The sequence below is a fragment of the Flavobacterium labens genome, from assembly GCF_048286755.1.
In the GTDB taxonomy this organism is placed as follows: Bacteria; Bacteroidota; Bacteroidia; order Flavobacteriales; family Flavobacteriaceae; genus Flavobacterium.
In genome coordinates this window covers 1,153,432-1,211,102 of record NZ_JBLVPL010000001.1, presented here as the reverse complement: position 1 = coordinate 1,211,102, position 57,671 = coordinate 1,153,432, and the positions used below count along the sequence as shown (strand labels likewise).

General features: G+C 35.5%; 47 protein-coding genes (2 of these 47 only partly in view). 18 read left to right on the top strand and 29 right to left on the bottom strand.

Annotated features, from left to right (window positions below; translation table 11 throughout):
* Nucleotides 1-711, top strand: partial view of an efflux RND transporter permease subunit gene (locus ACNQF8_RS05280; RefSeq protein WP_417951087.1) — the end only. The gene continues 2,457 nt to the left of window position 1, outside the view; the window shows 711 of its 3,168 coding nt (coding positions 2,458-3,168); its start codon lies beyond the left edge, outside the window; the stop codon is at nt 709-711.
* Nucleotides 712-795: 84 nt separating this feature from the next.
* Here the strand turns inward: ACNQF8_RS05280 and ACNQF8_RS05275 are convergent, their stop codons facing one another.
* The gene (locus ACNQF8_RS05275) at nt 796-1,236 is read right to left on the bottom strand and encodes a LexA family protein (protein ID WP_417953004.1); all 441 of its coding nucleotides are present in this window, start codon (nt 1,234-1,236) and stop codon (nt 796-798) included.
* Nucleotides 1,227-2,501 carry a Y-family DNA polymerase gene (locus tag ACNQF8_RS05270; RefSeq protein WP_417953003.1) on the bottom strand — a complete coding sequence of 425 codons (1,275 nt, stop codon included), beginning with the start codon at nt 2,499-2,501 and terminating at the stop codon, nt 1,227-1,229. Before ACNQF8_RS05270 ends, ACNQF8_RS05275 begins: the two co-directional genes overlap by 10 nt.
* 403 nt (nt 2,502-2,904) lie before the next feature.
* On the opposite strand from ACNQF8_RS05270, the gene ACNQF8_RS05265 reads away from it, so the two are divergent.
* On the top strand, nt 2,905-3,573 hold the full coding sequence (locus ACNQF8_RS05265) for a hypothetical protein (protein ID WP_417951084.1): 669 nt from the start codon (nt 2,905-2,907) through the stop codon (nt 3,571-3,573).
* Nucleotides 3,574-3,672: 99 nt separating this feature from the next.
* Here ACNQF8_RS05265 and ACNQF8_RS05260 read toward each other — a convergent pair whose 3' ends face one another.
* Nucleotides 3,673-4,545: an AraC family transcriptional regulator gene (locus ACNQF8_RS05260; protein WP_417951083.1), complete on the bottom strand. Its 873-nt coding sequence runs from the start codon at nt 4,543-4,545 to the stop codon at nt 3,673-3,675.
* 188 nt (nt 4,546-4,733) lie between these two features.
* Here ACNQF8_RS05260 and ACNQF8_RS05255 point away from each other — a divergent pair, with 188 nt between their 5' ends.
* Entirely contained in the window at nt 4,734-5,330 is a 597-nt protein-coding gene (locus ACNQF8_RS05255) for a hypothetical protein (protein ID WP_417951082.1), read from the top strand.
* Between the two features lie 77 nt (nt 5,331-5,407).
* Here the strand turns inward: ACNQF8_RS05255 and ACNQF8_RS05250 are convergent, their stop codons facing one another.
* From ACNQF8_RS05250 to aspS, 18 genes are all read right to left on the bottom strand, one after another.
* A complete protein-coding gene (locus tag ACNQF8_RS05250) occupies nt 5,408-6,391 on the bottom strand; it encodes a Gfo/Idh/MocA family protein (RefSeq protein ID WP_417951081.1) in 984 nt (327 codons plus the stop codon).
* A 52-nt stretch (nt 6,392-6,443) separates the two neighbouring features.
* Nucleotides 6,444-7,160: a DsbA family oxidoreductase gene (locus tag ACNQF8_RS05245; RefSeq protein ID WP_417953002.1), complete on the bottom strand. Its 717-nt coding sequence runs from the start codon at nt 7,158-7,160 to the stop codon at nt 6,444-6,446.
* A 528-nt stretch (nt 7,161-7,688) separates the two neighbouring features.
* Nucleotides 7,689-9,059, bottom strand: a complete 1,371-nt coding sequence (locus ACNQF8_RS05240; protein ID WP_417951079.1) for an NADH-quinone oxidoreductase subunit N — start codon at nt 9,057-9,059, stop codon at nt 7,689-7,691.
* A gap of 13 nt (nt 9,060-9,072) precedes the next feature.
* Complete coding sequence (locus tag ACNQF8_RS05235) at nt 9,073-10,515, bottom strand: complex I subunit 4 family protein (protein ID WP_417951078.1); 1,443 nt, start codon at nt 10,513-10,515, stop codon at nt 9,073-9,075.
* Nucleotides 10,516-10,524: 9 nt separating this feature from the next.
* Nucleotides 10,525-12,411: an NADH-quinone oxidoreductase subunit L gene (gene nuoL, locus ACNQF8_RS05230; RefSeq protein ID WP_417953001.1), complete on the bottom strand. Its 1,887-nt coding sequence runs from the start codon at nt 12,409-12,411 to the stop codon at nt 10,525-10,527.
* 6 nt (nt 12,412-12,417) lie between these two features.
* On the bottom strand, nt 12,418-12,738 hold the full coding sequence (nuoK, locus tag ACNQF8_RS05225) for an NADH-quinone oxidoreductase subunit NuoK (RefSeq protein WP_066079401.1): 321 nt from the start codon (nt 12,736-12,738) through the stop codon (nt 12,418-12,420).
* Between the two features lies 1 nt (nt 12,739).
* Nucleotides 12,740-13,252: an NADH-quinone oxidoreductase subunit J family protein gene (locus tag ACNQF8_RS05220; RefSeq protein WP_315211016.1), complete on the bottom strand. Its 513-nt coding sequence runs from the start codon at nt 13,250-13,252 to the stop codon at nt 12,740-12,742.
* Entirely contained in the window at nt 13,252-13,797 is a 546-nt protein-coding gene (locus tag ACNQF8_RS05215) for a NuoI/complex I 23 kDa subunit family protein (protein WP_315211019.1), read from the bottom strand. The genes ACNQF8_RS05220 and ACNQF8_RS05215 overlap by 1 nt, the downstream gene beginning before the upstream one ends.
* Before the next feature lie 116 nt (nt 13,798-13,913).
* Nucleotides 13,914-14,966 (bottom strand): NADH-quinone oxidoreductase subunit NuoH, encoded by a 1,053-nt coding sequence (gene nuoH, locus ACNQF8_RS05210; RefSeq protein ID WP_417951076.1) that lies wholly within the window; start codon nt 14,964-14,966, stop codon nt 13,914-13,916.
* Nucleotides 14,959-16,008: an NADH-quinone oxidoreductase subunit G gene (locus tag ACNQF8_RS05205; protein ID WP_417951075.1), complete on the bottom strand. Its 1,050-nt coding sequence runs from the start codon at nt 16,006-16,008 to the stop codon at nt 14,959-14,961. The genes nuoH and ACNQF8_RS05205 overlap by 8 nt, the downstream gene beginning before the upstream one ends.
* An 18-nt stretch (nt 16,009-16,026) precedes the next feature.
* Entirely contained in the window at nt 16,027-17,394 is a 1,368-nt protein-coding gene (gene nuoF / locus ACNQF8_RS05200; protein ID WP_417953000.1) for an NADH-quinone oxidoreductase subunit NuoF, read from the bottom strand.
* A gap of 1 nt (nt 17,395) precedes the next feature.
* The gene (locus ACNQF8_RS05195; protein WP_196852689.1) at nt 17,396-17,926 is read right to left on the bottom strand and encodes a complex I 24 kDa subunit family protein; all 531 of its coding nucleotides are present in this window, start codon (nt 17,924-17,926) and stop codon (nt 17,396-17,398) included.
* 85 nt (nt 17,927-18,011) lie between these two features.
* Nucleotides 18,012-19,250, bottom strand: coding sequence for an NADH-quinone oxidoreductase subunit D (locus tag ACNQF8_RS05190; protein ID WP_315211023.1), 1,239 nt, complete (start codon nt 19,248-19,250; stop codon nt 18,012-18,014).
* 35 nt (nt 19,251-19,285) lie between these two features.
* On the bottom strand, nt 19,286-19,807 hold the full coding sequence (locus ACNQF8_RS05185; RefSeq protein ID WP_315211025.1) for an NADH-quinone oxidoreductase subunit C: 522 nt from the start codon (nt 19,805-19,807) through the stop codon (nt 19,286-19,288).
* A 3-nt stretch (nt 19,808-19,810) separates the two neighbouring features.
* On the bottom strand, nt 19,811-20,359 hold the full coding sequence (locus ACNQF8_RS05180) for an NADH-quinone oxidoreductase subunit B (RefSeq protein ID WP_131991280.1): 549 nt from the start codon (nt 20,357-20,359) through the stop codon (nt 19,811-19,813).
* A gap of 127 nt (nt 20,360-20,486) precedes the next feature.
* Entirely contained in the window at nt 20,487-20,852 is a 366-nt protein-coding gene (locus ACNQF8_RS05175) for an NADH-quinone oxidoreductase subunit A (protein WP_315211028.1), read from the bottom strand.
* A gap of 299 nt (nt 20,853-21,151) precedes the next feature.
* Complete coding sequence (locus tag ACNQF8_RS05170) at nt 21,152-21,346, bottom strand: cold-shock protein (RefSeq protein WP_007137066.1); 195 nt, start codon at nt 21,344-21,346, stop codon at nt 21,152-21,154.
* A 132-nt stretch (nt 21,347-21,478) separates the two neighbouring features.
* Complete coding sequence (gene aspS, locus ACNQF8_RS05165; protein ID WP_417952999.1) at nt 21,479-23,224, bottom strand: aspartate--tRNA ligase; 1,746 nt, start codon at nt 23,222-23,224, stop codon at nt 21,479-21,481.
* A gap of 228 nt (nt 23,225-23,452) precedes the next feature.
* Here aspS and ACNQF8_RS05160 point away from each other — a divergent pair, with 228 nt between their 5' ends.
* Nucleotides 23,453-23,800 (top strand): toxin-antitoxin system YwqK family antitoxin, encoded by a 348-nt coding sequence (locus ACNQF8_RS05160; RefSeq protein ID WP_315205195.1) that lies wholly within the window; start codon nt 23,453-23,455, stop codon nt 23,798-23,800.
* A 371-nt stretch (nt 23,801-24,171) separates the two neighbouring features.
* Here ACNQF8_RS05160 and ACNQF8_RS05155 read toward each other — a convergent pair whose 3' ends face one another.
* The 7 genes from ACNQF8_RS05155 to ACNQF8_RS05125 all read right to left on the bottom strand — a co-directional run bounded on the left by ACNQF8_RS05155 (nt 24,172) and on the right by ACNQF8_RS05125 (nt 34,113).
* Complete coding sequence (locus tag ACNQF8_RS05155) at nt 24,172-25,857, bottom strand: sodium/sugar symporter (protein WP_315205197.1); 1,686 nt, start codon at nt 25,855-25,857, stop codon at nt 24,172-24,174.
* A gap of 358 nt (nt 25,858-26,215) precedes the next feature.
* The gene (galE, locus tag ACNQF8_RS05150; RefSeq protein ID WP_417951072.1) at nt 26,216-27,235 is read right to left on the bottom strand and encodes a UDP-glucose 4-epimerase GalE; all 1,020 of its coding nucleotides are present in this window, start codon (nt 27,233-27,235) and stop codon (nt 26,216-26,218) included.
* The gene (locus ACNQF8_RS05145) at nt 27,232-28,284 is read right to left on the bottom strand and encodes a UDP-glucose--hexose-1-phosphate uridylyltransferase (protein ID WP_417951071.1); all 1,053 of its coding nucleotides are present in this window, start codon (nt 28,282-28,284) and stop codon (nt 27,232-27,234) included. Before ACNQF8_RS05145 ends, galE begins: the two co-directional genes overlap by 4 nt.
* 1 nt (nt 28,285) lies before the next feature.
* Nucleotides 28,286-29,455 (bottom strand): galactokinase, encoded by a 1,170-nt coding sequence (galK, locus tag ACNQF8_RS05140; RefSeq protein WP_417951070.1) that lies wholly within the window; start codon nt 29,453-29,455, stop codon nt 28,286-28,288.
* Nucleotides 29,456-29,551: 96 nt separating this feature from the next.
* Nucleotides 29,552-31,978 carry a glycoside hydrolase family 2 TIM barrel-domain containing protein gene (locus ACNQF8_RS05135; RefSeq protein ID WP_417952998.1) on the bottom strand — a complete coding sequence of 809 codons (2,427 nt, stop codon included), beginning with the start codon at nt 31,976-31,978 and terminating at the stop codon, nt 29,552-29,554.
* 34 nt (nt 31,979-32,012) lie between these two features.
* Complete coding sequence (locus tag ACNQF8_RS05130; RefSeq protein WP_417951068.1) at nt 32,013-33,059, bottom strand: glycoside hydrolase family 53 protein; 1,047 nt, start codon at nt 33,057-33,059, stop codon at nt 32,013-32,015.
* Nucleotide 33,060: 1 nt separating this feature from the next.
* Entirely contained in the window at nt 33,061-34,113 is a 1,053-nt protein-coding gene (locus ACNQF8_RS05125; protein WP_417951067.1) for an aldose epimerase family protein, read from the bottom strand.
* Between the two features lie 101 nt (nt 34,114-34,214).
* On the opposite strand from ACNQF8_RS05125, the gene ACNQF8_RS05120 reads away from it, so the two are divergent.
* The 3 genes from ACNQF8_RS05120 to fsa all read left to right on the top strand — a co-directional run bounded on the left by ACNQF8_RS05120 (nt 34,215) and on the right by fsa (nt 38,333).
* Nucleotides 34,215-35,213 (top strand): GntR family transcriptional regulator, encoded by a 999-nt coding sequence (locus ACNQF8_RS05120; protein WP_417952997.1) that lies wholly within the window; start codon nt 34,215-34,217, stop codon nt 35,211-35,213.
* 403 nt (nt 35,214-35,616) lie between these two features.
* A complete protein-coding gene (locus ACNQF8_RS05115; protein ID WP_417951065.1) occupies nt 35,617-37,656 on the top strand; it encodes a transketolase family protein in 2,040 nt (679 codons plus the stop codon).
* 20 nt (nt 37,657-37,676) lie between these two features.
* Nucleotides 37,677-38,333 carry a fructose-6-phosphate aldolase gene (fsa, locus tag ACNQF8_RS05110; protein WP_417951064.1) on the top strand — a complete coding sequence of 219 codons (657 nt, stop codon included), beginning with the start codon at nt 37,677-37,679 and terminating at the stop codon, nt 38,331-38,333.
* Between the two features lie 184 nt (nt 38,334-38,517).
* Here fsa and ACNQF8_RS05105 read toward each other — a convergent pair whose 3' ends face one another.
* Entirely contained in the window at nt 38,518-39,207 is a 690-nt protein-coding gene (locus tag ACNQF8_RS05105; RefSeq protein ID WP_282713485.1) for an NUDIX hydrolase, read from the bottom strand.
* A gap of 634 nt (nt 39,208-39,841) precedes the next feature.
* On the opposite strand from ACNQF8_RS05105, the gene ACNQF8_RS05100 reads away from it, so the two are divergent.
* The 11 genes from ACNQF8_RS05100 to araA all read left to right on the top strand — a co-directional run.
* Entirely contained in the window at nt 39,842-42,886 is a 3,045-nt protein-coding gene (locus ACNQF8_RS05100; protein WP_417951063.1) for a SusC/RagA family TonB-linked outer membrane protein, read from the top strand.
* Nucleotides 42,887-42,916: 30 nt separating this feature from the next.
* Nucleotides 42,917-44,479 carry a RagB/SusD family nutrient uptake outer membrane protein gene (locus ACNQF8_RS05095; RefSeq protein ID WP_417952996.1) on the top strand — a complete coding sequence of 521 codons (1,563 nt, stop codon included), beginning with the start codon at nt 42,917-42,919 and terminating at the stop codon, nt 44,477-44,479.
* 85 nt (nt 44,480-44,564) lie between these two features.
* The gene (locus ACNQF8_RS05090) at nt 44,565-46,112 is read left to right on the top strand and encodes an alpha-N-arabinofuranosidase (protein WP_417952995.1); all 1,548 of its coding nucleotides are present in this window, start codon (nt 44,565-44,567) and stop codon (nt 46,110-46,112) included.
* Between the two features lie 13 nt (nt 46,113-46,125).
* Nucleotides 46,126-47,748, top strand: a complete 1,623-nt coding sequence (locus ACNQF8_RS05085) for an arabinan endo-1,5-alpha-L-arabinosidase (RefSeq protein WP_417952994.1) — start codon at nt 46,126-46,128, stop codon at nt 47,746-47,748.
* A gap of 90 nt (nt 47,749-47,838) precedes the next feature.
* Nucleotides 47,839-48,834 (top strand): glycoside hydrolase family 43 protein, encoded by a 996-nt coding sequence (locus ACNQF8_RS05080; RefSeq protein ID WP_417952993.1) that lies wholly within the window; start codon nt 47,839-47,841, stop codon nt 48,832-48,834.
* A gap of 11 nt (nt 48,835-48,845) precedes the next feature.
* Nucleotides 48,846-49,832, top strand: a complete 987-nt coding sequence (locus ACNQF8_RS05075) for an arabinan endo-1,5-alpha-L-arabinosidase (protein ID WP_417952992.1) — start codon at nt 48,846-48,848, stop codon at nt 49,830-49,832.
* A gap of 22 nt (nt 49,833-49,854) precedes the next feature.
* Nucleotides 49,855-51,822 (top strand): glycoside hydrolase family 127 protein, encoded by a 1,968-nt coding sequence (locus tag ACNQF8_RS05070; protein ID WP_417952991.1) that lies wholly within the window; start codon nt 49,855-49,857, stop codon nt 51,820-51,822.
* An 85-nt stretch (nt 51,823-51,907) separates the two neighbouring features.
* The gene (locus tag ACNQF8_RS05065) at nt 51,908-53,893 is read left to right on the top strand and encodes an alpha-L-arabinofuranosidase C-terminal domain-containing protein (protein ID WP_417952990.1); all 1,986 of its coding nucleotides are present in this window, start codon (nt 51,908-51,910) and stop codon (nt 53,891-53,893) included.
* A 165-nt stretch (nt 53,894-54,058) separates the two neighbouring features.
* Nucleotides 54,059-55,750, top strand: coding sequence for a ribulokinase (locus ACNQF8_RS05060; RefSeq protein ID WP_417952989.1), 1,692 nt, complete (start codon nt 54,059-54,061; stop codon nt 55,748-55,750).
* The gene (locus ACNQF8_RS05055) at nt 55,734-56,435 is read left to right on the top strand and encodes an L-ribulose-5-phosphate 4-epimerase (RefSeq protein ID WP_417952988.1); all 702 of its coding nucleotides are present in this window, start codon (nt 55,734-55,736) and stop codon (nt 56,433-56,435) included. Before ACNQF8_RS05060 ends, ACNQF8_RS05055 begins: the two co-directional genes overlap by 17 nt.
* A gap of 92 nt (nt 56,436-56,527) precedes the next feature.
* On the top strand, nt 56,528-57,671 hold the 5' portion of the coding sequence (gene araA / locus ACNQF8_RS05050) for an L-arabinose isomerase (RefSeq protein ID WP_417952987.1). The gene runs 365 nt beyond the window's last position; only the first 1,144 of its 1,509 coding nucleotides appear in the window; the start codon lies at nt 56,528-56,530; its stop codon lies off the right edge, out of view.

The following is a 57,671-nucleotide window of genomic DNA, read 5'->3' as shown; positions in this document are numbered from 1 at the left end:
AATGTTGGTATCTCTTCTGGAACGATTGTATCACAATGGGAAGAGAAAATTGACAAATTGAAGAAACCAGTTGGTGTAGACTATATTTGGGGTGGACAAAAAGAGAATGAAACAGAAGGTTTTGGAACCTTAGGAATTGCTTTATTGGCTGCTATCATCTTGGTTTATCTGGTAATGGTTTCGTTGTACGATAGTTTCGCGCATCCATTTGTGGTATTGTTTGCTATTCCGCTTTCGTTTATTGGAGCATTATTAGCCTTGGCTTTGACCAATAATACGTTGAATATTTTTACTATTCTTGGGGTGATTATGTTAATTGGTCTGGTTTGTAAAAATGCGATTATGCTTGTGGATTATACCAATCAGCGAAGAGCTGCGGGTGAGAGCATAAGAACCGCATTAATTCAAGCGAATCACGCACGTCTTCGTCCAATTTTGATGACAACCATTGCGATGGTATTTGGTATGTTCCCAATTGCATTAGCATCTGGTGCTGGTGCCGAATGGAAAAATGGATTGGCATGGGTAATTATTGGTGGATTAATCAGTTCATTATTCCTAACCTTGATTATTGTTCCGGTGATTTATGAAATCATGGAGAAATTAATTGCTAAATTCTCTAAAGGTCAAAAAGTAAATTATGAAGCTGAAATGATTGCTGATTACGAACACAGAGAATTAAATGAGGACGGAGTTACTCCAAAACACTAACGAATTCTCACATCATAACAAACGACCTGCTCTTTATAGATGTAGGTCGTTTTTTTATTATAGAAAGTTATAAATTTAATGGGTCTAAAGCTTTTTAATCACGTAGGTTACAATGCCCCAAATGATGAGTTCGTTTTCCTCAGTGACTTTTATGGGTGGATAATCTGGGTTTTCTGGCATGAGATACAAACAATCTTTTTCAACCTTCATTCGCTTGACGGTAAACTCTCCATCGATAAAACAAATCGCAATTTTATTGTTTTGTGGCTCTAAGCTTCGGTCAACAACAAGTACATCTTTGTCATTGATTCCAGCATCAATCATGGAATTTCCTTTTACTTTGATGTAAAAAGTAGCCAGCGGGTTTTCACTCAATTGTTTGTTCAAATCGATACTCATTTCCATAAAATCAGCAGCCGGCGATGGAAATCCCGCTGAAACACCTTCGCTGATGAAAGGAATTCGCAATTCACTTTCATAATCCGGCAGAAAAAAAGTCAGTTTTTGATCTTTGTTTATAGACATTTTATTTCAAGTATATCTTTAAAATTAGTGGTGTATCTGGGTGACAGATGATTCTGATTCATGTTCCAAGTCAGACTTGAATTCTGTGTGGCCAACTTTACTTTCTTATCACCAATTTTGTTATTGAGACCATCCATTACTTTCATCAACAGTAAATGTTTTGGGTTTTCCTCATCAAACAACTGAAACTGTTTCTTATTTTCATCAATCAATTCAGTGACGATGACGCCTGCTTTCTTGAATTTCAAATGCTCATTCCCTTGGTACAGTTTTTTCAACATATCGATGGCTGCATTAGAAATTGTCAACGTAGAATTTGAGGCATAAGGCAGTGTAATCGCCATGTTAAAATAATATTTCGAGGTTTGTATCGTATGTTTATCCACCACAAGCATCACAATAATGGTATGACAGCAGGAGTTTTGTTTTCGTAATTTTTCTGCGCAAACCGCAGCAAAAGTAGCTACACGTTCACGCAACAAATCAAAATCAGCAATTTGTTTTGGGAAACTTCTGGTTGTGGCGATACTTTTCTTTTGGTCCACAATAGGCTCTAAATCCAAGACTGATTTTCCTTCGAGTTCGTATTTTAAACGCATACCAACCACACCCATTTCTTTTTTAATCCACGCTTCATGTTGTGGCGCCGTAAAATCTAGTGCCGTCACAATATTTTTGGCTTTCATCTTTTTATTCATTCGGTAACCAATGCCCCAGACATCTTCAATCTTTGTCCATTTCAAGGCTTTGATACGTTTTTCTTCGCTATCAATAACGTAAACACCTTTCGTTCTGTCTTGGAATTTTTTAGCAATTTTGTTGGCTACTTTTGACAATGCTTTGGTTTCGGCAAAGCCAATACAAACGGGAATTCCTACCCATTTTTGCACACGGGTTTTCATTTGGATTCCATAATCATGATAATCTAAAATCGTCAAACCATCAAAATTCAGGAAGGCTTCGTCGATGCTATAAATTTCTAGATTCGGGGTAAACTGACCTAAAATTGCCATTACTCGGTTACTCAAATCACCATAAAGCGGATAATTCGAAGAAAATACTTTTACATTTTTCTCTTTTACCAATTCCTTAATCTGGAATGCTGGCGCACCCATAGGAATCCCCACCGCTTTCGCTTCATTACTTCTGGAAATCACGCAACCGTCGTTATTTGACAAAATTGCAACCGGTTTCCCGTTGAATTTCGGCTGAAAAACACGTTCGCAGGAAGCATAGAAATTGTTACAATCGACTAAAGCATACATGTTACAAAATTACTCAATATCCCTCGATGCGTGTTTGTAACTAAAGTTAATTTTAGGGATTGTTGATAAGTAGTTTTATATAAAAATATTTTTAAAAATTAGGTTCTATCTCTTTTATTGAGATTTGTTCTTTATCAAAACCATAAAAAAGCAATTTGAGCCCAACAAGAATTGTATTAAAAAAATCTTAATATTCCCTTCTCAATAAAATTATTTTTATTTTTTTAAATATTTTAATTGTTTGATTTAAAGATAATTATATGTTTTAAATCAATTTATAAGCTAAAAACACAAAACCGTGATTCAAATATTTGGCACGCTACTTGGATATACCTAATCAAATAAGTAAAAAAAGCGAAAGCCGAAAAGCTCAAGAGTAGGCAAAATTCAAAATATAATTATCATGAAAAAAATTACCTTTTTAGTAGCTAGTATCTTCGTATTTGGAGGTAGTATAGTGAATGCAGCAGAGAAAATCGATTTTTCTGTAGAAAGAAGATCTGTTGTAGATTTTAGAGATGCCGACCCAATTGTGTTCACAGAAAGAGGAATTGAGTTCTTCATATTCCCTGACGGACAATTTGATTTTAATACTCGCCCTTCAACCGGTTCAACTGGCGGCATGTATTATAAAACAGGCAAAAAAAATGGCATGAATAAAACGTATGGTGCACCAGCAAATGTTCGAAACGGAAATTATGGTGTAAAAGTAGAACACGACAACATGGGTAGAGTAAGACGTATTGGAAACGTGATGATCAACTATGACTCAAATGATAGAGTAAAACGAGTGGGTTCCGTTTATATGACCTACAACCGTTATGCTTTGGAACGAGTAGGTGGTTTAGAAATTATCTACAACCGTCGTGGTCAGATTGTCGATATTGTTGGAGCCGTAAAAGGTGCTAGCCGTTATGAATATAGCCAAAACAGCTATGGAAACAATGATTATGGCAACAGCCAAAACTCAAATGATGATGACTACTACTATTACAGAACAAATGGTACAAAAGCCAAAATCGAGGACACTAAAGCATCAGGAAGTGTAGCCATCAGAATAGACAGAAGATAGTTAGTTAGTTATATAAATGGTTTGTTTGAAATTCCTACTGGTATACGTATCAGTGGGAATTTTTTTTGAATTACTACACATTAAAATCTTTCGTAGTATTTACTTGAGTACTGATTTCAGTTCCTGACGGTATTGCGAAGCACTTTTACCAGTGAATTCTTTGAACGATTTATTGAAGTAACTGAAGTTATTAAAACCACTTTCATAGCAAATCTCAGTGATGCTGATGGGTTTTTCAGCCAACAGTTTAGATGCGTGAACCAAGCGGTAATCATTTACAAATTTGGTAAAAGTTTTGTTGGTTATCTTTTTGAAATACCTGCAAAAAGAAGGTTCTGTCATACTTACCAATTCCGAAACTTCTTCCAGCGCAATATGTTCCTGAAAATTATCTTTTACATAATTAAAAACAGCGTTGATGCGGTCATTGTCCTGCATTTGCATTTCCATCGAAAATCCATCGGCATTTAAAACTGTCGATTCTTTGGATAGTTCCAGCTCATTAAGAATACTCAGCATCGTCAACAATCGCTCAAACTGTGGCTCCTGTTCCATCGATTCTATTTTTTTTCCGATATTTTTTTTGGTTTCACCATGAAAAGCAATTCCGGCTTTGGCTTGACTAAAAAGATTCCGAATATTCGTCATTTCGGAAATATCAAAAAATCCATTCCCTAAAAAATCAGGTTTCATTTGGATTACCGTTTCATTTTTGTTTCCGGTTTCTTCATTGGTAAACCCGCAGTGCGGTAGATTACTTCCTATCAGAATCAAATCCCCATCGGTATAATACGAAATGTGACTTCCAATCTGGCGTTTCCCAGAACCTCCATTTACATAAACAAGTTCAATTTCAGGATGATAATGCCACAAGTGTGCTTTACTGTTCGCATTTTCGACATATTTCGAAAAGTAAAAAGAACTCCCGAAAGAAGGCGCAATAATTTCAAAAGCTGGCGGTATAATTTTCATACGGATCCGTATTTAGAATTAGCACAAATTTACCAAAAATAGATACTCAATTAACTTTTTTAACCTTAATCGATTTCGTAAAAGGTAAAATAGAACACAAATCAGAAAATTGAGCACTACTCATAATGAATAGGTTACAGTAATTTAGCATCAGATAAGTATCATTATAAATCTAAAAATTTACAAATATGAAAAAGATTTTAAAATTTAGTTTAGTGTTAGCCGCAGTAGTATTAACTGCCATACAAGCACACGCAGGAAACGCAGATTTTTCACTGGATTTAATAAAAGAAGACGGAAAAACTGTAAGTTTTAGTTTGAAAGAGGTTAAGAAAATTGATTTGTCTATTTATGACACCAATGACAGTTTAATCTATCAGGAAAAAGTTACTTCTGAAGATAATATTAATAGAACATACGATTTGACTGCTTTACCAGATGGAATCTACTTCTTAAAAGCGGAAAGCGATCTTAAAATTTCAAAATATAAAATTGAAGTTGTAGGTAAAAAAGCAAAATTATCTGCTGATGCTATTTCTGAAGTGTACAAACCAGTTTTGGTAAACAAAAACAGAATCGTTACCGTTAACATTTTAAACTTAGAAAACACTCCTGTTACAGTTGCCATTTACAACTCAGAGGAAAACCAAGTGTATAATGAGACTTTGACCACTGATCTTTATGTGGGTAAAATATTTGATTTAACTAGCGCACAAAACGGTAAATATACGTTTGATATAACGTACAATGGTAAAACATTTAGCGAAACAGTTACTATCAAATAGTGATTAAATAAATTGTAGTAGTTAAGAGGTTGTCTTTATCGGACAGCCTCTTTTTTTGTTTTAAATACTTGAAAACACTACAGATTCCCCATAATCTGGTCCATAACCCAACTCGTATGCGCTCCCGTTAAACCTGTGGAGGGATGTGTACTGTTCCCCAGAAGATCTTCTCGCATTTGCTGAATATGATACAACTGAATATTTTCAGGATGTTCAATAAATAATTCCGTTTGTCTTTGTGCGTTAGAAAGTACTACAGGATCATTTTCAAATACAGAAAATGTGATTTTTCCTTTGCTTCCATAAATGGCCACTTTATCTTCCCGTTCATAGCAACCAAAGTTCCAGCTTCCTGAACCGGTTATTCCAGACTCATGCAACCAGCAAGCAGCAACAGCATCTTTAGCTGAATACAATCCCTGTTGATTGAGACTTAAACCGGAAACCTCTCTTATATTTCCCAAAAGATGCGTGAATAAATCCAGACCATGACTGGCTAAATCATCAAAATAACCACCTGTAGCAATGGCGGCATCAGTTCGCCAATTGTATTCACCGGATACATCTTTAGCATTTGCCGGTTTACTCAAATGCCATCTTATATGCCTGATTTCACCAATGCAACCTGTATCAAGCCACGTTTTCACTTGTTCAAAACGAGGCAATGTACGCCTGTAATAGGCAACAAACAAAGGAATATTTTTTGTTGCAAACGCAGTATAAATGTCGAGACTGTCTTGATAATTTGGCGCCAAAGGTTTTTCGATACAACAAATCTTACCGGTTGCAGCGACCTTCAATCCATAAAATTTATGAACATCGGGAGGTGTGGCAATGTAAATCGCATCAATTTCAGGATCATTAATCAAATCATCAGCATTTGTGTAATACTTACTTATTCCGTGTCTTTTAGCATAATCCGCAGCCTTAACCGCATCTCTACGCATTACTGCTACCACTTCAAAACCATCCGTTTTCTGATATGCAGGACCACTTTTCACTTCGGTAACATTACCACAGCCCAATATTCCCCAACGGATTACTTTTGTACCTTCACTCATAATTACTAATTTTTCAATGCTTCTGACAATTTAGAAAAAATGGTTTATAGTTTTAATCACACCCTTCTATCCCACAGCTGTCACCATCGGTAGTATTCAACACCGTAACTTTAGAATCAAATTTACCTTCTTCCCATACTTTTTCTAGTGTTTTCTCAAATGTTTCGACATGTTGCGCACCCGAAACTGCATATTTATTATCGAAAACAAAAAAAGGAACTCCTTGAACACCGATAGATTGTGCCTCATCAATATCATGCTGCACTTCATTGGCGTAAGCATTAGAATGCAATACTTCATCAATGGATTCATCATTCAGTCCTACTTCCAGTCCTAATGCTCTCAATGTATCCAAATCATTTATATTCTTGCCCTCCGTCAAATAGGCTTTGAACAATAATTCTTCTAAGTCATTTGCCAAATTATATTTTTTCGCCAAATGCAACAAGCGATGTGCATTCAATGAATTGGCCATAATCGCTTTTTCGAAATGGAAATCCAATCCTGAATTTTTAGCATTTCGAGTCATACTATCAAGCATCTCTTGTGCCCAATCGTTATCTTTTCGATATTTTTCTGCCAAATGCTCTACCATATTATCGTCGGAAGAAGCAACAAAGCCAGCGTCCAACTGAAAGCTTTTCCATTCAATTTCAACTGCAGCTTTATGTTCGAAATTTTGTAAAGCATCTTCTATTCTTCTTTTTCCGATATAACAAAACGGACACATAATATCCGACCAGATTTGTATTTTTAATGTATTTCCCATATTACTTTCTATAATTAAATTCAAAATTAATTCTGTAATACAAAATTAATCAATTCAGTTTTTAGCTTTTTGAGTTTTAGTATTTAATTATAGATACTGGAATAGTAAAAATTTATTCGAATCAGAAAATAGCAAAACTCACTAACTAAGCATTTATGATTATAATTTTATTATTTCACTAATCAAATCGTAAATACCAATTAAACAAAAAAGTAGACCACTTAAGAAAATTTTCAATTTTGTTGCAAATAACATATCATCAGTAGCATACTGATAAAATTTATGCTTTAGCATAATAACAACTCCTACAATAATCAAAACAACACTAATTACAAAAAGGTTAATATCCATAAAACGTACTTGATTTATTTTCTGCTTAACGACTACATTATCTGTTCTCTGAAATTTTGGTAATAGAAACTATACAAATTTCTAAAACCATAACTTTATAAAAGTAATCATTTAATAAAACAAAAAAACCATCAAAATTGCTCTTGATGGTTTTCTGTATATTTTTCATAATTTAGTTTATGCCAATAAATCCAATACAAATGAAGGGAACAACCCTAATGCAATATTCAAAACAATTGCTATAACAGCAACAGCATAAATAATAACCGGAGTTCCTTTTCGTTCTTCGTTTGGTTTTTTGGTGTACATCGCTAAAATCAATTTGAAGTAGTAACCAACACTAATAATAGAGTTCACAACAGCTACGATTACTAATACCAAGTAACCCGCTTGAATCGTTTGATTGAATAAAACCAACTTAGCAAAGAATCCGGCAAAAATTGGTATACCAGCCATCGAAAGTAAAGCTGCCGTAAGAATGGCTGCTAACAATGGATTTGTTTTTCCTAAACCGTGGAAATTTACAATGTCTTCGTTGTCTCTATTTTTACAAACATATAAAATAACACTAAAAGCAGCAATTCCAGATAAAGAATACGCTGATGCATAATACAACAAACTTCCTGCTGATGTAGACAAACTCAATAAAGTCATCAACATAAAACCTGCATGGGAAACTCCTGAAAAAGCCAACATACGTTTTACATTCGTTTGTCTCAAGGCCATAATATTACCAACGGTCATAGAAGCCATAGCAATAATAACCACTACCATTTTGAATGACTCTGAAACATCAGCATTCATTACTGATAATAATTTGTATAAAGTAGCCATAGCAACTACTTTCGCCAAAGTACTCATCAATGCTGTTGTCAACGCTGGAGAACCTTCGTAAACGTCTGGTGCCCAGAAATGGAATGGAACTGCCGCGACTTTAAACAACATTCCGATAGTTACCAACACAATTCCTATTGGGAACCAAACCGGCAATTCAGCAGATTGTGATAATTCACTGATTTCAGTAACATCAAAACTTCCCATGGCACCGTAAATTAAACAAATACCAAAAAGAATGATTCCCGAAGCAAAAGATCCCATCAAGAAATACTTCATTCCAGCTTCGTTACTTTTTAAATTCATACGGTCACTTGCCGCAAGAATATAAAGCGCAATTGATAATACTTCAATTCCTAAAAAGAACATTGCTAAGTTTCCAAAAGAAACCATCGCCACTGCTCCTGCCAATAAAAATATTTTTATGGCAATATAATCAGAGATTTTAGATTGGTGATTTTCGTAAAAGTTATGTCCTAAAGCTACTAAGAAAATAGTAAGCACGATAAACAAAGACGAAAAAGTACTAGAAAATTTACTCACAACAATCATGTTGTTGTAGTAACCCTCCGTAGAATTAAATTCAGATATGGTTAAACCCAGCACTCCCAATAATCCAATAATTGTTATTGGAACAATGGCTTTCCTTAAATTAAAAATTTCAAATAAAAGGCATAAAACACCTAATCCTATTATAGCTATTAATGTATTCATTTTTTTATTTGACTTAGTTAATTCGGTTTATTTGAGTTAAAATTTCTTCCAGACTTGGCGTAATCAAATCGGTAATTGGCTTTGGATACATCCCAAAAAAGAATAAAACACCAATTATAAGCACTAATGTTATTCCTTCATTGACAGTTACATCAACAAAAGGCTTTGTATTTGTTTCTCCCAACATCGCATGTTGAAACATTTTCAACATATAATACGCTCCTAAAATTATGGTTGTTCCTCCTAAAATGGCAAACCAAATATTGATTTGTGAAAGACTGTATAAAACGGTGAATTCTCCAATAAAGTTAAAAGTTGTTGGCAAGGCAACAGATGCCAATACCAAAATCAAAAACATCGAAGTGAATTTTGGTGATTGCGTACGAATACCGCCCATTTCAGCAATGGCTCTAGTTTCGTATCTTCTGAAGATAATTTCAGCGGCATAAAACAATCCAACAACTACAAATCCGTGTGCAATCATTTGTAAAACTGCACCACGCAATCCGTCTAATGTCAAAGTGTACGTTCCGGCTGCAATTAATCCAACGTGAGCCAAAGAAGAATACGCTAATAATTTCTTTAAATCTTTTTGTTTCAACGCTACGATAGATCCGTAAATCACACCTGCAATTCCAAGTCCTATGAAAATATACATGTATTCTTTGGCTGCCAATGGTGCCAATGGCAATTGCCAACGGATAACACTGTACAATCCCATTTTTAGCATGATACCAGATAAAAGCATTGTCCCAACAGTTGGTGCTTTTTGATACACATTTGCTTGCCAAGTGTGGAAAGGAATTAATGGAATCTTAATCGCATACGCCAAGAAGAAAGCCAGGAATATCCATAATTGTTCCGTTGCTGTTAGGTTCAACTTGTATAAATCTTCTAATAAAAGACTTCCTGCTTTTTGATACATATAAACAAAAGCAACTAACATAAATAAAGAACCTGCAAGTGTGTAAATAAAGAATTTCACTACCGCTTTTTTACGTTCTTCAGCGTCTCCATTACCCCAAATTAAAGCGATGAAGTAAATTGGAATCAATGATAATTCCCAGAAAATATAATACAAAAGACCGTCTGATGCTAAGAATGTTCCTGCCATTGCAAACGACATAAACAAGATTAACGCATAAAATGATTTTGAATTTTTATAGTCATTCCCAAAAGATGAAAATATAATTATTGGAGTCAAAACTGTGGTCAATAACAGCATCGCCATCGATAATCCATCTGCTTTTAGAGCAAAAGAAATATTAGGTTGTGTGATCCACTGGTTAATGAAACTGATGTTTTCACCTAAATTATAGTGATTTAATAATACAATAGAAGCGCCTGCAGCAGCTAACCCAAAGAACAAAGCCACTTTTGAAGCCAGTTTATCGCCTGCAATAAAAGTTGCAAACGCACCAACCAAAAGTATAATTAATATTAGAGATACATTCATGATATATGATTATTGTTGAGCTAAAAATAAATAAGAAACAATGGCACAAAGCCCTAATACGAAAACAAAAAGATAAAGACCAATGCTTCCATTTTGTATTTTCTTTCCTTGGTAACTTATTTCGTTGGTAACTTTTCCGAATCCAAAAACTAAAGCTGACAAACCAGTTTCTACAGTGTCCCTGAAAAAACGAGACAAGAAATTAATTGGTTTAACAAAAATAGCGTCATAAAATTCATCAACATAATATTTATTGTAAAGCACTTTAGAAAATCCTGTAATAGCAGCATCTTCTGTTGGAACTGTATTTTGTTTGATGTATTTGGCGTATGCAATACCAATTCCTACTAATCCACCCACAACAGCAATAGCCATCAAGATATATTCAGTAGTTCCTAAATGGTGTTCAGCGGTTGCTAATTTTGGTAAAATTGGAATCAAATAATGATTCAACCAACTGTTTCCAGGCAAACTAATCATACCACCGATGGTAGCCAAAATTGCTAAAACAATCAAAGGAATGGTAATCAAAGAAGGACTCTCGTGCAAATGGTGTTTTTGTTCTGCGGTTCCTCTAAATTCTTGGAAGAACGTTAAAAACATTAAACGGAACATATAAAAAGCAGTCATTATAGAGGCAACCGAAGCCACAACCCATAACGGAATATTATGATGGAAAGCCACTAATAAGATTTCGTCTTTCGAGAAAAATCCTGAGAATAATGGAACTCCAGAAATTGCTAAAGAAGCAATCAACATCGTTGCAAAAGTAATTGGCATAGCTTTTTTCAAACCCCCCATATTTCGCATGTCTTGTTCTCCGTGCAAAGCATGAATAACAGAACCTGAACCCAAAAACAAACAAGCTTTGAAGAAAGCGTGCGTGATTACGTGGAAAACAGCCACTTCATAAGCGCCTAAACCTAAAGCCAAAAACATTAATCCCAATTGAGAAACGGTAGAATAAGCCAAAACTTTCTTGATATCATTTTGAACCAATCCAATTGTTGCGGCTACCAAAGCAGTAACAGCTCCAACAATTGCAATTATCGATTGTACATCTGGAGTCAAATCAAACAAGAAATTCAGTCTTGTAATCATAAAAATTCCTGCAGTTACCATCGTAGCCGCGTGAATTAATGCTGAAACTGGTGTTGGACCTGCCATCGCATCTGGTAACCAAGTGTACAATGGTATTTGTGCTGATTTACCACAAGCTCCAATAAATAAAGCGAAAGCAGCAACAGACAGCCAATACATATCAAGATTTGTTGAACTAGCAATAGCCGTTTTTAAAGTAGCATAATCTAAAGTTGAGAATAAATTCCCAAGAATAAAAATTCCAACTAACAACCCTAAATCACCAATACGGTTCATTATGAATGCTTTCTTAGCTGCATCATTGTACTCTTGGTTTTTATGCCAAAATCCAATTAACAAATACGAACAAAGACCTACGCCTTCCCATCCGATGAACAATACTAATAAGTTACTTCCTATTACTAATGTAATCATAAAGAATATAAACAGATTCAAATACGCGAAAAACTTGTGCATATTTTCATCATCGTGCATGTAACTGATGGAATACAAATGAATCAAAGACCCAATTCCAGTTACGAAAAGCAACCATAAAATAGACAATTGGTCCAATTGAAATCCAAAATCAACATTGAAATTACTGATTTGAATCCAGTCAAAAAGTGAAATACGAATTCCTTCCGGTTGCGCTGCAATTCCACCAAAGAAATAAGCAGTTGCAATAAAAGAAACCAAAACCGAAAGCGTTCCGATTATTCCAGAAAGGGATTTTCCAAGGCTTTTGCCAAAGAAAACATTGATTAAAAATCCTAAAAAAGGAGCGAGAACTAAAACTAAAGCTATATTGGTATTCATTTCCATTTATCCTTTTAAGTTTTTTAAATTATCGATAGTAATTGAACCTAAATTTCTAAAGATAGAAACTAGAATTGCCAATCCTACCGCAACTTCTGCCGCAGCAACAGCCATCGAAAAGAACACAAAAACTTGTCCTTGCGCATCTTGATGATAGGTTGAAAATGCTACAAACAATAAGTTTACTGCATTCAGCATAATTTCAATTGACATAAATACGATAATGGCATTTCGTCTGTACAACACTCCAAAAACGCCAATACAAAAAAGTATTACGCTTAGGAATATATAATTTTCAATACCAATGTGGTTTAAAATATTGTTCATCTTATTTTTGCAATTTTTCTTTTTTAGACAATAACACAGTTCCAATCATAGCAACCAAAAGTAATATAGAAGCAAATTCAAATGGAACCATATATTCATTCAGCAGGATTTTACCCAATACTTTTATAGACTGATAATCTTCGCCGGTAGTTACGTATTCTCCAACAATAGGTTTTGAGTTGACGAAAATAGCTATCAAAACCAAACAGATTAAACAGAAAGAAACAATAGCTCCTAATCGCGTAATTCTAGGTCGGTGCACTTCTCTTTCCTCATTTAAATTCATCAACATGATGGTGAATAAAAACAAAATCATAATCGCTCCAGAATAGACAATAATATGAACTATCGCCAAGAATTGAGAATTCAATAATAGATAATGACCTGCAATCGAAAAGAAACAAATCACTAAATAAATAGCGCTGTGAATCGGATTTTTGCTAAAAATTGTCAAAAATGCGGTTGCTAATGTGATAGCAGCCAATACACAAAAAATTATAAGTATCGTAGACATTAGTTAGCGTTTTTAAGTTGAGCGTTTTTCATTGCCATTTCAAGCGGCATGACCAATTTGTCTTTTCCAAAGATAAAATCTTCTCTTTCATAACTGGAAGGAACCAAAACTTTAGAAGTCGTCAAGTAAATTGCATCTTTCGGACAAGCCTCTTCACACAATCCACAAAAAATACAACGCAACATATTGATTTCATAAATCGATGCATATTTCTCTTCTCTGTACAAATGTTTTTCGTCAGCTTTGCGTTCTTCAGCCTTCATCGTAATCGCTTCCGCAGGACAAGACAAAGCACATAAACCACAAGCCGTACAGTTTTCACGACCTTGCTCATCACGCTTTAACATGTGCTGACCGCGATACACCGGACTCATTTCACGTACTTGTTCCGGATATTGAATCGTTACTTTTCTGGTGAACAAATGCTGAATCGTAATTATCAAACCTTTGACAATCGCAACAAGATACATTCTTTCCCAAAAAGTCATCTCCTTGTTAGAGACTTGCTTTTTTCTTCCCGATAAGGATATACTTTCTATTGACATTTTTTATTTTTATTTGAAGCTTAATCCTGCTATTCGTTTCAATCTTTATTGTTTTTTAAAGAAAAAACAATAAAGGATTTCCACTACTATCAGGGCTAGGGCTTTTTCGGTACTAATTAAAATCCTAAATAAGCAGCAATTTCTGCTCGCAAAATTACAATTCCGGTAATTATAATATTAATGATAGACAATGGAATTAATATTCTCCAACCCAAATGCATCAATTGGTCATATCTGAATCTTGGAATAGTCCAACGAACCCACATATAGAAAAAGATGAATCCACACAATTTGATAAACAAAGCACCAAATCCTAAAATGTTGGCAATATTTACACCCCAATTTTCAACAACCCAACTCATTCCAGGATAATTATATCCTCCAAAGAATAAAACCGCTAAAATCGTAGAAGAGATAAACATATTCGCATATTCAGCAAATAAATAGAATCCCATTTTCATTGAAGAATATTCGGTATGGTAACCTCCAATTAATTCACTTTCGCATTCCGCTAAGTCAAAAGGAGTTCTATTGGTTTCTGCAAAAGCACAAATTAAAAATATAATAAAAGATAAAGGTTGGTAAAATACATTCCAGTTCATACCTGCTTGTTGCGCCGAAATTTCTCTTAAACTCAACGTTCCGGTCATCATCAACAAAGCAATCATCGAAAGTCCCATAGCAACTTCATAAGATACCATTTGCGAAGCAGCACGAACTGCACCCATCAAAGAGAACTTATTATTAGATGCCCAACCACCAATCATGATTCCGTAAACACCCACTGAAACAACTCCAAAAAAGTATAACAACCCAATGTTTAAATCAGTCGCCTGCAATAAAATATCTCTTCCAAACAAATGCAATCTGTCTCCCCAAGGAATTACGGCACTCGTCATTAAAGCAGTACTCATGGCAATTGCAGGACCTACAAAAAACAAAAATCTGTTTGGTGTATTTGGTTCAAATTCTTCTTTAGAAAATAATTTCAAACCATCAGCAAGCGGTTGAAATAATCCAAAAGGACCGGCTCTGTTTGGTCCAACACGATCTTGAAGCCAAGCGGCAACTTTACGTTCAGCCCATGTGGAATACATTGCCATCAACATTGTCAAAGCAAAAACTGCAACAATAATGACACTTTTTTCTATGATAAATACATTATCCATTATTACCCAAGTTTTTTTGATTAATAATGTCTTCTTCGGTCAATGGAATTTCGACCATGCTTATTTTCTTACGGTCTACTTCTCTACCTAAAAGGATATTTTCTTCAGTAGCGATTTCAACTTTTTGTAATTTTCTGTTGTATTTATTTTGATTGATAACCGAATCTTTTTCGAATGCTCTTGGTCCTTCAATAGTCCAATCAGCAATGTCTTTGTGGTCAAAACGACATCCATTACAAATAAATTCGTCCACTTCATGGTACTCATCTTTTCTTCCAGTAACACGTTGGATTTCGTCACCAAACATCCAAACGGTAGTTTTTCCAGAACAAGTAGGGCAATTTCTGTGTGCATTATAAGGTTTGCTGAACCATACTCTAGATTTAAATCTAAATGTCTTATCAGTCAATGCGCCTACCGGACAAACATCAATCATATTTCCGGAGAATTCATTATCAACTGCTTTAGAAATACAAGTTGATATATTAGAATGATCTCCTCTATCCATTACTCCGTGAACACGATCGTCAGTCAACTGATCTGCAACCATTACGCAACGGTAACAAAGGATACAACGGTTCATGTGCAATTGAATATTTGGACCAATATTTTCTGGCTCAAAAGTTCTTTTTTCTTCGATAAAACGAGTTTCTGATTTCCCGTGCTCAAAGCTTAAATTTTGCAAATCACATTCTCCTGCCTGATCACAAACCGGACAATCTAATGGGTGATTGATCAATAAAAACTCTGTTACAGATTTTCTGGCTTCGGTTACTCTCGGTGAAGATTTGCTGTTCACTTCCATTCCGTCCATACAACCGGTTACACAAGATGCCATTAATTTAGGCATTGGTCTTGGGTCGGCTTCACTTCCTTTGGAAACTTCAACTAAACAACAACGGCATTTTCCACCGCTACCTTTTAGTTTAGAATAATAGCACATCGCTGGCGGAACTACTTCTCCACCTATCATACGTGCTGCCTGCAGGATTGTTGTTCCTGGTTCTACTTCTATGCTTTGACCGTCTATGGTTACTTTCATTTTCTGAAATTCTTGACTTTATACGATTACTTTAGAAACTAAATGCTTTACTTTTTCAAAAGGTTCAGCAACAAAATGATCTCTATGTTTTATTTTTTCTGGGAAACGAATATGGTATTCAAACTCCTCTCTAAAGTGACGAATTGCTGCTGCTACTGGCCAAGCTGCCGCGTCACCTAATGGACAAATGGTATTTCCTTCAATTTTACTTTGAATGCTCAATAGCAAATCGATATCTTCTTCACGACCGTAACCGTTTTCGATTCGGTGCAATACTTTTTCCATCCATCCTGTACCTTCACGACAAGGAGAACATTGTCCACAGCTCTCATGGTGATAAAAACGAGAGAAATTCCAAGTATTACGAACAATACAAGATGTATCATTGTAAACAATAAATCCACCTGATCCTAACATAGAACCAGTTGCAAACCCACCGTCACTTAACGATTCGTATGACATCAAACGATCTTCACCGTTTGCCGTTTTGTAAATTAAATGTGCAGGTAAAACGGGAACAGAACTTCCTCCCGGTACAAAAGCTTTCAAAGGTCTGTCAGAACTCATTCCGCCTAAATATTCATCTGAATTCATGAATTCGTAAACACTTAAACCCAATTCAATTTCATAAACACCAGGATTTTTGATATGCCCTGAAGCCGAAATTAACTTAGTTCCTGTAGAACGTCCAATACCAATTTTAGCATATTCTGCACCTGTATTATTGATAATCCAAGGTACAGCGGCGATTGTTTCTACATTATTTACAACCGTTGGATTTGCCCAAAGTCCTGAAATTGCAGGAAATGGTGGTTTGATACGAGGATTCCCTCTTTTACCTTCCAAGGATTCAATTAATGCAGTTTCTTCACCACAAATGTAAGCTCCGGCACCACAATGAACATAAAGTTCTAAATCATACCCTGAACCTAATATATTTTTACCCAAAAATCCAGCAGCTTTTGCTTCGTTAATGGCTCTTTCTAATATTTTATACACCCACATGTATTCTCCACGAATGTAGATGTAGGATAGGTTTGCACCCAATGCATAACTGGAAGTAATCATTCCTTCAATCAATAAATGAGGAATAAATTCCATCAAATAACGATCTTTGAAAGTTCCCGGTTCTGATTCATCCGCATTACAAACTAAATGTCTTGGTTTTCCTGATTTTTTATCAATAAAACTCCATTTCATTCCTGCTGGGAAACCTGCGCCACCACGACCACGCAATCCTGAAGTTTTCACTTCTTCAACAACTTCATCTGGTGTTAATGTTTTTAAGGCTTTTTCTACTGAAGCATAACCTCCGTTTTGACGGTACACTTCGTAAGTTTTAATTCCTGGAATATTTATTTTGTCTAATAATATTTTTTGTGACATATTATTTATCGTGTAATATTATTGTATCGTTTTTGCAATCTTCAATTAACTGGTCGATTTTTGCTGCCGTCAAATGTTCTTTGTAAAAATCGCCTAATTGCATCATTGGAGCGTAACCACAAGCACCTAAACATTCAACTCCTCTCACTTCAAAAAGACCGTCTGGAGTAGGTTCCCCCACTTTTACACCTAATTTTTCACAGGTATAATCCATTAAATCTTCAACTCCGTTCAAACAACAAGGAGAAGTTTGACAAAATTCGAACATGTATTTTCCAATTGGTCTTTGGTTGTACATTGTATAAAATGACACTACTTCGTAAACCTCGATTGGCTTGATTAAAAGAATTTCAGCGACTTTATTCATTAATTCAATACTCAACCAATTCTCGTGAGCATCTTGAACTTCATGCAAAACAGGCAATAATGCCGATTTTCTTTTGTCTTCAGGATAATGACTGATTAATTCATTGATGCGGGACATCAATGCTTCGGTCATATTTATTTCTTGTTTGTGATACGTACGTTCCATTTTTTATTATTTCAAATTTTGAATTCTAATTTTCAAATGTTTTTGACTTTCATTCAAAATTCATAATTCATCATTTATAATTTTATTAAGCGTCTAATTCTCCGGCAATAACATTTAAACTTGACAAAATAACAATTGCATCCGATAGTAATGAACCTTTAATCATTTCTGGATACGCTTGATAGTAAATAAAACAAGGTCTACGGAAATGCAATCTATAAGGAGTACGACTTCCGTCAGTTACCAAATAGAAACCTAATTCTCCGTTTCCACCTTCAACAGGATGATAAATTTCAGCAACTGGAACAGGAACTTCACCCATAACAATTTTGAAATGGTAAATTAACGATTCCATACTTGTGTAAACATCTTCTTTTGGAGGAAGGTAATAATCCGGAACATCAGCATGAAAGTCATTTCCTTCCGGCATTTTTGCTAAAGCTTGACGAATGATACTCAAACTCTCCCAAACTTCGGCATTACGAACACAAAAACGATCGTAAGTATCTCCAGATTTTCCAACAGGAATAATAAAATCAAAATCTTCATAAGAAGAATACGGTTGCGCTACACGAACATCATAATCAACACCTGCAGCACGTAAATTTGGACCTGTAAACCCATAAGCCATAGCTTGTTCAGCAGTTATTGCTCCAACATTTACAGTTCTATCAATAAAAATTCTATTTCTTTCAAATAAATTTTCAAATTCTTTCCAAGCTGCCGGAAATTCTTCTAAAAACACATCTAATTTTCTAAAAGCTTCTGGTGACCAATCTCTTTCGAAACCACCAATTCTTCCCATATTAGTTGTTAAACGAGCTCCACAAATTTCTTCGTAGATTTCGTAAACTTTTTCTCTAAATTGGAACACATATAAAAATCCGGTATACGCTCCGGTATCCACACCAAGGATTGAATTACAGATGATATGATCCGTGATTCTTGCCAGTTCCATTACAATAACTCTTAAATATTGCGCTCTTTTAGGAACTTCAATATCCAATAATTTTTCTAATGTCATCCACCATCCCATATTGTTTATAGGTGATGAACAATAGTTCATTCTATCAGTAAGAGGGGTGATTTGGTAAAAAGGACGATTTTCAGCGATTTTCTCGAAAGCTCTGTGAATGTAACCAATGGTTGGTTCCGCTTCCAGAATTCTTTCTCCATCCATCAACAGGATATTTTGAAAAATACCGTGTGTAGCCGGGTGAGTTGGCCCTAAATTCAGGATCGAAAGCTCGCTTCCGTCTTCATTTAGTTGGGCTGCAATTCTTTTAGCATAGCGATGCTCTGGTGGTAATAATAGTTCTGACATTTATTTAATGTGAAAAATTATAATAGTGAGTATTTTTAATAATTATCGGTTGTTCTTCCGAAGAAACGGTCATCTTTATCTGTTCTTCCGCTATCTTCCATTGGAAATTCTTTTCGCATTGGAAAAGAAATCATTTCATCCATATTCAAAATACGTTTCAATTGTGGATGACCAATGAAGTTTATCCCATAAAAATCATACGTTTCTCTTTCCATCCAGTTAGAACTTAAGAAAATGTTTGATATCGTTTTTATTTCTGGGTTTTCACCGTTGATAAATGCCTTAATTTTAATTCTTTTGTTTTCGTACCAATTGTGTAAATGGTACACAACTGCAAATTGATGATCAACATCATTGTCAGGATAGTGAATCCCACACAAATCAGTTAAAAAATGAAAACGTAATATTGGATCATTTTTCAAAAAAAGAATCACCGCCGTAATTTTATCGGCAGCGACTTCAAATGAAAATATATCTCTTTCCTGATTGAATTCAAAAACAGCTGAATCAAATGTTTCAACTAATTTTTCTTGGATTTGTATCGTTTCTAGCGCCATTATTTATTTGATGTTATAAGAAGCTAATAATTCTTGGTATTCTGGAGAACTTCTTCTTCTTACCGATTCCGTTTTAACCAATTCTTGCAATTTCATAACTCCATCCACAATTTGTTCTGGTCTTGGCGGACAACCCGGAACATAAACATCAACCGGAATTACTTTATCAATCCCTTGCAAAACAGAATAGGTATCAAAAATTCCACCTGAACAAGCACAAGCTCCAACAGCGATAACCCAACGAGGCTCAGACATTTGCTCATAAACCTGACGTAAAATTGGTGCCATTTTTTTTGAAATTGTCCCCATTACCATTAGCATATCCGCTTGACGAGGAGAAAAACTCACTCGCTCAGAACCAAATCGTGCCAAATCATAATGCGAAGCCATTGTTGCCATAAATTCAATTCCACAACAAGATGTTGCAAAAGGCAAAGGCCACAATGAATTTGCACGAGCCAATCCCACAACATCATTCAGTTTGGTAGCGAAGAAACCTTCACCAACAACACCTTCTGGAGGGGCAACCATATTTATATTTGAATCACTCATCTTTGTAAAATTATGAAATATGAATTATGAATTATGAGTTCATAACTTAAACTTTAAAAACATTCTTTTAAAATACTTTAGGAATTGAAATCTTTACAAATCGTTATTTCTAATTCCTAATTAATCTTTATTCCCACTCTAATGCTTTCTTTTTGATGATATAGAAAAAACCCACCAAAAGCAACATCATAAAAATTATCATCTTTACCATCCCTTCCATTCCCAACTCCTTGAAGTTAATTGCCCATGGATACAAGAAAATCACCTCAACATCAAACAAAACAAACAAGATAGCCACAAGGAAATATTTTACCGAAAATGGAATTCTCGCATTCCCTACGGATTCAATCCCACATTCAAAGTTCTTATCTTTGATTTCAGAAGATCTTTTAGGACCTAATTTTCCTGAAACCAATATAGTTCCTACAACAAATCCTACAGCTAGGATAAACTGCATTAAAATTGGTATATAATTTAATTGATCGGATTGCATATTATCAGTTTTTTTGAATAAAAATAAGCCACAAAGATAACTTTCAAATTATTAAATAACAATAAAAACTCAAAAATACATCGCAACTACAACGTTGTAAATTTACAATTTTTATTAATTATAAATAAGAAAAGATTTTTATCTTAAGATGTGTTTAACGTTTAATAAATTTAACAATCCTAAAAAGAAGGTTCATTTATTCCGAAAATGAGAAAAATTTTGAATAAAAAAAAACGTTCCGAAATAAATCGGAACGTTTTTTAAACATTCGTAGGCAAAAAAAATTAATTTTTTTATGCTTAGATCACTGCTACTTTCGCAGCAACTTTCCCTTTTCTTCCTTCTTCTTCTTCATAGCTAACTCTGTCACCTTCGCGTAATTCTTCCGCGTTGATTCCTGATGCATGAACAAAAATGTCTTTTCCTGTTTCTTCGTCTGTAATGAATCCGTAACCTTTAGATTCATTGAAAAATTTAACTGTACCTGTACGCATTGTAATAGTAATAATAATTTATAATGGAGCAAATGTAATATTTAATATAATACGAAAGACATTCTTCTCTTTTTATTTTGTAAAAATATTGATATTCAACGTTTTCTAACAAATTTAAACGACAATGTACAACTACGCCAATTTAATATGCAACTCTTTTAATTGTGAATCATCAATAGAGGACGGAGCATCAATCATGACATCTCTTCCAGAATTATTTTTTGGAAAAGCAATAAAGTCGCGAATTGTTTCCTGACCACCAAGAATTGCCACTAATCTATCCAATCCAAAAGCCAAACCTCCGTGTGGTGGCGCACCAAACTGGAAAGCATCCATTAAGAATCCGAATTGAGCCTTCGCCTCTTCTTCGGTGAAACCTAAATATTTAAACATCAATTGTTGTGTCGCTTTATCGTGAATACGAATCGACCCGCCTCCAATTTCATTTCCATTCAAAACCATATCATACGCATTAGCACGAACTTTTCCTGGATTCGTTTCCAATAAGTGCATATCTTCCGGCTTAGGAGATGTAAAAGGGTGATGCATCGCATGATAACGACCACTTTCTTCATCGAATTCCAATAATGGAAAATCAACTACCCAAAGCGGCGCGAATTCAGCTGGGTTCCTCAACCCTAATCGTGTTGCTAATTCCATACGCAATGCACTTAATTGTCCACGAGTTTTATCGGCTGGACCAGAAAGCACAAAAATCATGTCTCCTGCTTTTGCACCGGTAATTTTTGCCCATTGGGTTAAATCGTCTTGGTCGTAGAATTTATCTACCGATGATTTATAAGTTCCGTCTTCATTGCATTTTACATACACCATTCCTGAGGCACCTACTTGAGGACGCTTCACCCAGTCAATTAATCCATCAATTTCCTTACGAGTATAGCTTCCAACTCCTGGAACTGCAATTCCTACCACCAATTCGGCAGCATTAAAAACTGGAAATTCTTTGTGTTGTGTTACTTCGTTTAATTCCCCAAACTCCATTCCGAAACGGATGTCCGGTTTGTCATTCCCGTATGTTTTCATGGCATATTCATAGGTAATTCTTGGAAATTTTTCTACTTCAATACCTTTTATTTCTTTTAATAAATGCCTTGTCAATCCTTCAAAAACATTCAAAATATCTTCTTGCTCCACAAAAGCCATTTCGCAATCGATTTGTGTAAATTCCGGTTGTCTATCTGCGCGTAAATCTTCGTCACGGAAACATTTCACAATTTGGAAATATTTATCCATTCCACCTACCATCAATAATTGCTTGAAAGTTTGTGGTGATTGTGGTAATGCATAAAACTGCCCTTCATTCATTCGAGAAGGCACAACAAAATCTCTGGCTCCTTCTGGAGTGGATTTAATCAAATACGGAGTTTCTACTTCACAAAAGTCTAAATCTGAAAGGTATTTACGAACTTCCATCGCTACTTTATGACGAAACATCAAACTGTTTTTCACCGGATTTCTTCGGATGTCCAGGTAACGGTATTTCATTCTGATGTCTTCTCCACCATCCGTTTCATCTTCAATTGTAAAAGGAGGCGTAAGAGATGCGTTAAGAATAGTAAGTTGAGTAACTAAAATTTCAATCTCACCAGTTGATATATTTTTATTTTTAGCTTCACGCTCAATAACAGTTCCTTTTACCTGAATCACAAATTCACGACCAAGAGTTTTAGCCAATTCAAAAACTGATTTTTCTGAACGGCCTTCGTCGAAAATCAATTGCGTAATCCCATAACGATCTCGTAAATCAACCCAGTTCATAAATCCCTTATCACGCGACTTTTGAACCCATCCCGCAAGTGTAACTTCTGTATTAATATGTGAGGCGTTCAACTCGCCACAGTTATGACTTCTATACATTATTCTAATTTTAGATTGTTTTGCCCTTTAGGCTCGAGTGCAAATTTAGGACTAATTATGAATAATGAATTGAGAAATACCATTTTTTAGTGTTAGATTTTTACTGAAAATTTTATTCCCAATGTTAAATTTTACTCCAATGTTACTAAATTGTTAACTTAAAGTTTTTTTATTGTAAAATGTTTTATATATTTGTTAAGCTAATATGAATTTAAAAACCCAAACGCCATGAAAAAATATATAATCTTAACTGCATTAATCTTCACAGGAATAGCATTTGCTCAAGAGAATGATCCAAAATTAGAAGCTGTAGGTGAATTAGTAAAAACAACTTACTACTTTGAAAATGGAAAAGTACAACAAGAAGGTTTCTTCAAAAACGGAAAACTAGACGGAGTTTGGACTTCATATGATACTAATGGTAACAGATTATCTGTTGCTAATTATGAAAATGGAGAAAAAGCTGGAAAATGGCTTTTTTGGAATGGTAAAAATTTAAACGAAGTAGACTATTCTAATAGCAGAATTGCTTCTGTAAAAACTTGGAAACAAGATGCATTGGTTATCAGAGACTAATAAAGCACCTATCAAAATACAAAAAAAGCTTCCGGAATTAATGGAAGCTTTTTTTGTGTCTAGTATTCGCTAAAAAACAACAAATAATATTGTTTCAATCATCTTGTTAAAATATCACGAAACAAAGCTACCGATCACATAAACATCCAAAATCAGAAGATTAATACGCGCTTCTTCTGTTATTTAAATTGTCTCACCGAGCTTTATTTACTTTAAATGATTCAGAGATTCTTTTATAAATTCTATTGCTACTTACTACAAATGTATATAAAATCAAATGCCGTTTAGTTAAGTTTATTTGGGATTCCCAACTGAGCTTAACTAAACGACGATGATGTTATTCTTGTATACTGAAATTAGTCGTTATAATACTACCAGAACTTAGCGTACAAAGCAAAAATAATCAATAATGTAATCACGATTAATACTGTTGTTTGTGGTTTTACCTTAAACATTTCAGAATCTAATTCAAAAGCTTTTGGATTCACTTTTGGTCCAGCAAAACTCACTGCAATCATGATAAGCATGGTAAACATAAATGACAATCCCATACAGATGTGGAATGGTATTTCATATCCGCCTTTTCCATTGGTGTAAGCCGTATAAAGTAATGTTTCTGTTCCAAATAATGCCGGTGCAAATTCATTAAACAAAACCGACAATAAGAACCCGGAAATTACCCCTATTATTGCAGCAGTACCAGTAGTTCTTTTCCAGAACATACCAAGGAAAAACATAGCAAAAACTCCAGGACTAATAAAACCTGTATATTTTTGGATATAAGTAAATCCACCTACACCACCAATTCCTAATATATCATTCCAAGTAAACAAAACAGCAAGAAGCATCGCTGCAAAAACAGCATATCTTCCAATATTTACCTGGCTTCTGTCACTTGCATCTTTTTGAATGTATTTTTTATGCACATCTAAGGTATAAATAGTAGAAATACTATTGACTTTTCCAGCCAAAGAAGCAACAATAGCAGCCGTTAAAGCAGCCACAGACAACCCTTTCAAACCAGTTGGCAAGAAGGTTAATACCGCAGAATAAGCACCGTCTTTTCCTCCAACTAATTGAGGTAAATGTCCATTTTCATATAAAACATAAGCAGCAATACCTGGTAACATAACAATAAGTGGCATTAATAATTTCAATATACCAGCAAATAAAATACCGGTACGGGCAGTTTGTAAATCGGCACCCAAAGCTCTCTGGGTAATGTATTGGTTACAACCCCAATAGTTAAGATTAATAATCCAGATACCCGCCAAGTAAGACATCATTCCCGGAAAAGTAAGATACTTATTAATATCATTCTGAGAAGAAGTTGCAGTTGGTTCCGGGATAATCATTTTGAAATGCTCGGGAGCTTCTCTCATTAATACCTTGAAACCTGCAATAGCATTTTCTCCAACACCAAAATACTGTCCAACTGTAGTCAAAGCAATGTATGACGTAACCAATCCACCGATAATTAAAACAGCTACCTGAATTACATCCGTATACGCCACTACTTTCATTCCTCCTAAAGAGATAACTAAAGCAAAAACAGCAAGCCCAATCATAATCGCGTGTAAATATTCACCACCGGCTAATCCATTAATAGCAACAGCACCTAAATATAAAATAGAAGTAAGATTTACAAATACATATAAGAACAACCAGAAAACGGCCATAATTAAAGCAGTTGATTCATTATACCTTGTTTTTAAAAATTGAGGCATGGTATAAATCTTGTTCTTCAAATAAACAGGAATAAACCAAACGGCTACAATAATCAATGCAATAGCGGCAATCCACTCATAAGCGGCAACTGCTATTCCTAAAAAGAATCCTTCCCCACTCATTCCAATAAACTGTTCAGCTGAAATATTTGAAGCAATCAAAGAAGCCCCAATAGCCCACCATGTCAATGTTCCCTCAGCAAGGAAATAAGCTTTGGCATCATGTTCGTTTTTCTCACGTTTGCGATAAACGGTATATCCGTAAGTGGATACCACGATAAAATAGATAATAAATACTGCGTAATCAGCAAAAGCAAGGTTCTGGTTCATGAGTAATTTGTTTTTTAGAAGTTAATAGAAATGAATGAAATTGTTGTCTTGTATTATATATTGTTTATGAGTGTAATTATACTATTTTTTTAAACAAATCACACTTAACTTGGCTTAAAACCATACAATTCCATTATAGAATTGATTATAAAATGTGATATGTATTTTAATTTTATTATTTTTTTATGAATTATGAAAGTCAAAAGTAAAATAAAAATATTTATTTTCATCATTTATAAATGTATTTTTTACATTTATAATTATTGTATCAGTTAAATCTTAAAAAAAGAGACCTTAATCTAACATCTACAGCTCACTTTCAAACTGATTTCATAACTAAAACTGATTCCCTAAATTTTTAACGGCTCTTTCTAACCTTCTGCTCCCATTTCCAAGCACTGGCAATCGCTTCTTCAAGTGTTGATTGTGTTTTCCAACCAAGAACTCTATTGGCTTTATCCGTATTGGCATAAACCGAAGTCACATCGCCTTCTCTTCTCGGAACAATGGTATAAGGTAATTTTTGTCCGCTAACTTTCTCGAAAGCGCTAATTACCTCCAGCACTGAACTTCCGGTTCCAGTTCCCAGATTGAAGATTTCTAATTTATCTGAATTCTTTTTGTTCACTAATCTTTGCAAAGCTATAACATGGGCTTTCGCCAAATCAACTACGTGTATATAATCGCGAACGCAGGTTCCATCAACCGTGGGATAATCATTCCCATAAACGGATAATGAAGCACGTAAACCCATTCCTGTTTGAGTGATAAAAGGAACCAAATTCTGTGGTACACCCGTAGGCAATTCCCCAATTTCTACTGATGGATGCGCCCCAATTGGATTAAAATAACGCAACAGAATAGCGTTAATATTACTTACTTTAGCAACATCGGTAATGATTTCTTCGCAAATTTGTTTGGTATTTCCATAAGGAGACATCGCAGGCTGAATTGGTGTCGTTTCAGCAATGGGCATCACTTCGGCTTGACCATAAACGGTACAAGAAGAACTGAAAATAAAATTAGCTTCCGGTTTTTTTTGTAATTCCTGCAGAATATAAACCAGTGAAGCAATATTGTTTTCATAATATAGCAAAGGCTCTTTCACGCTTTCGCCAACTGCTTTTGAGGCTGCAAAATGAATCAATCCAGCCACATCATGATGCTTCTGAAAGAAAGCTTTAACAGCTGCTTTATCTCTTAAATCTATTTGTTCAAAAAGTGGTTTTTTACCTGTAATTCGCTCTATCCCATCCAAAACATCAATGGAAGAATTAGACAAATTATCAATAACAACTACTTCAAAATTCTCGTTCTGCAATTCCACTACGGTATGCGAACCAATAAATCCTAAACCTCCGGTAACAACTATTTTCATAACTTGTTTTTGTAATGTACGTTCGACTGTTCTCTTAAAACGGCAGCACTTTTCTCTGGCGTGATGTCTCTTTGTGATTCGCCCATCATTTCATACCCTACCATAAATTTCTTTACGGTTGCAGAACGCAACAATGGTGGATAAAAATGCATGTGGAAATGCCATTCTGGATGCAATTCTCCATCTGTAGGTGATTGATGAATTCCTGATGAATACGGAAATGACGTTTCAAAAAGATTATCATATTTGGTTGTCAATTGTTTTAAAATAACAGCAAAATCAGTTACTTCCGTTTCTGTGAAATCAGTTATTTTACTCACATTTCGTTTGCTGACAATCATCGTTTCATACGGCCAAATTGCCCAAAAAGGAACCAATGCCACAAAATGATCGTTCTCAACAACAATGCGCTCGTCCAGTTTCATTTCTTCCTTTACATAATCCTGTAAAAGCGTTCTGTTATGTTTGTCAAAATAGGCTTTCAAGTTATTTTGTGTTTTCTCCACTTCGGTTGGCAAAGACGATTGCGCCCATATTTGTCCATGTGGATGCGGATTACTGCAACCCATAACGCTTCCCTTATTTTCGAAAATCTGTACATGGTTAATATAATCTACATTCCCTAAATCTGTGTATTCTTTTTGCCAAGTATGAATGATGTTTTCAATGGCATCTGCCGGCATTTCAGGCAATGTCAAATTGTGTTTTGGCGAAAAGCAAACTACTCTAGAAATTCCTCTTTCTGGTTTTGCTTTAAAAAAAGTCTCATTTATATTTTCTTCAAAAGCAATTTCTTCTTGCTTTAAAGCGGCAAAATCATTTTCAAAAACAAAAGAATTTTCATAATCTGGATTCACCATTCCATTCGCTCGAACATTTCCCGGACACAAGTAACACGTTGGATCATATTCCGGCAATGCTTCCGAAGTTACTGTTTCATTTTGTCCTTGCCAAGGACGTTTTGAACGATGTGGAGAAACCAAAACCCATTCGTTAATTAGCGGATTATAGCGTCTGTGCGGATCTTCATTAATATCAAAATTTTTCATCCTAATTATTATTATAAAGTGATGTTCCGTTTCCGATTTTAACATCGTAAATTTTTAATTCTATCCCAAAAGTCTCTAAGTAAAGTGCAGAAAGCTGCTGTTTAATTCGTTCTTCGTTCCCTTTTTTAATCAGGTTAATGGTGCAACCTCCAAAACCACCACCCATTAATCGGGAACCTACTGCGGCTTCTTCCTTTTTGAGCGTATCCACAATCATATCTAGCTCGGCACAACTTACTTCATAATCTTTAGACAAGCCCTCGTGCGTTTCGAACATTAATTTCCCTAAAACTTCAATCTTTCCATTGTCTAATGCTTCACAGGCAAGTTTTACCCGATTAATCTCTTTTACAACAAAAAGACACCTTTTGAAAACATTTGCACTCATTGCATTTCGTAACCCTAAAACATGTTGTTCGTTACAATCTCTAAAACTAGTTATCTCAGGAAAATTACTTTTTATAATCGCAATACCTTCTTCACATTGCTGCCTTCTCTCATTATAAGCCGATGTCATTAAGGAATGTTTTACATTCGAATCGAATAAAATCAGAGAATAATCATTAAAATCAGCATTATGATATTCATATTCCAATGTCTTGCAATCAATTTTTATGACTTTATTTTCTAAACCCATAACACTCGAAAACTGATCCATTATCCCACAATTGATTCCTACCCAATGCTCCGCACTTTGCCCCATTAAGGCAATATCCACGGGTTTAATTTTCAAATCAAAAAGTTCGTTGATTCCAAATAAAAAGCCACATTCCAATGCCGCCGAAGAAGACAAACCAGAACCCACAGGAATATTACTGCTGAATACACAGTTGAATCCATCAAATTTAAAACCTTTAATTTTCAATTGATTGATAACACCTCGGATGTAATTCGTCCAGACATTATCGGTTAATTCCATTGATTCAGTAACGTCGATTTCAAACGATTCATCAAGGTCAATCGCAATAATTTTCGAGGTATTGGAATTACTTTTTTCGAAAGCAAAACAAATGATTTTGTCAATTGCTGCAGGTAAAACATAACCGTCATTGTAGTCGATATGTTCTCCAATAATATTAATTCTTCCCGGAGACAGCACTATTTTTTTTGGTGCTAAACCAAAACTTTCTTCAAAGAAAGCTGTCGTTTTTTTAATTAATGAATCGTTCATTTTCTTTAAATTACTATTATTTTGAAATTGTTAAAGTATTCGCTTTTAAAGCCGTACTTAATACCTGAACAACTATTTTCTTTTTAAGATTTTTATTTATTTGGCAGCTGCCAAAGTCAATTTACCGCCCTTAAGCCCAGCACCATTTACTTCAAGCTTTATATCACCCGCAGTTGTAGTAGATTTTACGAGGACTACCAACTTTCCGCTAAAAAGTTTCATGGTATCTTTATGAAACATTTCGAGTGAAGTGGCATCGCCATTGCAGGCAGCTCTGTAAGTCCCTGCCCCTGAAACCTTAAATTTTAACTGATTCGTTGCCGTAGGGCAAGGAATTCCATTTTTATCCACTACAGATACGGTTACAAAAGATATATCCTGGCCATCGGCAGTGATTGTTTTCCTGTCCGCGTCTAAAACAATTTGATAAGGCTTTCCGGCAGTACGCACTTCTTCTTCAGCAACAGCTTTTCCATTGTCATCAAAAGCCACCACTTTTACTGTTCCGGGCTCATATTTCACATCCATCCACATCAGGCGGTAGCGATTTTGGGGAGTGTTTTTGTTTTTTGTCTGCACTCCCATGCTTTTACCATTGATAAAAAGCTCAGCGCTATTGTAGCTCGTGTATACAAAAACGGGAGTTGTTTCTCCTTCACGGCCTTCCCAGTTCCAATGTGGTAAGATATGTAGCGTAGATTCCTTTGTATTCCAACGGCTTCGGTATAAATAATAACGGTCTTTAGGTAAACCGGCTAAATCGTTAATTCCAAAATAAGAACTTCGTGACGGCCAGCTTTCATCATAAGGCGTAGGTTCTCCTAAATAATCAAAACCCGTCCAAACAAACTCGCCAATTACCCATGGTTTATCATCTTGAAGCACAAAATCTTCATCAGGCACATTAGACCAGCTGCAGGCTTCCAAATCATAAGAAGAAGACTGAAAATCTTGATATTGTTTATTTTTTTCTTGAACCACAGGGAATTTATAAATCCCTCTGGAACTAACCGTTGAAGCGGTTTCTGAACCTAAAATAAACCCTTGCGGGAATTTTTTATAGGCTTCATCGTATAAATGCACCCGATAATTCAGCCCCGGAATATCAAGCAAAGCACCAAAACCAGATTCAATAGTTGCTTTTACCTGATCCATACCAACTGTTACCGGACGTGTTGGGTCTTCTCTATGAAATAATTCCTGCAACCATTTGGCGCGTTTCACTCCTTCTTCACCCCATTGATCCGGCACTTCATTTCCAGAACTCCACATCACAATAGATGGATGATTTCTTGTTGCCTGAACTAAATTTACGATGTCTTTTTCGGCATAATCCTCAAAAAAACGATGATATCCATTTTCTACTTTTGGCAGAACCCATTCATCAAAACTCTCCGCCAAAAATAGAAATCCCATTTCATCCGCCAATTCAAGCTGCTCAAAAGAAGGCATATTGTGCGAACTACGAATCGCATTGCAACCCATGTCTTTTAATATCTTCATTTGTCTGCGCAACGCGGCTTTATTTACCGCAACTCCAAGAGGGCCAAGATCGTGATGTAAACAAACTCCTTTAAATTTGGTACTCTTTCCATTAAGACTAAAGCCTTTATTGGCCTCGTATTTTATTTCTCGAATTCCAAAACGGGTTGAAATTTCATCTTTCAGTTCTTTTCCTACATACAATTGGGAAACCGCTTTATACAAATAAGGGGTTTCTGGACTCCACAATTTTGGTTTTTCTACTTTTATATTTTGATCAAATTCTTTTCCAAATTGCAAAGTCGACTCCTCTGAACTTAGTTTGTGACCTTCGGCATCAAAAATAGTGGTAACTAAACGTGTATTTTCGCCAGAGACTTTAGTTTTAATGTTGACTTTAGCCAGTTCTTCAGTGATAAAAGGTGTCGTTACAAACTGTCCCCATTGGTCAATACTCTCGTTATTTTTTACAATAACGCTTACATTTCGATATAACCCTGCACCAGGGTACCAGCGGGAAGCAAATTCTTTATTGGTTAGTTTTACTGACAATGTATTGGCTCCTTCTTGTATAAATTGGGAAACATCAAAATAAAAATAACTATAGCCATACGCCCATTCACCCACTTTTTTTCCGTTCAAATACACTTGAGGTTCGCTCATCGCCCCTTCAAAAAGCAGAATTATTTTTTTCCCTTTTAAATCTTTAGGTAAGATAAATATATTGCGGTACCAAGCAGTTCCAATATGGGGCAAAGCACCTGTCCGCCCTGTTTTTTCGGTAGCTACATTTTCCCCGTTTTGAACAATAGCTACCTTTTGAATATCGACATTTTTATCAAAAGGCCCGTAAATTGCCCAGTCATGCGGAACGGTCACAGATTCCCATTTTGAATCATTAAAATTTACTTTAGAAGCCTCTTCAAAATCGCCTTTTTGAAACTTCCAATTGGTATCTAACACTTTAACCTCTCGTGTTTGAGACAAAGCCATTTGCGTAAAAGTGAAACATACAAACAGAACGTGTATTACTTTCTTCATTTTCAAACCTTTTTTTAAATTTTATTACTCCAATTTATTTTTTGAATGCGTCTAGCGCCATTGATGGTTTTCCGTTAGACTGCCAAGCGCTCAGCGAATAACCACTCCAACTTTTTTCTCCCTGTGGTTCCCAATAAATCACACCCAATCCTTTGTTATTTGGTACAGCTTCGACCGCTTTGATTGTTGCTGATAACATTTCATAGGTATTTTGCGCTTTGTCATATTCACCACCAACTTCTACCACCATGACTTCTTTATCGTATCTGGAAGCCATATCATTCAAATTATTGGCTAGATCTGTGATAGTTACTTTATAATCACTTTTTATCCAATACGGATAATACGACATTCCAATTACGTCATATTTCACCGCATTTGCTTTGGCATTATCAAAAAACCATCTGAATTTTGCGTTGTTATTTCCTTCATCAACATGAACAATTACTTTAATCTTGGTATCTACCGCTTTAACAGCATCGTACCCTTTGTTTAATAACTTTGCGAGTTGACTAAAATTTGAAGATTTTCCATCAGGCCATAACATTCCGCCCGGAATTTCATTACCGACTTGTACCCATTCTGGTGTAACTCCTGCTGCTTTCAACATATTTAACACTTCAAAAGTATGAATATAAACATCGTTTTGTAATTCTAAAAAAGTATGATTTACCCACGCAGCCGGTTTAGTTTGTTTCCCCGGATCAGCCCATGAATCACTGTAATGAAAATCAATCATGATGCGCATTCCTAAATTTTTGGCACGAACCGCCATGGTTACGGTTTCGGCAGGACTGCAATGTCCACTGGCTTTATCATTAGACGGATTCACCCAAACCCGAAGACGAATGGTATTGATTCCTCTGTCTTTTAGAAGCTGTAAACAGTCTTTTTGCTTACCGTCTGTGTCATAAAATTTATATCCTGTAGCTTCCATTTGCGGCAACCATCCTATATCGGCTCCTTTGGCAAAAGTAGCAACTGTTGGAATTGACGTCTGATCCACATTCGTTTGAGAAGTACAGGACGTTAAAAACAAAAAAGACAGTGACAACGACAATATGGTTTTGAAATTTTTCATCTTAAAAGGATTGGAATTTATAAATGGTTTTGTGATAATACAATTCATCTTTTTTCAAAACTGAATTTGGAAAATGGTTGTAATTAGGCGCATTTGGAAAATTTTGAGTCTCAAAACAAATACCGCTCAAAGGATGATAATCCGCATTTTCTTTTCCTTTTAGAGCATTAAAACAATTACCCCCAACATAAATATGAACACCAGGTTGATTAGTATAAACTGACATTTTTAAATTATTTTTCTTATTGAAAAGTGAAGCAGCAAATTCATTTTCTTTATTCAAAATAAAGGTATTGTCAATTTTCACAGGACATTTTCTAGGCGTCGTAAAATCAAATGGACAATTTGCTACGTTCAAAAACCTTCCAGTTGGAATGTTTTCGCTGTTAGTTTCTAACAATCTATGCGAATTGACCATTATTTCTTGTTCAGAAACATTGGATTTGTGACCATCAAGATTAAAATAACTGTGATGCGTTAAATTCACAACTGTATCTTCTGTTGTTGATGCAGTGTAATTTATCATTAATTCATTAGCATCAGACAATGTATATGTCAATTCGACGGTTAAATCCCCCGGAAAATTTTCTTCTTGATCAGGACTAAAATAAGCTAACGTTATAGAAGGATTTTTACCATTATTTACATTCTTAACTCTCCAAATTTTTTGACTAAAACCGCTATTCCCTCCATGCAAAGAATGATTCTTATGATTCTTTTTTAAATGAATTGGTTTACCGTTCAATGCAAATTCACTGTCGTTTATTCTTCCTGCAAATCTTCCTATGGTTGCTCCAAAGTATGGCGCACTTTCCAGATCGAATGATTTAATGTAAGCTTCTAAAGTATCAAAACCCAATACGACATCTACAATTTCACCGTTTTTCAGTGGCATTTTCAATGAGGTAATAGTTGCACCATAATTGGTAACTTTAAGTTGCATTCCATTTTTATTAGTTAACTCATAAAGGGAAACCTCTTCACCATCCGATGTAAAACCAAATAATTCCACAGCAGAATTAGCTTTAAAATGTGATATGTGTTTTATTTTCATGGTTTATTTGTTAAATATGAAAACCAAAAGTAAAATAATTATCATATAATACATACCAGTACCTACCGGTTTTTGTATCTTGCAAAAAAATTCACTCATTTATGAAAATTATTTCGATCCAAAACAATCTTGGAGTTCCTAAATACAAACAGATTATCATTACAGTCGAGAAGGGAATTGAAGAAGGGAAATTAATAAAAGGAGATAGACTTCCCTCAGTAAATAAAGTCTGTTTAGAATTTTCATTATCTCGTGATACTGTTTTATTGGCCTATGATGAATTAAAAAAAAGAGGGATTATATATGCCATTCCCGGAAAAGGATATTATGTAAAAAGTATCGCTATTACCATAAAACAAAGGATATTTTTACTTTTTGATGAATTAAATATTTTCAAAGAAGACATCTACAATTCATTCTTGGAGACCATCGGAGATGACGTTCAGGTTGACATTTTCTTCCATCATTTTAATATTCAAGTCTTTCAAAAACTAATAAATGACAGTAATGGAAACTACACCAAATATATTATCATGCCTACTAATTTAGTCGAGGCGGCATCAATTATAAAAACCCTACCAGTTAATGATGTTTACATATTAGATCAAACCAATCCAGATCTAAAATCGTTCCCAGCAGTGTATCAAAACTTCGTAAAAGACATCTATGACCGATTGCTGGAAGGAAAGTCCAAACTAGATAAATATGAAAAAATGATTATGATTTTTCCTGGGTTTAGAGAACCACTGGGAATGAAAATTGGGTTCGAGAATTTTTGCAAAGACTTTTCTTTCGATTATGAAATCATTACTGAGTTTAAAAATCGGAAGATTAACAAAGGTGAAGTTTACATTATTCCAAGTGACAGGGATTTAGTACGTGTAATTGAAAAATCAAAGCTTCAAAATTTACAATTAGGAGAGGATTTCGGGATTATTTCGTATAATGAAACACCTTTGAAAAAAGTAGTTGAAAACGGAATAACGACCATCTCCACAAATTTTGAAGCGATGGGAAAAATTTTAGCCCAGATGATTTTAAAAGGCAAAAAAGAACAAATAGAAAACAAATGTACCTTGATAATTAGAAATTCATTGTAGCAATTCATTCTTCATATGGCAATACTATTTTAAAAAAATTAGTATTGCCATTTTTTATTGGCAAAAAAAATGCGATTCATATTTTAAAATAGCGTGAAAAAAAAATTATTTGTTTTTGTAAAAAAAATTTGTTTACATTTGTAAATGTATTTTTTACACTTATTATTATTTTTTACACACAGCCACTAAAAAACAAGTAGTTAATTACTAACTATCGGCCTTAACGTAAAACTTTATTTTTCACAACACCGATTTTGGCATTTAGCCAGAAGAAATTTTTTACGCCCTAATTTTTATAAAAAAAAATAAAAATTTGCTACTGATAATAGAAACTTTAGTACAACAATACTAAAAGAATCATTAGTAAAACATTCAAGACATACTTAATTTTTATAATTTAAACATGAATAAAAAAATTGACAATTTAGCTGCTGACAATATTAGAGCATTAGCTATTTCGATGGTAGAAAAAGCGAATTCAGGCCATCCGGGAGGCGCTATGGGAGGTGCAGATTTTTTGCACATTTTATATACTGAGTACTTAAAATTTGATCCAACAGAAATGGATTGGTCATTCAGAGACCGTTTCTTCATGGATGCAGGACACCTGTCTGCATTGATGTATTCGCAATATTACTTATTGGGAAATTACAAAAAAGAAGATTTACAAAGTTTTAGACAATGGGGTTCCTTAACTCCTGGTCATCCAGAAGTAGATGTGCTTAGAGGAATAGAAAATACTTCAGGACCTTTGGGACAAGGACATGCAATGGGAGTAGGTGCAGCTATCGCAGCGAAATTTCTAGATGCCAGATTCAAAGGTGTTTTCAATCACAAAATATATGGTTTCATTACTGATGGTGGTGTTCAGGAGGAAATTTCACAAGGTGCAGGTAGAATCGCAGGACATTTAGGCTTGAACAATTTCATCATGTTTTATGATTCAAATGATGTACAGCTTTCGTCTATGACAGATGAAGTAACTTCGGAAAATACAGCTATGAAATACGAAGCTTGGGGTTGGAAAGTCATCACTATTGATGGACACGACCATGAGCAAATCAGAAAAGCATTGAACGAGGCCAATGAAGAATCAGAAAAACCAACCTTAATAATTGGAAAAACTATTATGGGAAAAGGTTGCGTTACCGCTAATGGCGATATGTATGAAGGCGAATGTGAACTGCACGGAAAACCTATTGGGGACACGAAAGCAGATTATGTAAAAACCTTACTAAACCTTGGAGCAAATCCTGAAAATCCTTTTGCTATTTATGAAGATGTGGCAACGCATTATGATAAAATAAAAGCCAAAAAATCTGAAGATGCTGCGTACAAAAAGCATCATGTAGCCACTTGGAAAAAAGAAAATCCACAACTGGCTCAAAAAATGGATTCCTTTCTATCAGGAAAACTTCCAGAACTGGATTTAAGTAATGTTGTCCAAAAAGCAAATGCCGCGACAAGAGATGCTTCATCAGCAGTATTAGCTTACTTGGCAGAACACATGGAAAACATGATTGTTTCTTCGGCAGATTTATCTAACAGTGACAAGACGGATGGTTTCTTAAAAAAATCTTCCGTTTTACAAAAAAATGATTTCAGCGGGGCCTTTTTGCAAGCGGGTGTTGCCGAATTAACCATGACTTCAATCGCTAACGGAATTGCCCTTCACGGAGGTGTTGTCCCAGTAGTAGCTACCTTTTTTGTATTCTCGGATTACATGAAACCTGCCATTCGATTAGCAGCAATTCAGGAATTACCGGTAAAATATGTGTTGACACACGATTCTTTCCGAGTGGGCGAAGACGGACCAACCCACCAACCTATCGAGCAGGAAGCACAAATGCGTTTGTTGGAAAAAATAAAAAACCATTCTGGAAACCAAAGCTTGTTAGCACTCCGCCCTGCTGATGCGATTGAAACTTCAGTGGCTTGGGATATGGCTTTGAAAAACACCACTACCCCAACAGCTTTGATTCTTTCGAGACAAAACATCAAGGACATTCCAGCAACGGGAACTTCAAGATATGAAGAAGCAACCGAAGCTAAAAAAGGAGGTTATTTGGTTAAATCTACACCAAATCCTGACATCACATTAATCGCAAATGGATCAGAAGTGGCCACACTTTTGGAAGCGGCTAATATTTTAGAAAAAGAAAAAAATCTAAACATAAACGTAGCTTCAATAATATCAGAAGGATTATTCAAATCACAACCAAAAGCGTATCAGGAAAGCATTATTCCAAAAGGAAAATTAGTTTTCGGTCTTACCGCCGGACTTCCGGTAAACTTAGAAGGCTTAATTGGCGACAGCGGAAAAATAATTGGATTGGTGCATTTTGGATATTCCGCACCAGCAAGTGTATTGGATCAAAAATTTGGATTTACAAGTGAAAGCGTTTGCACAGAAATCCTAAACTACATTGAAGAAAATAAATAAACATTTAAATAAATAAAGACATGAAATTTTTTATAGATACAGCAAATTTAAAAGACATAAAAGAAGCTAATGATTTAGGAATTCTGGACGGTGTAACCACAAATCCTTCGCTTATGGCGAAAGAAGGAATTACCGGTGCAGACAATATTATTGCTCATTATGTGAAAATATGCGAACTAGTTGAGGGTGATGTAAGTGCCGAAGTAATTTCGACAGATTTTGCAGGAATGGTTGCCGAAGGTGAAAAACTGGCTGCTTTACATCCTCAAATCGTCGTGAAAATTCCAATGATTAAAGACGGAATAAAAGCCATAAAATACTTTTCGAATAAAGGGATAAAAACCAATTGTACCTTGGTATTTTCAGCTGGACAAGCCTTACTTGCTGCCAAAGCCGGTGCCACTTATGTATCGCCTTTCATAGGGAGATTAGATGATATTTCTACAGATGGAATGGCATTAATTGCCGAAATCAAGCTGATTTACGATAATTACGGATACGAAACACAAATTTTGGCGGCATCTGTTCGTCACGTCATGCATATTTTGAATTGTGCTAAAATTGGCGCAGATGTCATAACAGGACCATTGAGCGCTATTGAAGGTTTATTAAAACATCCGCTTACGGATAGCGGTTTGGCAACTTTCTTGGCAGATTATAATAAAGGAAACAGTTAGACTATAATTTTTATTTGGGCTACACTTTGCCATTTTAAGAGTAGTTCGCATTTATAAAACTATTCTGAAAATCATTGAAATTGTAGTCAGTCAAAGAATTAAAGAATAGTTTTTTCATGATTATAAAAAAAGGAAGCCTCATTTACGAGACTTCCTTTTTTAGTTTATGATTACAATGAATGATTTATAAGTTTAAAACAAAATCATTCAAGAGTTTTGCATCGTATTTTTCTTTGTCAAAGGTATAAAGATAAGATCCTTTTCTGGATGACATCATATCTTTCTCTTCGAGTTTTATCAAAATATCCAATGAGTTTATTTTGCTGATGAAGTTTCTTTTATCCAATTCTTTACTAAGAATCGCTTCGTATAATTCCAACAGTTGACGCATAGTAAATTTCTCCGGCAAAAGTTCAAATCCAACAGGTTTGATGGACGTTCTGTAACGCAATCTTCTTATGGCATGTCTTAACATGGTGTCGTGGTCAAAAATCAATTTTGGAGCATTGGCAACGCTAAACCATTGTGCATGATAGTTCTGAATCAATTCTGCATTGTGGTTTTCAATATTGATTAATGCAAAATAAGCAACCGAAATAGTTCTTTCTACAGGGTCACGATCAATCTCACTATAAGCATGCAACTGCTCCATGTAAATATCCTGAAGACCAGTATAAGAATCCAATATTCTGATGGCAGCACTATCCAATACTTCATCTTTTTTAAGAAATCCACCTATTAAAGACCATTTGCCTTTTTCAGGTTCAAAATCTCTTTTAATCAAAAGTATTTTTAATCCTTCGCTGTCAAAACCAAAAATGATACAATCCACTGCCAGTAAAACTTTATCAGCAGAACTATAACTATTTAACATAATGTGTTTTTTATTGTAAATATATAAACTTCTCTAAACGTTTCATAATTTATTAATGTTGATTTTACACTTAGTCTGCTAAAACCCTATAAAATGATTTTTTTTTCGTTTAATAAACCGCTGAAGATTATCAATCAGATTTTGATTTTCATAAAGAGTAGTTTCATGAATTTGGTAATAACAGAACTCCAAACTAAGCGATTAAATTATTTATTTTTCTTGTATTTCAATCGATTGCGATAAATAACCGCGATTTATTGACAAAAAAAAATAGCTTTTTACAAAAAACAATACGCCAAAATGAAGGTTTTATTTACAATACGACTCTGATTTCCAAATTAAAACTAATCTAAAAGGCAATTATTCAGCTGTTTTATAAAATAATTTTCATTGGCAATTTTTTGTAGAAATGTTTGTTTTTTCACATAAAGTGTAAATTTTACACAAATTAACCTTAAAAACAGATGCTTTTTTTACAAAAACATAATTTTAAAATATTGATTTTACACTTAATTTAAAATATGCATTTTTTTTTACTCTTTTTTTTATCATATTAATTTGTTTTTATGCTTTTTTTTTAATTAAATTTACAAATGTAAAACACACACTTATAATTAACCTAAATAATAACCGAATGAAAACAAACCACCGATTATTTCTTTATTGTAATTTTTTATTACCAAAAAAAGAATGGCTTCTTGCAATAATAGTTATGCTAATGGCAACTATTAATGTTTCAGCTCAAAACACTCAAATTGTAACCGGAATTGTTACCTCAGCAAAAGACAAAATGCCTGCGCCAGGGGTAAATATTTTAATCAAAGGAACTAATACAGTAACTACAACTGATCTTGATGGACAATATTCTATAAAAGCTGCACCAAGTGATATCCTTATATTTTCTTATATAAGTTATGCAAGTCAAGAAATTGCAGTGGGTACTAAAACACAAATTAACATCGCTCTAAAAGACGACCTTACTGCTCTTGACGAAGTTGTTGTTATTGGATACGGAACACAAAGAAAATCAGACCTTTCTGGATCTGTTGGTGTTGTCAATATGGAATCTGCTAAAAAAACAGTAACCTATGATGCTGCAAAAATGCTGCAAGGACAAGTTGCAGGTGTAACCGTACAATCTTCTGGAGAACCGGGTGGATTTGTAAACATTAAAATTAGAGGTCTTAACTCTTTTAGCAATAACAATCCGCTTTTTGTAATAGACGGAATGATTGTAGATTCTCCGTTTGATTTTGCTCCGGGAGATATCGAATCCATGCAAGTGCTTAAAGATGCTTCTTCGGCTGCAATTTATGGAGTTCGTGGTGCGAATGGTGTTGTAATCATTACCACCAAAAAAGGAAAAGCAGGAAAACTGAACATCAAATATAAATCTCTTGTTGGTTTTCAAAACGTAGCTAAAACTTGGGATGTAACGGATAGATTGGGGTATCAAAACATAACCAGTGCAGCAGAATTAAATGCTGGATTAAGTGTTGCTCCAGGAAATGATCCTAACAATAGTAGTTACATTAGTGATGTAAATACAAATTGGCAAGATGCCGCTTATGAAACTGGAATTATAGAAAATCACTCGTTAGCGTTTAATGGTGGTACTGAAGATCTAGCCTATAATATGAATATGGACTATTTCAAAAACACAAGTTATATCAAATCTCCTCAAGATTATGAAAGACTATCTATGAATTTAAATTTGAATGGTAAAAAAGGAAAATTTAAATACGGTACTAAAATAGGATTCACACAATCTGACAAAGAAAACTTTAACAGTTATGTGGGCGAAACTGCTATCGCAGCTTTGTTAGGCGCTATTCCTACGATGCCGGTTTATGATGAAAACAGATTAGGCGGATACGGAGGTACTGATAATTTAACTCAAAGAGCAATCTCACTTAACGTTATTGGATTTAATAATTTAATCACTAACAACGGAAAAAGAAACCGTTTCATTGGTAACATTTGGGGAGAATATGAAATCGTAAAAGGTTTAAAATATAAATTAGACGCCAGTTTTGATAGGTTAGATTACGTAAACAGAAAATTTGTTCCGCAAAGTGACTTAGGATGGTATTATATTACTACAAAAGAAGAAGCATCTCTAGATGTATCAACTGGTAATGAGACTAAAACGTTCCTTAACAACCTACTAACTTACTCATTAGAAATTAATAAACATCGATTTGATGCATTGGCTGGTTGGGTACAGGAAAGAAAAGACTATTACAATCACTGGTCAAGAGGTGTAGGATATGATTTTGGAGAAATTAGCAAATTACAATATGCTGATGATAACAGCACTGGCGAGTCTGAGACTGCTATTACAGGAGCTTCATACATAAGCCGTATCAATTACTCTTTTGATGATCGTTATTTGTTTCAAGCCAACTTTAGACAAGACAAATCGTCTCTTTTTAGTGAAAATTATAACACTACCAATGCGTACTCTTTCTCAGGAGCTTGGAAATTGAGCAACGAAAAATTCATTCACTTACCGGAATGGGTAAACACAATCAAACTTAGAGGTAGTTATGGTAAATTAGGAAACAACACAATTCCTGCCTATTTCTTTGCCACAACAATCAATAGTTTTGCAGGTTACAATTTCAACAACGAATTGGCTCCGGGTACAACTGTTGTAGCTTCATTAGACCCTAATGTAAGATGGGAAGATAATAAAACAACCGATGTAGCTCTTGAGCTTGGAATGTTTAATAATGCTTTACAGTTTACGGCAGAGTATTTTGTAAAAAACTCATCTAATTTATTAGTGGGTGTTCCATTACCTTTTTCTACAGGTGCTTTCCCTGCAAGTATTACAACAAATGCCGGTGCAATGAGAAACAAAGGATTTGAATTTTCTGCATCCTACAACAACAATAACAATGCATTCAAATACAGCATATCTGCTAATTTAGGAACATTGAAAAATGAAGTATTGCAAATTGGTATCAACGGAAATCCAATCTATGGTGCTGCTTCAAAAACAGAAGTTGGCCGCTCTATGGGTGAAATTTATGCTTATGAAACCGATGGGATTTTCCAAAACGCTGCAGAACTTGCTGCTGCTCCAACGCAAACTAATGCAGGAGTTGGAGATATTAGATTCAAAGACATCAATGGAGATGGAATGATTAGTGATCTTGACAGAACCTTTCAAGGGGTTACAATTCCAAAATACAGTTACGGAATGAACCTTAGCGGTTCTTACAAAAACTGGGATATCTCTATGTTTTGGCAAGGTGCCGGAGGAAACAAAGTTTTCAATAGCATATACCGTAATTTAATGTCGGGACAATATGGTAACCACAGCACTGATATGCTTAATTACTGGACACCTACAAATACAAATACTGATATTCCTCGTCCAATTATTGGTGACCCAAATGCAAACGGAAGAGATTCTAACAGATTCATCGAAGATGGAGATTACATAAAACTGCAAACTATGGAAATTGGATATGAAATTCCAGTTCCGGCTACAAGTTTTATTCAAAAAGCAAAATTGTTTGTAAACGGGCAAAACCTATTAATTATTAGTAAATATAGAGGAAGCGATCCTGATTTTAATAGCAACGACGGATCCTTCTCAAGAGGATATGACGGAGGTTCTTTCCCTAATCCTAGAACCGTTTCTTTAGGACTTGAAGTGAATTTTTAAAATTAGCAAACCAATTAAAAACGAATCAAAATGAAATATAAAATATTTAATTATCTGGCTGGTTTCTTATCACTGGCAGTGATAACAACAAGTTGTGTCAACGATGAAGATTTAATTCAACTTGACCCTAATAATGACGCAGCAGATTCTTTCTGGAAAACAGATGAAGATGCTATAAAAGGGGTAAATGCAGCTTATGGTAGCTTGCTTACCGATGGAACTTATATGCGAAGTACTCCTTTATTGTTAGACTTAAAAGGAGATGATACCAGAAGTAACAGTCCATGGGATGCAATGTACAATGTAGGTCGTTTCAACTCAAATGTTTCAAATTCTGCCATTTATGGCTGGGCTTACGAAACATATTATCAAGGTATTTACCGCGCCAATCAAGTACTTACAAACGTACCAAATATAAACATCGCTGATACCGCGCTTAAAAATAGAATTCTTGGTCAGGCATATTTCTTAAGAGGATTGTATTTATTTCATGCTGTAAACATGTTTCAAAACGTACCTCTTCCTACTGAAATTGCCGCTTTCTATCCACAAAAAACAAACCAAGAAGGTTGGGCACAAGTTATTGCCGATTTTAAAGCTGCCGCAGAGTTACTTCCGGTTTCTTATAATAATATTTCTGGTATAGATGCAGGTCAAAAAGGGCGTGCCACTAAAGGAGCAGCTTTAGGATATTTAGGGAAAGCGTACTTGTTTACCAAAGATTTTCCAAATGCTAAAATTGCATTCAAACAAGTTATCGATTTAGGTGTTTATTCTTTAGTCGCTAATTACCGTGATAACTTTACTGACACAAACGAAAACAATACCGAATCGTTGTTTGAAGTACAATTCAGCAGAGATGCTGGTGGAGTTGATTTAGGTTGGGGTGGTGCTCCGGCTTCTGGATGGGGAAAAACATCTGCTAGAGCTATTACTTACGGACCAAGAGCTTTTGGATGGACAGACGTACAGCCAACAAGGACATTATTTAATGAATACCATGATGAAAAAACTACTGCAAACACAACTGACCCACGTTTAGATGCAACTATGTTCTATAACAAACCAGGTGGAATGCAACTTTACGGACAAAACTTCGCTACTTTTTACGCAGGTAATCCAGGAGATTTGAATGACTTGTTTTGCAGAAAATACCAAAATTCTGATGGAAATTATGCAAACGAATTTGACTGGCGTTCTGGTATAAACGAACGTTTATTGAGATATGCGGATGTATTGTTAATGTATGCAGAATGTTTAAATGAAACTGGTGATACTCCGGGTGCTTATACTTATATTCAAATGGTAAGAAGCAGAGTTGGCTTACCTAATTTAGCTACAGCAAAACCAGGTCTAAGCCAAGCAGCAATGAGAGAGCAAATTGGACACGAAAGATTCTTAGAATTCCCGTTAGAAGGACACCGTTTTGATGATATTCGTCGTTGGGGATGGTTACAAGATCCTGCAAAATTAGCTTGGTTGAAAACAAGAGATGTCGAATTCAACTCCTATGCAGCAGGAAGAGAATTTTTCCCAATACCACAATTGGAAATGGATAACAATCCAGGAACAATTCAAAACAGTGGTTACTAATACTTATTTGATTTAGTTAGAATTTTAATATCATGTAGTAAGCTTACTAAAAGCTTACTACATGATATTATAACTTAAAAACAACATGAAAAAAATCCTATTAATCTTATTTATTTTTACTTTTTGTACTCAAGTTATTGTTGCACAAAAAGAAACAACAGTACTTACTTTAAAAAATAGTAATGATGGACCAACTATCAGCAAACACATCTACGGGCATTTTGCTGAGCATTTAGGAAAATGCATCTATGGTGGTTTTTTTGTTGGTGAAAACAGTTCTATTCCGAATACAAAAGGAGTTCGTAATGATATTATTACTGCATTAAAAGAATTAAAAATACCAAATTTAAGATGGCCTGGAGGTTGTTTTGCGGACACTTACCACTGGAAAGATGGTATTGGACCAAAAGAGGACCGACCAAGTATTGTAAACCGTTGGTGGGGAGGAACTACTGAGGACAATAGTTTTGGAACACACGATTTTTTAAATTTATGTGAAGTATTGGGTACAGAACCATACTTGGCCAGCAATGTTGGTAGTGGAACCGTTCAGGAACTTGAGCAATGGGTACAATATGTAAACCACGACAGCGGTAGTCCAATGTCTGAGCTTAGAAAAAAGAATGATCGCGAAAAACCATGGGGTGTTACTTTTTGGGGCGTAGGAAATGAAATGTGGGGATGTGGTGGAAATATGACTCCGGAATATTATGCTAACCTATACAAACAATATGCTACGTTTATGACCGATTGGTCTAATAACGATAAACTTTTCAGAATTGCTTCAGGAGCAAATGTTGCTGATTACCACTGGACCGAAGTTTTAATGCGTGATATTCCTAAAAGTTTAATTGAAGGCGTTGCGCTTCACTCCTACTCTTTTGTAAAATGGGAAAAGAAAGGGTCTTCAACTAAATTTAACGAGGAACAATATTTTGCAACCATGCAAACAGCACTTAAAATGGAAGAATTAGTGACAAAACATTCTGACATTATGGATAAATACGATCCAGAAAATAAAGTGGCGCTTATTGTTGACGAATGGGGTGGATGGTATGATGTAGAAGAAGGGACAAATCCTGGATTTCTATACCAACAAAACACCATGAGAGATGCCATGATTGCAGGTACAACATTAAATATTTTTAACAATCATTCCAAAAGAGTGAAAATGGCAAACCTTGCTCAAACCGTAAATGTTTTGCAAGCCGTTATTTTAACTGAGAATGAAAAAATGTTGCTTACGCCAACGTATCACGTTATGAAAATGTACACCGTACATCACGATGCACAATTATTGCCAATGACAATTAATTCTCCGTCATACACACACAATGGTGAAACACTTCCTGCTTTATCCGCTTCGGCATCCAAAGATAAAAACGGACTAATTCATATTTCATTAGTAAATATCGATTCTAAAAAAGATCACAAAATAGAAATTGATATGCAGGAACTTGGAATTAAAAATGTTACCGGAACTATTCTGGCATCACCAAAATTACAAGACCACAATACATTTGATAATCCTTCAAAAATCAAACCTGCCGTTTTCAAAGGTTTTGAAACAAAAAAGGGTAAACTGGAAATTACAATCCCTGCATTTTCTGTAGTGGTTTTAGAAACCAAATAAAAAAAACATAATAATGAAAAATTCAAAATTCCTTTCAACATTAGTTTTGTATCTGACGCCTTTTTTAATTGCTGTTTCCATTAGCAGTTGTTCTGGCGATGATCCAGCTTCAGACCCTGCACCAACGCCAACTCCCGTTCCTGTTCCTACGCCAACTCCGAGTACTTTTACCGGACCAACGTATCCGGACAATTACACTCCTATTTCTTCTTGGAGTAATCGTTCTCAATGGAATTTGGCTAACGTACATGATCCTTCTGTTGAAAAGTGTGGCGAATATTATTATATGTATCAAACCGATGCTTCCTATGGTGGTGCTGCAGATGGCCAAGGCCATTTCCCATACAGACGTTCTAAAGATTTAATAACTTGGGAATACATGGGTGCAGCAATGACGCAAGCTCCGGCTTGGGTAAAAGATTCTTTGAACAATAAAAGAGCCCGCATGGTTCCTGCTTTGCCCGCTATTACAAATCCACGTTATGGGTATTGGGCACCTTACATCAAAAAAGTAGGCACTAAATACAGAATGTATTACAGCATTGTAGTAGACGAACCAATTATAGGTGCTGATTTCACCTATTCATGGTCAGAAAGAGCCTTTATTGGACTGGCTGAATCCGATGATTTAGCGACTAATGTTTGGGTAGACAAAGGAATGGTTGTTTGTTCCGAGCCAGATGGTGCAAAACCATATTCTTATACAGGCGCTAGAAATTGGGAAAATGCGTATTTTCAATTCAATGCCATCGACCCTACTTTTACCATTACTCCACAAGGAGAACACTATTTAATCTACGGTTCTTGGCATTCTGGTATTGCCGCTTTAAAATTAAATCCCATAACTGGAAAACCAGATCAATTAAAAACATTGAGCGACTATGGAACTCGCATCGCTACTCGTAATAGAACCAGCCGTTGGCAAGCTTCAGAAGGACCAGAGATTATTTACAACGAAAACACGGGTTACTACTACTTATTTTTGGCTTATGACGGACTTGATGTACCATACAATACTCGTGTTGCCCGTTCCAAAAACATTATGGGACCTTACTTAGGAATCAATGGAGCCGATGTCACCAATGGAGCCGATGCTTGGCCAATGCTAACACATCCTTATTCCTTTAACAATCATACAGGATGGGTTGGATTTTCACATTGTTCTATCTTTCAAAATCCAGAAACCAAAGAATGGTTTTATGCATCACAAGCCCGTTTGCCAGAAGGTGTACCCGGAATTAACGTTTCTAATGCTGTCATGATGGGTCACGTTCGCGCCATTCAATGGACCGAAGATGGCTGGCCAGCAGTCGCTCCGGAGCGCTATGCAGGAGTACCAGCAACAACACTTTCCGATGCTTCATTCATAGGAACTTGGGAACAAATCACCATGAATTACCAATACAAAGTCATCCAAAAATCAGCAACTATATACCTAACTGCCGACAAAAAAGTAAGTGGTGGCGCTACAGGAAGCTGGTCGTATGACAGTACAAACAAAACACTAACTGTAAACGGTGTAAAATGTAAAGTAAGCGATGCCTGGGATTGGGAAAGAGCCACTAGAAAAGTCACCATCACCTATTCAGGATTTACCACTGCCGGACTTCCGGTTTGGGGTAAAAAAATTGATTAATAAATTAAAACAGCTGCCTTTTTAATCATTAAAAAAGACAGCTGTTACAAATAAAACACCCTTTTCATTCTTTTACAGAAAAAAATAAAAATGAAAAATACTATTACAACCCTATTGCTTCTGGCACTTATTTCCTCTTGTAAAACTATGAAAACAGATAGTGTTACGGCTTCCGCCAAAGATGGAAATTCGAGTCAAACCATGCAAATCAATAACCCAGCCATCAAAGGCAAATACACTGGAGATCCCGCAGCTTTAGTGTACAAAGACAAAGTCTACCTCTATGCAGGTCATGATGAAGCACCAAATGATTTCAATTTTTATAAAATGAATGAATGGCTGGTATATTCCTCATCGGATATGGTGAACTGGCAAGAACATCCTGTTCCGCTAAAAGTAACTGATTTTGCTTGGGCAAAATCTGATGCTTGGGCGGCTCAAGTCATTGAACGCGACGGAAAATTCTATTGGTATGTTACGGTTGAACACGGAACTATTCCAGGAAAATCAATTGGAGTGGCCGTTTCTGACAGTCCAACAGGTCCTTTCAAAGATGCGTTAGGAAAAGCCATTATTACTAATGACATGACAACCAAAACCAGTATTAGTTGGGACGATATTGACCCAACCGTTATGGTAGACGATGACGGCCAGGCCTATTTATTCTGGGGAAATACTGTTTGTCATTATGCAAAATTAAAAGCAAACATGGTAGAACTTGATGGTCCCATTCAAACCATTTCTTTACCAAATTTCACCGAAGCACCTTGGATTCACAAAAAAAAGGATTGGTATTATCTATCGTATGCGTATCAGTTTCCTGAAAAAATCGCTTATGCAATGAGTAAATCCATCAACGGACCTTGGGAATACAAAGGAATTCTGAATGAAATAGCAGGAAATTCGAATACCAACCATCAATCGATTATTGAGTTCAAAGGAAAAGATTATTTCATTTATCACAATGGCGCAACTCAACCCAATGGTGGCAGTTTCAGAAGATCCGTTTGCATAGACCGTTTGTATTACAATGAAGATGGAACGCTGAAACGTGTAATTATGACTACAGAAGGTATTCAAAAATAAAAAAATCAAGCATGAAATTATATCAAAAAATACAACCGTTACTTCTCTTACTAATCATGTCGGCTTCTGCTTGGGCGCAAGACATAACCGTTCACGACCCGGTGATGATAAAACAAAAAGACACCTACTATTTATACTGTACCGGAAAAGGAATCAGCGTTTTTAGTTCCAAAGATTTAAAAAACTGGAAACCGGAACCTGCTATTTTCAAAGAAAAACCAGTTTGGGTTGACGCCATTGTCCCTAATTTCGACAACCACATTTGGGCACCAGACGTTTCTTTTCACAACAACACTTATTATTTGTATTATTCGGTTTCTGCTTTCGCAAAAAATACGTCGGCGATAGCATTGACAACCAATACCACTTTGGACCCAAAAGACCCTGCTTACAAATGGGTCGATCACGGAATTGTCATTCAATCAGTACCCAATCGTGATTTATGGAATGCCATAGATCCCAATTTGACTTTTGATGAAAACAACACACCTTGGTTGGCATTTGGTTCTTTTTGGAATGGTTTGAAAATGGTAAAATTAAATTCCGATTTAAAATCAGTAGCACAACCCGAAGAATGGTCAACCATTTCAAAACGCAAAAGAACCTTCGAATTAGCGGATACTGATCCCGGAGATGGCGCACTTGAAGCTCCATTTATTTTCAAAAAGAACGGGTATTATTATCAATTCCTTTCTTGGGATTTGTGTTGCCGAGGCGAAAAAAGCACCTACAAAGTAGTCGTAGGAAGGTCTAAAAGCATCACCGGTCCTTACGTGGATAAAGATGGAAAATCATTAAACGAAGGTGGCGGAACTTTACTCATACAAGGAAACGAAAATTGGTATGGAGCCGGTCACAACAGCGCTTATACTTTTGACGGCAAAGATTATATCATTTTTCATGCGTATGATTCCAAGCAAAACGGAAGACCTGTTTTAAAAATAAAGCAATTACAATGGGATACTGATTTATGGCCTTCTGTGGAACCACTGAATTAAAAACAGATTAACACTAGGCAAAATGACCTTTATAAAAAAAATAATACTAGCAGCTTCCTTATTAATGACCGTTTATGGACATAGCCAACAGCGTTCCAAAAAATTGGATTCGTCAAAAAAGTCAGGCTATAGCATAACTCCGGTAAACATTCAAAATGTCAAGGTTACCGATGCTTTTTGGTTGCCCATCATCAAGAAAGTACAAGAAAAAACCATCGAATACGCTATCCACAAATGTGAAGAAGAAGGCCGCATGGACAACTTTCTAATTGCAGGCGGCAAAATGGAAGGAACTGTAAAAGGGCAAATGCCTTTTGACGATACCGATGTCTATAAAATTATCGAAGGCGCTTCGAATACTTTGATTAGCGAACCCAATCCAAAACTAGAAATACTATTAGATTCACTAATTAGCATTGTAAAAATTGGTCAGGAAAAAGACGGTTACTTAACCACTTGGAGAACCATTAACCCAGCCAAACCACCAGCTCCTTGGGTTCCTGTAATTGAAGGGAAACGTTGGGAATCCTTACAAATCAGTCATGAATTGTACAATTCCGGTCATTTGATTGAAGCGGCTGTAGTACATTACGAAGCAACAGGAAAGAAAAATTTCTTAGACATTGCCATCAAAAATGCGGATATGCTAGTGCGCACTTTTGGCGACAGAGCGGACCAAGTTCATGGCGTTCCAGGACATCAAATTGTAGAAACGGGTTTGGTAAAATTATATAAACTTACCAATAATAAAGCCTATTTAAATTTGGCAAAATACTTTTTGGACAACCGCGGAAATCCAAAAAACCACAATTTATATGGTGCCTACTCCCAAGATGATATTCCTGTTATTCAACAAAAAGAAGCTGTGGGTCACGCCGTAAGAGCCGTTTATATGTATGCCGGAATGACGGATATTGCCGCTTTAGAAAACGATGCTGCTTACGGGAATGCGGTAAATCATATATGGAACAATATGGTTAATAAAAAAACATATATCACGGGAGGCATTGGAGCTAAACACGACGGAGAAGCTTTTGGCGAAAATTACGAATTACCAAATCTTACTGCTTACAACGAAACTTGCGCCGCTATCGGAAATGTGTATTGGAATCACAGACTGCATAATTTATCCGGAAGTTCCGATTATTTTGATGTCATTGAACGCTCTTTATACAACGGATTGATTTCTGGATTGTCATTGGATGGAAAAAAATTCTTTTATCCAAATGCCTTAGAATCGGATGGTGTTTATAAATTCAACCGTGGCGAATGCACGCGTCAATCTTGGTTTGACTGCTCTTGTTGTCCAACTAATTTGATTCGATTTATCCCTTCGATTCCGGGATTGATTTATTCTAAAAGTAAAGACGTGCTTTATGTGAATTTATACGCTTCGAATACGGCGAAAATAACATTGGATAAAACCGATTTAGAAATTGCACAACAAACTAATTATCCTTGGGACGGAAAAGTTGCCCTTACCGTTTCTCCCAAAAAAGAAAGCGAATTCACTATAAAATTACGCATCCCTAGTTGGGCAAGAAATCAGGTTTTACCGGGAGATTTATACCGTTATACGACTATGTCAACTGCAAAAACAACAGTTACTATAAACGGAAAAACAATCGCTTATGAAGAAGACAAAGGTTATATCACCATTACCAAAAAATGGAAAAAAGGAGAAAAAATTGTCCTTGATTTTCCAATGGAAGTAAAACAAGTGGTAACCAATGCGAAAGTGGAAGGCAACAAAGGAAAAGTCGCTTTAGAATACGGACCAATTGTGTATGCGATTGAAGAAGCGGATAACGCAACAAATTTTGACGCCATAACCATTGGTGCAAACGATACTTTCAAAGTTAAAAAAGAAGAAAACCTTTTAGAAGGCGTAAATACAATCCAAACCCAAAAATTAAAAGCCATTCCGTATTATTCCTGGTCGAACAGAGGCGTTGGAAAAATGAAAGTTTGGATTGATTACAAAGAGTAAAAAGACAAAGAGATAATAGACAAATCATTAAAGTATAAAGTTCAATTCCAGCAACTTTAAACTTTAAACCTTAAACCAATAAAAAATGAAACCAAATTTAATTACCAAAATCACCCTTTGCGGGCTTTTACTAAATGGCTTTTATGCCAATGCACAAAAAACAAATCTGGAAGTTAATACCGCTACTACAGTAACTAAAATTCAACCAACGATGTACGGCGTGTTTTTTGAAGACATCAACTTTGCTGCCGATGGTGGATTGTATGCCGAAATGATTAAAAACCGTTCATTTGAATTTGAGGCGCCACTTATGGGTTGGGAACAACCAAATAGTGACAAGCATTCCTTCAATACAACATCCGGAATTGCAACAACTGTCAAAGCATTGGAAAACAAAACTAATCCAAGTTTTTGCAGAGTATTAATCAATGATGCCAAAGGATTTTCGATGATTAATGAAGGATTCCGTGGTATGGGAATTAAGAAAGATGCTAAATACAATCTTTCGCTAAAAGCGGCAAATCACAACGGCGCTATCAAAAAAATTATCATTCAATTTATTGATAAAAACAAAAAAGTATTGGGCGAAACCAGCATTGTTCCAACATCAAAGGACTGGAAAGGCTATACCGCTCAATTTACTGCTACTCAAACCGAGGCAAAAGCACAATTGAAAATCACCTTCGCAGGAAACGGAACCATTGATTTAGACATGATTTCTTTGTTTCCGGAAGACACTTGGATGAACAGAAAAAACGGAATGCGTAAAGACATTGTGCAACTTTTGTATGATATGAAACCTGGATTTTTGAGATTCCCTGGAGGTTGTATTGTTGAAGGACGAACTTTGGCACAACGCTACCAATGGAAAAAAACCGTGGGTGATGTAGAGAAAAGAGAAACTTTAATCAACCGTTGGAACACCGAATTCACTCACAAACCGGCACCAGATTATTTCCAGACTTTTGGATTGGGATTCTTCGAATATTTCCAACTTTCCGAAGATTTAGGCGCACAACCATTGCCTATTTTGAGCTGTGGAATGGCCTGTCAGTTCAACACCGGAGAATTGGTTCCAATGGAAGAATTAGATCCTTACGTACAAGATGCTTTGGATTTAATTGAATTTGCAAACGGCGGTACAGAAACTCCTTGGGGAAGAGTCCGCTCTGAAATGGGACATCCAAAACCGTTTAACCTAAAATATATTGGTGTTGGAAATGAACAATGGGGACCAGATTACATCGAAAGATACAAAGTATTTGAAAAAGCCATTAAAGCAAAATATCCAAAAATGATTATTGTTTCCGGAAGTGGTCCATTTCCAGAAGGAGATTATTTTGAATACGGCATGCAAGAACTTAAAAAATTGAATGCTGAAATCGTTGATGAGCACTATTATAAAAGCCCACAATGGTTTAGAGAAAATGCTACTCGTTATGACAGTTACGACCGAAAAGGCCCTAAAATTTTCGCAGGAGAATATGCCGCCCAAAGTGTTGCTATCGCAAGTCCTGACAACAGAAACAATTGGGAATGTGCCTTTTCTGAAGCTGCTTTCATGACTGGTTTAGAAAGAAATGCCGAGGTAGTTAATTTAACTTCTTACGCACCATTGATGGCACATGAAGAAGCGTGGCAGTGGACACCAGATTTACTTTGGTTCAACAATCTGGAAGCGTATGGCTCTGCTAATTATTATGTACAAAAATTATTTGCTACCAATAGAGGAACTGATTTAATAGCAATTACCAAAGACGGAAAACCAGTAACCGGACAAAACAATCTGTTTGCATCAGCAGTGAAAGATTTAAATACCAAAGAAGTAATTGTAAAATTAGTAAACACATCTGCAACTTCACAAGAAATAAATGTAGACTTAAAAGGAACCAAATTACAAGCTAAAGGAACTATAATTACCCTTACAAGTCCAAACTTACAAGATGAAAATTCATTTACTAATCCTAAGAAAATAAGCCCTACTGAAAACGGATTTAATTTAAAAGGAGACAAAGCGCAAACGAGCCTTCCACCCTATTCTGTTACTGTTTTGAAGTTAAAAATGAAATAATCGCAACATAATAAATGTATACCGTACGTTTATTTTTTATTTTACTCGTAAAACGCTGTTTTTATGCGTTTTTGATAAAAATTATAATACCAAATTAAATTAAGTGTTTTTTATACACTTATAAAATAAATATATTATATTTGTAATTCTTTAAAAGATTTTGGGATGAAAAATTATGTTATAGGATTAGATTACGGAACAGATTCTGTTCGAGCGATGTTAATAGACACTGAAAATGGGCAAGAGTTAGCATCAAATGTTTGTCAATACAAGCGATGGGCAACTAAAGAATATTGTAATGCATCCACAAATCAGTTTCGCCAGCATCCTTTAGATCATATCGAAGGATTAGAAGCGACCATAAAATATGTTGTTCAAAATAGCAATATAGATCCTTCACTAATACGAAGCATTTGTATTGACACAACTGGTTCATCACCAGTACCCGTTACTAAAGATGGAATTCCTTTGGCTTTGACTGAAGGTTTTGAACACAATCCAAATGCGATGATGGTGCTGTGGAAAGATCACACTGCTATCAATGAAGCAAACGAAATCAATGAACTTGCCGAAAATTGGGGTGGAGAAAATTTCACCAAATATGTAGGTGGGATTTATTCATCAGAATGGTTTTGGGCAAAAATTTTACACATTGCAAGAGTAGATGCAACAGTAAAAGACGCAGCTTATACTTGGATGGAACATTGCGATTTGATGACGTATTTATTGATTGACAATAAAGATTTAAAAACATTCAAAAGAAGTCGTTGTGCAGCGGGTCATAAAGCCATGTGGCACGAAGACTGGAATGGATTACCACCTGAAGAATTCTTAGGTCAATTGCATCCATATCTTGCAGCACTTCGCGGAAGATTATATGATGAAACCTATACTTCTGATTTGGTAGCCGGAAATTTAAGTCAAGAATGGGCAACACGATTAGGACTTACAACAGATACTTTAATTGCTGTTGGGACTTTCGATGCACATTCTGGGGCGGTAGGAGCAAAAATTGAAGAAAACACTTTGGTTCGCGTGATGGGAACTTCAACATGTGATATCATTATAGATTCGAAAGAGTCAATCGGAACAAAAACCGTTCGTGGTATCTGCGGACAAGTTGATGGTTCTGTAATTCCAGGATTCATAGGTCTGGAAGCGGGGCAATCTGCTTTTGGAGATTTATTGGCTTGGTACAAAGAGTTATTGCTTTGGCCAACAGAACATTTATTAGCTACTTCTACCCTTTTGACAGATGCTCAAAAACAACAGTTAAGAGCTGAAATGAGTGATAATTTAATAGTACAATTGACCGTTGAAGCAGAAAAAATTCCTTTATCCGAAAGTGTGCCCATCGCTTTAGATTGGATTAACGGAAGAAGAACTCCAGACGCCAATCAGGAAATCAAAAGCGCTATTTCTAATTTGTCTTTAGGCACAAAAGCACCACATTTATTCAAATCTTTGGTAAACGCAATCTGTTTTGGGTCTAAAAAAATCGTAGATCGTTTTGAAGAAGAAGGGGTAAAAATAAACAGCGTTATCGGAATTGGTGGTGTAGCGAGAAAATCGCCTTACATCATGCAAACCTTGGCAAATGTGTTGAATAAACCAATTAAAATTGCGGCTTCAGACCAAACACCAGCTCTAGGCGCAGCAATTTATGCAGCAGTTGCAGCTGGAATTTACCCAAATGTGATTGAAGCCAGCCAAAAAATGGGAAGTGGTTTTGACGGTGAATATTTTCCTCAATTAGATAAAGTTGCCGCCTATAACAAATTGCTTTTAGCATACGACCAACTAAGTTCTTTTGCAGATCCATCTATTAAAAAACTATACCATGAGCAATATGTATAGTGATTTAAAACAAGAATGTTACGACGCAAACATGCAATTGAATGCATTGAATTTAGTAGTATATACTTTTGGAAATGTAAGTGCTGTAGATAGAAAAAATGGGGTTTTTGCCATAAAACCAAGCGGTGTTCCTTACGAAGATTTGAAACCCGAAGACATTGTTATTGTAGATTTTGAAAATAACATTATCGAAGGTACTATGCGTCCGTCATCGGATACGAAAACGCACGCTTATTTATATAAAAACTGGCCAAACATTGGTGGAGTAGCACACACTCACGCCACGTATTCTGTAGCTTGGGCACAATCACAAAGAGATATTCCAATTTTTGGAACGACTCACGCCGATCATTTAACCACTGATATTCCTTGTGCTGCGCCAATGGCAGATGCACTAATCGAAGGCAATTACGAACACAATACCGGAATTCAGATTTTGGATTGTTTCAAAGAAAAAAACCTTTCGTATGAAGAAGTAGAAATGGTTTTGATTGGAAATCACGGTCCTTTTGCATGGGGAAAAACGGCAGCAAAAGCAGTTTACAACAGTAAAGTTTTAGAAGTAATCGCTGAAATGGCGCACTTGACTTTGCAAATAAACCCAAATGCTCCAAGATTAAAAGATTCCTTAATAAAGAAACACTACGAACGAAAACACGGAAAAGATTCGTATTACGGGCAGTAAAAAAATTGTTTCAAGTTTAAAGTTTCAAGTTTTTGTTGCAAAGTCAAATCAGGAACTAAAAGTCAAAAAAAGAAAATAGTAAACAAAATATAATGATAGATATATCTCAAAAAGAAGTTTGGTTTGTAGTAGGCAGCCAAGAATTATACGGCGAAGAAACGCTAAGAAAAGTAGCCGAGCATTCGCAACATATTGCTAAAGGATTACACGCTTCGTCACATATACCAGTGAAAATTGTATATAAAGATGTTGTGAAATCTACATCCCAAATTACAAATGTATGTTTAGAGGCCAATTCGAACAAAAACTGTATTGGTATTATTGCTTGGATGCATACTTTTTCGCCTGCTAAAATGTGGATTGGCGGTTTAAATATTCTTAAAAAACCATTGTGCCATTTGCATACACAATTCAACGCTGAAATTCCATGGGCTTCTATGGATATGGATTTTATGAATTTAAATCAATCGGCTCACGGAGACAGAGAGTTTGGTTTTATTATGTCCAGAATGCGTAAAAAACGTAAAGTGGTTGTAGGACATTGGGAAGACGAACGCGTTCAAAAGAAATTAGGCATTTGGTCCAGAGTCGTTTTAGGTTGGGATGAATTCCAAAACTTAAAAGTGGCAAGATTTGGAGACAACATGCGAGAAGTTGCAGTAACTGAAGGAGATAAAGTCGAAGCCCAAATCCGTTTTGGTTTTTCGGTAAATGGTTTCGACTCTTCAGATATTACTAAACACATTGACAAAGTTTCTGATGCTGATACGAATGCATTAGTTGCAGTGTATGAAGCGTCTTATACTTTGGCTCCGGCCCTTCAAAAAGGAGGAGAAAAAAGAGATTCATTGCTAGAAGCAGCCCGAATAGAATTAGGATTAAGAGCATTTCTTGTAGAAGGCGGTTTTGGTGCTTTTACGGATACTTTTGAAAATCTGGGTTCTTTAAAACAACTTCCTGGAATTGCTGTTCAACGTCTTATGGCTGATGGATACGGTTTTGGAGGAGAAGGTGACTGGAAAACTGCCGCTTTACTCCGTGCGATGAAAGTAATGAATGTAGGTCTTGAAGGAGGAACTTCTTTCATGGAAGATTACACGTATCATTTCACGCCTCAAAAATCGTATGTTTTAGGATCTCACATGCTAGAAATTTGTTCTTCTATAGCTGATGCAAAACCTTCTTGTGAAGTTCACCCATTAGGTATTGGAGGAAAAGAAGATCCGGTACGTTTGG

Bases quoted from the DNA above. Each gene is read 5' to 3' on its own strand.
- ACNQF8_RS05070 (WP_417952991.1), top strand. From the start codon at position 49,855: ATGACCTTTATAAAAAAAATAATACTAGCAGCTTCCTTATTAATGACC.
- nuoL (WP_417953001.1), bottom strand. From the start codon at position 12,411: ATGAATACCAATATAGCTTTAGTTTTAGTTCTCGCTCCTTTTTTAGGA.
- ACNQF8_RS05115 (WP_417951065.1), top strand. From the start codon at position 35,617: ATGAATAAAAAAATTGACAATTTAGCTGCTGACAATATTAGAGCATTA.
- ACNQF8_RS05055 (WP_417952988.1), top strand. From the start codon at position 55,734: ATGAGCAATATGTATAGTGATTTAAAACAAGAATGTTACGACGCAAAC.
- ACNQF8_RS05125 (WP_417951067.1), bottom strand. From the start codon at position 34,113: ATGAAAATAAAACACATATCACATTTTAAAGCTAATTCTGCTGTGGAA.
- ACNQF8_RS05220 (WP_315211016.1), bottom strand. From the start codon at position 13,252: ATGTCTACGATACTTATAATTTTTTGTGTATTGGCTGCTATCACATTA.
- ACNQF8_RS05130 (WP_417951068.1), bottom strand. From the start codon at position 33,059: ATGAAAAATTTCAAAACCATATTGTCGTTGTCACTGTCTTTTTTGTTT.
- nuoH (WP_417951076.1), bottom strand. From the start codon at position 14,966: ATGGATAATGTATTTATCATAGAAAAAAGTGTCATTATTGTTGCAGTT.
- fsa (WP_417951064.1), top strand. From the start codon at position 37,677: ATGAAATTTTTTATAGATACAGCAAATTTAAAAGACATAAAAGAAGCT.
- ACNQF8_RS05080 (WP_417952993.1), top strand. From the start codon at position 47,839: ATGAAAAATACTATTACAACCCTATTGCTTCTGGCACTTATTTCCTCT.
- ACNQF8_RS05095 (WP_417952996.1), top strand. From the start codon at position 42,917: ATGAAATATAAAATATTTAATTATCTGGCTGGTTTCTTATCACTGGCA.
- nuoK (WP_066079401.1), bottom strand. From the start codon at position 12,738: ATGAACAATATTTTAAACCACATTGGTATTGAAAATTATATATTCCTA.
- ACNQF8_RS05100 (WP_417951063.1), top strand. From the start codon at position 39,842: ATGAAAACAAACCACCGATTATTTCTTTATTGTAATTTTTTATTACCA.
- galE (WP_417951072.1), bottom strand. From the start codon at position 27,235: ATGAAAATAGTTGTTACCGGAGGTTTAGGATTTATTGGTTCGCATACC.
- ACNQF8_RS05120 (WP_417952997.1), top strand. From the start codon at position 34,215: ATGAAAATTATTTCGATCCAAAACAATCTTGGAGTTCCTAAATACAAA.
- galK (WP_417951070.1), bottom strand. From the start codon at position 29,455: ATGAACGATTCATTAATTAAAAAAACGACAGCTTTCTTTGAAGAAAGT.
- ACNQF8_RS05270 (WP_417953003.1), bottom strand. From the start codon at position 2,501: ATGTATGCTTTAGTCGATTGTAACAATTTCTATGCTTCCTGCGAACGT.
- ACNQF8_RS05185 (WP_315211025.1), bottom strand. From the start codon at position 19,807: ATGGCGCTAGAAACGATACAAATCCAAGAAAAATTAGTTGAAACATTT.
- ACNQF8_RS05250 (WP_417951081.1), bottom strand. From the start codon at position 6,391: ATGAGTGAAGGTACAAAAGTAATCCGTTGGGGAATATTGGGCTGTGGT.
- ACNQF8_RS05175 (WP_315211028.1), bottom strand. From the start codon at position 20,852: ATGCAATCCGATCAATTAAATTATATACCAATTTTAATGCAGTTTATC.
- ACNQF8_RS05075 (WP_417952992.1), top strand. From the start codon at position 48,846: ATGAAATTATATCAAAAAATACAACCGTTACTTCTCTTACTAATCATG.
- ACNQF8_RS05260 (WP_417951083.1), bottom strand. From the start codon at position 4,545: ATGAAAATTATACCGCCAGCTTTTGAAATTATTGCGCCTTCTTTCGGG.
- ACNQF8_RS05155 (WP_315205197.1), bottom strand. From the start codon at position 25,857: ATGAACCAGAACCTTGCTTTTGCTGATTACGCAGTATTTATTATCTAT.
- ACNQF8_RS05265 (WP_417951084.1), top strand. From the start codon at position 2,905: ATGAAAAAAATTACCTTTTTAGTAGCTAGTATCTTCGTATTTGGAGGT.
- ACNQF8_RS05160 (WP_315205195.1), top strand. From the start codon at position 23,453: ATGAAAAAATATATAATCTTAACTGCATTAATCTTCACAGGAATAGCA.
- ACNQF8_RS05090 (WP_417952995.1), top strand. From the start codon at position 44,565: ATGAAAAAAATCCTATTAATCTTATTTATTTTTACTTTTTGTACTCAA.
- ACNQF8_RS05145 (WP_417951071.1), bottom strand. From the start codon at position 28,284: ATGAAAAATTTTGATATTAATGAAGATCCGCACAGACGCTATAATCCG.
- ACNQF8_RS05205 (WP_417951075.1), bottom strand. From the start codon at position 16,008: ATGAAAGTAACCATAGACGGTCAAAGCATAGAAGTAGAACCAGGAACA.
- ACNQF8_RS05240 (WP_417951079.1), bottom strand. From the start codon at position 9,059: ATGAATACATTAATAGCTATAATAGGATTAGGTGTTTTATGCCTTTTA.
- ACNQF8_RS05135 (WP_417952998.1), bottom strand. From the start codon at position 31,978: ATGAAGAAAGTAATACACGTTCTGTTTGTATGTTTCACTTTTACGCAA.
- ACNQF8_RS05190 (WP_315211023.1), bottom strand. From the start codon at position 19,250: ATGTCAGAACTATTATTACCACCAGAGCATCGCTATGCTAAAAGAATT.
- ACNQF8_RS05105 (WP_282713485.1), bottom strand. From the start codon at position 39,207: ATGTTAAATAGTTATAGTTCTGCTGATAAAGTTTTACTGGCAGTGGAT.
- ACNQF8_RS05255 (WP_417951082.1), top strand. From the start codon at position 4,734: ATGAAAAAGATTTTAAAATTTAGTTTAGTGTTAGCCGCAGTAGTATTA.
- ACNQF8_RS05060 (WP_417952989.1), top strand. From the start codon at position 54,059: ATGAAAAATTATGTTATAGGATTAGATTACGGAACAGATTCTGTTCGA.
- ACNQF8_RS05245 (WP_417953002.1), bottom strand. From the start codon at position 7,160: ATGGGAAATACATTAAAAATACAAATCTGGTCGGATATTATGTGTCCG.
- ACNQF8_RS05275 (WP_417953004.1), bottom strand. From the start codon at position 1,236: ATGTCTATAAACAAAGATCAAAAACTGACTTTTTTTCTGCCGGATTAT.
- nuoF (WP_417953000.1), bottom strand. From the start codon at position 17,394: ATGTCACAAAAAATATTATTAGACAAAATAAATATTCCAGGAATTAAA.
- ACNQF8_RS05215 (WP_315211019.1), bottom strand. From the start codon at position 13,797: ATGTCAATAGAAAGTATATCCTTATCGGGAAGAAAAAAGCAAGTCTCT.
- aspS (WP_417952999.1), bottom strand. From the start codon at position 23,224: ATGTATAGAAGTCATAACTGTGGCGAGTTGAACGCCTCACATATTAAT.
- ACNQF8_RS05180 (WP_131991280.1), bottom strand. From the start codon at position 20,359: ATGAGTGATTCAAATATAAATATGGTTGCCCCTCCAGAAGGTGTTGTT.
- ACNQF8_RS05065 (WP_417952990.1), top strand. From the start codon at position 51,908: ATGAAACCAAATTTAATTACCAAAATCACCCTTTGCGGGCTTTTACTA.
- ACNQF8_RS05195 (WP_196852689.1), bottom strand. From the start codon at position 17,926: ATGGAACGTACGTATCACAAACAAGAAATAAATATGACCGAAGCATTG.
- ACNQF8_RS05235 (WP_417951078.1), bottom strand. From the start codon at position 10,515: ATGAATGTATCTCTAATATTAATTATACTTTTGGTTGGTGCGTTTGCA.
- ACNQF8_RS05085 (WP_417952994.1), top strand. From the start codon at position 46,126: ATGAAAAATTCAAAATTCCTTTCAACATTAGTTTTGTATCTGACGCCT.
- ACNQF8_RS05170 (WP_007137066.1), bottom strand. From the start codon at position 21,346: ATGCGTACAGGTACAGTTAAATTTTTCAATGAATCTAAAGGTTACGGA.